This window comes from Streptomyces sp. NPDC001868, assembly GCF_040297125.1.
Classification (GTDB): domain Bacteria; phylum Actinomycetota; class Actinomycetes; order Streptomycetales; family Streptomycetaceae; genus Streptomyces.
The window spans coordinates 1-56096 of the sequence record NZ_JBEOYO010000027.1 but is presented as its reverse complement, the minus strand read 5'-3'; the positions used below and the strand labels follow the sequence as shown (position 1 = coordinate 56096).

50 protein-coding genes, 11 pseudogenes and 1 riboswitch are annotated in these 56096 nt (G+C 69.3%); of the genes and pseudogenes, 35 read left to right on the top strand and 26 right to left on the bottom strand.

The window, feature by feature from the left end; translation table 11 throughout:
* The 7 genes and pseudogenes from ABT147_RS27980 to ABT147_RS47405 form a co-directional block, all read left to right on the top strand.
* Positions 1 to 816, top strand: a complete 816-nt coding sequence (locus tag ABT147_RS27980; protein ID WP_351411006.1) for an SDR family NAD(P)-dependent oxidoreductase — start codon at positions 1 to 3, stop codon at positions 814 to 816.
* A gap of 41 nt (positions 817 to 857) precedes the next feature.
* Positions 858 to 2669, top strand: coding sequence for a beta-glucuronidase (gene uidA, locus ABT147_RS27975; protein WP_351411004.1), 1812 nt, complete (start codon positions 858 to 860; stop codon positions 2667 to 2669).
* Between the two features lie 486 nt (positions 2670 to 3155).
* A complete protein-coding gene (locus ABT147_RS27970) occupies positions 3156 to 4508 on the top strand; it encodes an MFS transporter (RefSeq protein ID WP_351411002.1) in 1353 nt (450 codons plus the stop codon).
* A 63-nt stretch (positions 4509 to 4571) separates the two neighbouring features.
* Positions 4572 to 7241 carry a family 78 glycoside hydrolase catalytic domain gene (locus ABT147_RS27965; RefSeq protein ID WP_351410999.1) on the top strand — a complete coding sequence of 890 codons (2670 nt, stop codon included), beginning with the start codon at positions 4572 to 4574 and terminating at the stop codon, positions 7239 to 7241.
* A gap of 418 nt (positions 7242 to 7659) precedes the next feature.
* On the top strand, positions 7660 to 8139 hold the full coding sequence (locus ABT147_RS27960; RefSeq protein ID WP_351410997.1) for a MarR family winged helix-turn-helix transcriptional regulator: 480 nt from the start codon (positions 7660 to 7662) through the stop codon (positions 8137 to 8139).
* A 140-nt stretch (positions 8140 to 8279) separates the two neighbouring features.
* The gene (locus tag ABT147_RS27955) at positions 8280 to 10037 is read left to right on the top strand and encodes an MFS transporter (protein WP_351410995.1); all 1758 of its coding nucleotides are present in this window, start codon (positions 8280 to 8282) and stop codon (positions 10035 to 10037) included.
* Positions 9974 to 10481: pseudogene (locus tag ABT147_RS47405) on the top strand (MSCRAMM family protein); the annotation flags it as partial. The gene ABT147_RS27955 and the pseudogene ABT147_RS47405, both read left to right, overlap by 64 nt.
* A gap of 97 nt (positions 10482 to 10578) precedes the next feature.
* Here ABT147_RS47405 and ABT147_RS27940 read toward each other — a convergent pair.
* The 4 genes and pseudogenes from ABT147_RS27940 to ABT147_RS27925 all read right to left on the bottom strand — a co-directional run.
* Positions 10579 to 10698: pseudogene (locus tag ABT147_RS27940) on the bottom strand (IS5/IS1182 family transposase); the annotation flags it as partial.
* Positions 10699 to 10808: 110 nt separating this feature from the next.
* Complete coding sequence (locus tag ABT147_RS27935) at positions 10809 to 11498, bottom strand: 3-oxoacid CoA-transferase subunit B (protein WP_351410990.1); 690 nt, start codon at positions 11496 to 11498, stop codon at positions 10809 to 10811.
* On the bottom strand, positions 11495 to 12190 hold the full coding sequence (locus ABT147_RS27930; protein WP_351410988.1) for a 3-oxoacid CoA-transferase subunit A: 696 nt from the start codon (positions 12188 to 12190) through the stop codon (positions 11495 to 11497). The genes ABT147_RS27935 and ABT147_RS27930 overlap by 4 nt, the downstream gene beginning before the upstream one ends.
* Complete coding sequence (locus tag ABT147_RS27925) at positions 12187 to 13398, bottom strand: thiolase family protein (protein ID WP_351410985.1); 1212 nt, start codon at positions 13396 to 13398, stop codon at positions 12187 to 12189. Before ABT147_RS27925 ends, ABT147_RS27930 begins: the two co-directional genes overlap by 4 nt.
* A gap of 71 nt (positions 13399 to 13469) precedes the next feature.
* On the opposite strand from ABT147_RS27925, the gene ABT147_RS27920 reads away from it, so the two are divergent.
* The gene (locus tag ABT147_RS27920; protein WP_351410983.1) at positions 13470 to 14351 is read left to right on the top strand and encodes a LysR substrate-binding domain-containing protein; all 882 of its coding nucleotides are present in this window, start codon (positions 13470 to 13472) and stop codon (positions 14349 to 14351) included.
* A 165-nt stretch (positions 14352 to 14516) separates the two neighbouring features.
* Here the strand turns inward: ABT147_RS27920 and ABT147_RS27915 are convergent.
* The 3 genes and pseudogenes from ABT147_RS27915 to ABT147_RS27905 all read right to left on the bottom strand — a co-directional run.
* Positions 14517 to 14627, bottom strand: a pseudogene (locus ABT147_RS27915) (MBL fold metallo-hydrolase); the annotation flags it as partial.
* A 3-nt stretch (positions 14628 to 14630) separates the two neighbouring features.
* Positions 14631 to 15626, bottom strand: a complete 996-nt coding sequence (locus ABT147_RS27910; protein ID WP_351410981.1) for an SMP-30/gluconolactonase/LRE family protein — start codon at positions 15624 to 15626, stop codon at positions 14631 to 14633.
* Positions 15627 to 15860: 234 nt separating this feature from the next.
* Positions 15861 to 16298 carry a DUF6069 family protein gene (locus ABT147_RS27905; RefSeq protein WP_351410979.1) on the bottom strand — a complete coding sequence of 146 codons (438 nt, stop codon included), beginning with the start codon at positions 16296 to 16298 and terminating at the stop codon, positions 15861 to 15863.
* 221 nt (positions 16299 to 16519) lie between these two features.
* On the opposite strand from ABT147_RS27905, the gene ABT147_RS27900 reads away from it, so the two are divergent.
* Positions 16520 to 17014 (top strand): MarR family winged helix-turn-helix transcriptional regulator, encoded by a 495-nt coding sequence (locus ABT147_RS27900; protein WP_351410977.1) that lies wholly within the window; start codon positions 16520 to 16522, stop codon positions 17012 to 17014.
* A 269-nt stretch (positions 17015 to 17283) separates the two neighbouring features.
* Here ABT147_RS27900 and ABT147_RS27895 read toward each other — a convergent pair whose 3' ends face one another.
* Together ABT147_RS27895 and ABT147_RS27890 are read right to left on the bottom strand one after the other, a co-directional pair.
* Positions 17284 to 17706 (bottom strand): GlcG/HbpS family heme-binding protein, encoded by a 423-nt coding sequence (locus tag ABT147_RS27895; protein WP_351410975.1) that lies wholly within the window; start codon positions 17704 to 17706, stop codon positions 17284 to 17286.
* Between the two features lie 124 nt (positions 17707 to 17830).
* Entirely contained in the window at positions 17831 to 18472 is a 642-nt protein-coding gene (locus ABT147_RS27890; RefSeq protein ID WP_351410973.1) for a TetR/AcrR family transcriptional regulator, read from the bottom strand.
* 295 nt (positions 18473 to 18767) lie between these two features.
* On the opposite strand from ABT147_RS27890, the gene ABT147_RS27885 reads away from it, so the two are divergent.
* The 7 genes from ABT147_RS27885 (at position 18768) to ABT147_RS27855 (ending at position 25816) form a co-directional block, all read left to right on the top strand.
* Positions 18768 to 20063, top strand: a complete 1296-nt coding sequence (locus tag ABT147_RS27885; RefSeq protein ID WP_351410970.1) for a Rieske 2Fe-2S domain-containing protein — start codon at positions 18768 to 18770, stop codon at positions 20061 to 20063.
* Positions 20064 to 20072: 9 nt separating this feature from the next.
* Positions 20073 to 21035, top strand: a complete 963-nt coding sequence (locus ABT147_RS27880; protein WP_351410968.1) for a PDR/VanB family oxidoreductase — start codon at positions 20073 to 20075, stop codon at positions 21033 to 21035.
* A complete protein-coding gene (locus ABT147_RS27875; protein ID WP_351410966.1) occupies positions 21032 to 21436 on the top strand; it encodes a nuclear transport factor 2 family protein in 405 nt (134 codons plus the stop codon). Before ABT147_RS27880 ends, ABT147_RS27875 begins: the two co-directional genes overlap by 4 nt.
* 167 nt (positions 21437 to 21603) lie before the next feature.
* Entirely contained in the window at positions 21604 to 23094 is a 1491-nt protein-coding gene (locus ABT147_RS27870; protein WP_351410964.1) for an aldehyde dehydrogenase, read from the top strand.
* A 49-nt stretch (positions 23095 to 23143) separates the two neighbouring features.
* On the top strand, positions 23144 to 23740 hold the full coding sequence (locus ABT147_RS27865; RefSeq protein WP_351410962.1) for a nuclear transport factor 2 family protein: 597 nt from the start codon (positions 23144 to 23146) through the stop codon (positions 23738 to 23740).
* A gap of 58 nt (positions 23741 to 23798) precedes the next feature.
* Complete coding sequence (locus ABT147_RS27860) at positions 23799 to 24866, top strand: maleylacetate reductase (protein ID WP_351410960.1); 1068 nt, start codon at positions 23799 to 23801, stop codon at positions 24864 to 24866.
* Positions 24867 to 24877: 11 nt separating this feature from the next.
* Positions 24878 to 25816, top strand: a complete 939-nt coding sequence (locus tag ABT147_RS27855) for a hydroxyquinol 1,2-dioxygenase (RefSeq protein WP_351410958.1) — start codon at positions 24878 to 24880, stop codon at positions 25814 to 25816.
* Between the two features lie 196 nt (positions 25817 to 26012).
* Here ABT147_RS27855 and ABT147_RS27850 read toward each other — a convergent pair whose 3' ends face one another.
* From ABT147_RS27850 to ABT147_RS27835, 4 genes and pseudogenes are all read right to left on the bottom strand, one after another.
* On the bottom strand, positions 26013 to 26426 hold the full coding sequence (locus ABT147_RS27850) for a DUF6537 domain-containing protein (RefSeq protein WP_351411114.1): 414 nt from the start codon (positions 26424 to 26426) through the stop codon (positions 26013 to 26015).
* Positions 26412 to 26684, bottom strand: a pseudogene (locus tag ABT147_RS27845) (2-oxoacid:acceptor oxidoreductase family protein); the annotation flags it as partial. The gene ABT147_RS27850 and the pseudogene ABT147_RS27845, both read right to left, overlap by 15 nt.
* A 101-nt stretch (positions 26685 to 26785) precedes the next feature.
* Entirely contained in the window at positions 26786 to 28453 is a 1668-nt protein-coding gene (locus tag ABT147_RS27840) for a thiamine pyrophosphate-binding protein (protein WP_351410956.1), read from the bottom strand.
* A 335-nt stretch (positions 28454 to 28788) separates the two neighbouring features.
* On the bottom strand, positions 28789 to 29988 hold the full coding sequence (locus tag ABT147_RS27835) for an FAD-dependent monooxygenase (protein WP_351410954.1): 1200 nt from the start codon (positions 29986 to 29988) through the stop codon (positions 28789 to 28791).
* A 139-nt stretch (positions 29989 to 30127) separates the two neighbouring features.
* Here ABT147_RS27835 and ABT147_RS27830 point away from each other — a divergent pair, with 139 nt between their 5' ends.
* Positions 30128 to 30907: an IclR family transcriptional regulator gene (locus tag ABT147_RS27830; RefSeq protein ID WP_351410952.1), complete on the top strand. Its 780-nt coding sequence runs from the start codon at positions 30128 to 30130 to the stop codon at positions 30905 to 30907.
* 391 nt (positions 30908 to 31298) lie between these two features.
* Here the strand turns inward: ABT147_RS27830 and ABT147_RS27825 are convergent, their stop codons facing one another.
* Positions 31299 to 33008: an MFS transporter gene (locus ABT147_RS27825; RefSeq protein ID WP_502983175.1), complete on the bottom strand. Its 1710-nt coding sequence runs from the start codon at positions 33006 to 33008 to the stop codon at positions 31299 to 31301.
* A 462-nt stretch (positions 33009 to 33470) separates the two neighbouring features.
* On the opposite strand from ABT147_RS27825, the pseudogene ABT147_RS47400 reads away from it, so the two are divergent.
* Positions 33471 to 33557 (top strand): annotated as a pseudogene (locus ABT147_RS47400) (1-phenylethanol dehydrogenase); the annotation flags it as partial.
* A 12-nt stretch (positions 33558 to 33569) separates the two neighbouring features.
* Here the strand turns inward: ABT147_RS47400 and ABT147_RS47395 are convergent.
* The 4 genes and pseudogenes from ABT147_RS47395 to ABT147_RS27805 all read right to left on the bottom strand — a co-directional run.
* Positions 33570 to 33712: pseudogene (locus ABT147_RS47395) on the bottom strand (transposase); the annotation flags it as partial.
* 3 nt (positions 33713 to 33715) lie between these two features.
* Positions 33716 to 33856 carry a hypothetical protein gene (locus ABT147_RS27815; protein WP_351411116.1) on the bottom strand — a complete coding sequence of 47 codons (141 nt, stop codon included), beginning with the start codon at positions 33854 to 33856 and terminating at the stop codon, positions 33716 to 33718.
* Between the two features lie 154 nt (positions 33857 to 34010).
* Positions 34011 to 34640, bottom strand: coding sequence for a DUF305 domain-containing protein (locus tag ABT147_RS27810; protein ID WP_351410948.1), 630 nt, complete (start codon positions 34638 to 34640; stop codon positions 34011 to 34013).
* Positions 34641 to 34727: 87 nt separating this feature from the next.
* Complete coding sequence (locus tag ABT147_RS27805) at positions 34728 to 35168, bottom strand: DUF6153 family protein (RefSeq protein WP_351410946.1); 441 nt, start codon at positions 35166 to 35168, stop codon at positions 34728 to 34730.
* A 190-nt stretch (positions 35169 to 35358) separates the two neighbouring features.
* On the opposite strand from ABT147_RS27805, the gene ABT147_RS27800 reads away from it, so the two are divergent.
* The 4 genes from ABT147_RS27800 to ABT147_RS27785 all read left to right on the top strand — a co-directional run bounded on the left by ABT147_RS27800 (position 35359) and on the right by ABT147_RS27785 (position 38721).
* Positions 35359 to 35727: a BlaI/MecI/CopY family transcriptional regulator gene (locus ABT147_RS27800; protein WP_351410944.1), complete on the top strand. Its 369-nt coding sequence runs from the start codon at positions 35359 to 35361 to the stop codon at positions 35725 to 35727.
* The gene (locus ABT147_RS27795; protein WP_351410942.1) at positions 35724 to 36635 is read left to right on the top strand and encodes a M56 family metallopeptidase; all 912 of its coding nucleotides are present in this window, start codon (positions 35724 to 35726) and stop codon (positions 36633 to 36635) included. The genes ABT147_RS27800 and ABT147_RS27795 overlap by 4 nt, the downstream gene beginning before the upstream one ends.
* Before the next feature lie 159 nt (positions 36636 to 36794).
* Complete coding sequence (locus ABT147_RS27790) at positions 36795 to 37820, top strand: C40 family peptidase (protein ID WP_351410940.1); 1026 nt, start codon at positions 36795 to 36797, stop codon at positions 37818 to 37820.
* 31 nt (positions 37821 to 37851) lie between these two features.
* Entirely contained in the window at positions 37852 to 38721 is an 870-nt protein-coding gene (locus tag ABT147_RS27785) for a F510_1955 family glycosylhydrolase (protein ID WP_351410937.1), read from the top strand.
* Between the two features lie 21 nt (positions 38722 to 38742).
* Here ABT147_RS27785 and ABT147_RS27780 read toward each other — a convergent pair whose 3' ends face one another.
* Positions 38743 to 39546, bottom strand: coding sequence for an AraC family transcriptional regulator (locus ABT147_RS27780; protein WP_351410935.1), 804 nt, complete (start codon positions 39544 to 39546; stop codon positions 38743 to 38745).
* Positions 39547 to 39711: 165 nt separating this feature from the next.
* Here ABT147_RS27780 and ABT147_RS27775 point away from each other — a divergent pair, with 165 nt between their 5' ends.
* From ABT147_RS27775 to ABT147_RS27760, 4 genes and pseudogenes are all read left to right on the top strand, one after another.
* Positions 39712 to 41169, top strand: coding sequence for an MFS transporter (locus tag ABT147_RS27775; RefSeq protein WP_351410933.1), 1458 nt, complete (start codon positions 39712 to 39714; stop codon positions 41167 to 41169).
* 299 nt (positions 41170 to 41468) lie between these two features.
* Positions 41469 to 42051: pseudogene (locus tag ABT147_RS27770) on the top strand (sensor histidine kinase); the annotation flags it as partial.
* Between the two features lie 30 nt (positions 42052 to 42081).
* Entirely contained in the window at positions 42082 to 42510 is a 429-nt protein-coding gene (locus tag ABT147_RS27765; RefSeq protein WP_351410931.1) for a hypothetical protein, read from the top strand.
* A 204-nt stretch (positions 42511 to 42714) separates the two neighbouring features.
* Positions 42715 to 43452, top strand: coding sequence for a hypothetical protein (locus ABT147_RS27760; protein WP_351410929.1), 738 nt, complete (start codon positions 42715 to 42717; stop codon positions 43450 to 43452).
* Positions 43453 to 43547: 95 nt separating this feature from the next.
* Here ABT147_RS27760 and ABT147_RS27755 read toward each other — a convergent pair whose 3' ends face one another.
* The 3 genes from ABT147_RS27755 to ABT147_RS27745 all read right to left on the bottom strand — a co-directional run bounded on the left by ABT147_RS27755 (position 43548) and on the right by ABT147_RS27745 (position 46222).
* Positions 43548 to 45176, bottom strand: a complete 1629-nt coding sequence (locus ABT147_RS27755) for a multicopper oxidase family protein (protein WP_351410927.1) — start codon at positions 45174 to 45176, stop codon at positions 43548 to 43550.
* 76 nt (positions 45177 to 45252) lie between these two features.
* Positions 45253 to 45684, bottom strand: coding sequence for a DUF6153 family protein (locus ABT147_RS27750; protein ID WP_351410925.1), 432 nt, complete (start codon positions 45682 to 45684; stop codon positions 45253 to 45255).
* Between the two features lie 247 nt (positions 45685 to 45931).
* Positions 45932 to 46222, bottom strand: coding sequence for a hypothetical protein (locus ABT147_RS27745; RefSeq protein WP_502983174.1), 291 nt, complete (start codon positions 46220 to 46222; stop codon positions 45932 to 45934).
* 367 nt (positions 46223 to 46589) lie between these two features.
* Between ABT147_RS27745 and ABT147_RS27740 the strand changes: the two genes are divergently transcribed.
* Positions 46590 to 47450 carry a DUF5134 domain-containing protein gene (locus ABT147_RS27740; RefSeq protein WP_351410922.1) on the top strand — a complete coding sequence of 287 codons (861 nt, stop codon included), beginning with the start codon at positions 46590 to 46592 and terminating at the stop codon, positions 47448 to 47450.
* A gap of 743 nt (positions 47451 to 48193) precedes the next feature.
* Here ABT147_RS27740 and ABT147_RS27735 read toward each other — a convergent pair.
* Positions 48194 to 48463 carry a CbtA family protein gene (locus ABT147_RS27735; RefSeq protein WP_351410920.1) on the bottom strand — a complete coding sequence of 90 codons (270 nt, stop codon included), beginning with the start codon at positions 48461 to 48463 and terminating at the stop codon, positions 48194 to 48196.
* A gap of 43 nt (positions 48464 to 48506) precedes the next feature.
* Positions 48507 to 48660: riboswitch (cobalamin riboswitch) on the bottom strand.
* 152 nt (positions 48661 to 48812) lie between these two features.
* Between ABT147_RS27735 and ABT147_RS27730 the strand changes: the two genes are divergently transcribed.
* Both ABT147_RS27730 and ABT147_RS27725 read left to right on the top strand, forming a co-directional pair.
* Positions 48813 to 49106: a heavy-metal-associated domain-containing protein gene (locus ABT147_RS27730; protein WP_351410918.1), complete on the top strand. Its 294-nt coding sequence runs from the start codon at positions 48813 to 48815 to the stop codon at positions 49104 to 49106.
* Positions 49107 to 49219: 113 nt separating this feature from the next.
* Positions 49220 to 51538 (top strand): heavy metal translocating P-type ATPase, encoded by a 2319-nt coding sequence (locus ABT147_RS27725; RefSeq protein WP_351410916.1) that lies wholly within the window; start codon positions 49220 to 49222, stop codon positions 51536 to 51538.
* An 80-nt stretch (positions 51539 to 51618) separates the two neighbouring features.
* On the opposite strand, the gene ABT147_RS27720 is transcribed toward ABT147_RS27725, so the two are convergent.
* Positions 51619 to 51936: a metal-sensitive transcriptional regulator gene (locus ABT147_RS27720; protein ID WP_351410914.1), complete on the bottom strand. Its 318-nt coding sequence runs from the start codon at positions 51934 to 51936 to the stop codon at positions 51619 to 51621.
* 843 nt (positions 51937 to 52779) lie between these two features.
* Between ABT147_RS27720 and ABT147_RS27715 the strand changes: the two genes are divergently transcribed.
* Positions 52780 to 53307 (top strand): DUF4396 domain-containing protein, encoded by a 528-nt coding sequence (locus ABT147_RS27715; RefSeq protein ID WP_351410911.1) that lies wholly within the window; start codon positions 52780 to 52782, stop codon positions 53305 to 53307.
* A 305-nt stretch (positions 53308 to 53612) separates the two neighbouring features.
* Positions 53613 to 54117 (top strand): annotated as a pseudogene (locus tag ABT147_RS27710) (NADH-quinone oxidoreductase subunit H); the annotation flags it as partial.
* On the opposite strand, the gene ABT147_RS27705 reads toward ABT147_RS27710, so the two are convergent.
* A complete protein-coding gene (locus ABT147_RS27705; RefSeq protein WP_351411115.1) occupies positions 54107 to 54244 on the bottom strand; it encodes a hypothetical protein in 138 nt (45 codons plus the stop codon). The pseudogene ABT147_RS27710 and the gene ABT147_RS27705 overlap by 11 nt on opposite strands.
* Before the next feature lie 161 nt (positions 54245 to 54405).
* Here ABT147_RS27705 and ABT147_RS47390 point away from each other — a divergent pair, with 161 nt between their 5' ends.
* Both ABT147_RS47390 and ABT147_RS27695 read left to right on the top strand, forming a co-directional pair.
* Entirely contained in the window at positions 54406 to 54591 is a 186-nt protein-coding gene (locus ABT147_RS47390) for a hypothetical protein (protein ID WP_502983173.1), read from the top strand.
* A pseudogene (locus tag ABT147_RS27695) lies at positions 54578 to 54895 on the top strand (NADH-quinone oxidoreductase subunit NuoK); the annotation flags it as partial. The gene ABT147_RS47390 and the pseudogene ABT147_RS27695, both read left to right, overlap by 14 nt.
* 262 nt (positions 54896 to 55157) lie before the next feature.
* Here ABT147_RS27695 and ABT147_RS27690 read toward each other — a convergent pair.
* Positions 55158 to 55389 (bottom strand): annotated as a pseudogene (locus ABT147_RS27690) (LacI family transcriptional regulator); the annotation flags it as partial.
* A gap of 38 nt (positions 55390 to 55427) precedes the next feature.
* Here ABT147_RS27690 and ABT147_RS27685 point away from each other — a divergent pair.
* Positions 55428 to 55829, top strand: a pseudogene (locus ABT147_RS27685) (GNAT family N-acetyltransferase); the annotation flags it as partial.
* A 139-nt stretch (positions 55830 to 55968) separates the two neighbouring features.
* Positions 55969 to 56096, top strand: a 128-nt coding sequence (locus ABT147_RS27680) for a transposase (RefSeq protein WP_351411112.1), incomplete at its 3' end; no start/stop codon positions are given.

Below are 56096 nucleotides of genomic sequence, written 5' to 3'. Positions count from 1 at the left end.
GTGCAGGTATCCATCCCCGACGTCTCGTCCAAGTCCCTGGCCGAACTCGTCTCGCTGTCCGGGCGGCGCGCCGTCGTGACCGGCGCGGGCCGCGGGCTCGGCCGGGCCGTCGCCGAGCGGCTGGCCGAGGCGGGAGCGGACGTGCTCGTCGCGGACATCGAGGACGAGCTCGCCACCGCCGTCGCCGAGGCTCTCGGCGCCCGAGGCCGGGGCCGCGCCCTGGCCGCCCATCTGGACGTCACCGACCCCGACAGCGTCGTGGCCGCCGCCGACCTCGCGGTCCGGGAGCTCGGCGGGGTCGACATCTGGGTGAACAACGCCGGGATATTCCCCAGCGTTCCCGCGCTGGAGATGTCCGACAAGGCCTTCGACGAGGTGTTCGCCGTGAACACCCGCGGGGTCTTCCTCGGCTCCCGGGAGGCCGCGCGCCGGATGAGCGAGGCAGGCAGCGGGGGCGTCATCGTCAACGTCGTCTCCACGGCCGGGTTCCGCGGTACGGCCCCCGGGCTCGCCGCGTACGTCGGCTCCAAGCACGCGGCACGCGGCCTCACCCGGCAACTCGCCCTGGAGTTCGCCCCGTTCGGCATCCGCGTACTGGGCGTCGCCCCGACGTTCGTACCGACCGAGGGGAACATGGCCGCGGCAGCGGCGGCCGGCGTGGACTCCGAGACGATCATGTCCGTGATGCGGCCCGGTCCGCTCGGCCGACTCGGCGTGCCCGACGACGTGGCCAGGGTGGTGCTGTTCTGCGCCAGCGACCTCTCGGCGTTCATGACAGGCAGCACACTCCTCGCCGACGCCGGTGAAACGGCCTGACGCACACCACCCCGACCGCCCCAGCACCCGGTAGGAACCTCATGCTCTCGCCCCGTACCACCCCCACCCGAGACGTCTTCGGCCTCGACGGCCTGTGGCGGTTCGCCCTCGACACCCGGGCCGGCGCCGCTCCCTGGACGTCACGGCTCGCCCCGCCGCTCGAAGTCCCCGTGCCCGCCAGCTACAACGACCTGTTCGTGGACCCGGAGATCCGTGACCACGTCGGAGTCGTCTGGTACCAGCGCGACGTGCGCGTGCCGCGCGGCTGGACCGGCGAGCGCGTGGTCCTGCGCTTCGGGTCCGTCACCCACGCCGCGCAGGTCTACGTGGACGAACGGCTCGTGGCCGAACACACGGGCGGTTACACACCGTTCGAGGCGGACCTGACCGGCATCGTCGAGCCCGGCACCGAGTTCAGGCTGACGGTCGGCGTCGACAACCGCCTGACGAACGTGACCATCCCGCCGGGCTCCGTCACCACCGGCCCCGACGGCCGCGAACGGCAGTCGTACCTGCACGACTTCTACAACTACGCCGGCATCGCACGCCCGGTCCGCCTGTACAGCACGCCGACGACCTTCGTCGAGGACGTCACCGTCGTCACCGGACGGGACGGCACGGCCGGCACCGTCGGCTACCGCGTGGAGACCGCCGGCGAACACGCCGACACGGTCACCGTGCGGGTGCGCGTGATCGACGAGGCGGGCCGGACCGTCGCGGAGGGCGAAGGCCCCGAAGGCGTCCTGCGCATCGAGGACGTCACGCTCTGGCAGCCGGGCGCGGCCTACCTCTACGACCTCGTCGTGGAGCCGGCCGTGGACGGCGAGACCGTCGACAGCTACACCCAGCCGTTCGGCGTCCGTACGGTCGAGGTACGCGGCACCGACTTCCTCATCAACGGCGAGCCGTTCTACTTCACCGGCTTCGGCAAGCACGAGGACACCCCGGTCCGGGGCAAGGGCCACGACGACGCCTACCTCGTGCACGACTTCCAGCTGATGGAGTGGACCGGCGCCAACTCCTTCCGCACCTCCCACTATCCGTACGCCGAAGAGGTCCTGGACTTCGCCGACCGGCACGGCATCGTCGTCATCGACGAGACCGCGGCCGTCGGCCTCAACCTGGGCGTCCAGGGCGGGCTCACCGGTGTTCCGCCGACCCCCACCTTCGCGCCGGAGAACTTCGGCGGGACGACGCGGGACGTCCACGCCCAGCACCTGCGGGAGCTGATCGAGCGGGACAGGAACCACCCGAGTGTGGTGATGTGGTGTCTCGCCAACGAGCCGGCCTCCAACGAGGACGGCGCGCGCGCGTACTTCGAACCGCTGGTCGAACTGGCCCGCAAGCTCGACCCGACCCGGCCCCTCACCTACGCCGCCGTCATGTTCGCGACCCCGCAGAACGACCAGATCGGCGACCTGTTCGACGTACTCAGCATCAACCGCTACTACGGCTGGTACCTGTTCACCGGCGACCTCGCGACCGCCGAGGGGTATCTGGAGCAGGATCTGCGCGGGTGGGTCCAGCGCTTCGGCAAGCCGGTCATGATGTCCGAGTACGGCGCCGACACCCAGCCCGGTCTGCACTCCGTCTGGGACGCACCGTGGAGCGAGGAGTACCAGAGCGACTTCCTCGCCATGTACCACCGGGTCTTCGACCGCATCCCCGAGTTCGTCGGCGAACACGTGTGGAACTTCGCCGACTTCCAGACCTCGGCCGGCATCCACCGGGTCGACGGCAACAAGAAGGGCGTGTTCACCCGCGACCGCAAACCCAAGTCCGCCGCGTTCGCCCTGCGCCGGCGCTGGCACGACCTCGACGGCCGCAAGCCCGGCCAGACCCCGGCCGACTGAGACCCGCGGCACTCCGCAACACCCCGATGCCGCCCTGCCGCGACGACCGACAAGGCGGGCCGTGACTCGGCCCCGCCACCCCACAGGGCGCAGGGCCGCATCACACCGGCGCCCTCAGGCGACCGGTCCGCTCAAGGCCCGGCACACGGCGGCGCGAGGCCACGGCCGCCCCAGTGGGCAGGCGAAGCCCCGCTCGTCCCTCACCGGCGTCTCCTGAGCCGCCGTCCCGGAGCCGCCCCGCGGCGCACACCACGGGATCCCGGCTCCTCGGCCAGGCATCCACACGATTCTCCGGCAATACGGCACCGCCCAGTTCCGACGGCACCGGCCGCCACCACACTCCGGATTCCCCGGTCCCGCACCGCAGCGGGTCCAGTCCGCGGCACGGCATCGACCGTGCCGCCGACATCCCGGAACCAGAACCGCTCCACCCCACGGATCTTTGCTTGCCGCCGTCCCCTGCCACCATGTGACAAAGGAGTCCTCATGCCTCACGACGACCAGGATGTCAGCGTGGCGGGTTCCCCTCCCCCGGCGTCGCCTCAGGACGCCGACGGGCGTACCGCCGAGCCGCCCGCCACGTCCGAGATCGAGGCACCGCCGCTGCAGAAGGTCGGCAGGGACTACCTCCTCTGGCTGATGATCGCCAGCTTCGGCGGCTCCCTGGCTCTGATGGTCCCCCTCTCCTACTCGCTCGCGGTGCGGATCGACGACCTGGCACCGGGACACGAGGAGCGGCTCGGGTACGTCACCGGGTCCGCCCAGTTCCTCTACCTGGTCCTCAGCCCCCTGATCGGACTCTGGAGCGACCGGACCCGTTCCCGGTTCGGCCGCCGCGCCCCCTTCATGGTCGGCGGCGCCCTTCTCGGCACCGTCGCGCTCGTCGGGGTCGCCCTCGCGCCGTCGGTCCTCCTGTTGGGAATGGCGTGGGTCGTCGGCATGATCGGCTGGGCCACGGCCGGACAAGCCGTACAGAACGTCCAGGCGGACCGGGTGCCCGAGGAGCAGCGCGGCCGGGTCTCGGCCCTGACCAGCGTCATGACCCAGATCGCCCCCGTGATCGGTATCGGTCTCGCGTACGGGGTGGCCTCCAGCACGTTCCTGGTGTTCCTGGTCCCGGGCGTACTGGGCGCCGCCTTGGTGATCCTGTTCCCGGTGTTCAAGCCCGAGGGCGACTCCCGCGCACTGGTGCGCTCCAGCGGCGTGACCCTGAGGAGCATGGTCGCCAGCTACGGCTTCAACCCACGCAAGTACCCGGACTTCGGCTGGAACTGGCTCGGCCGCTTCGTCTTCTTCATGGGCCTGTACTTCAACACGACCTTCGGCACCTTCTTCTACGCGCAACGGCTCGACCTGCCGGTCAAGGAGGTCGCCGGGATCGTGGCGGTCATCGGGACCATCGGCGTGGCGGCCGCGGCCGGCGGCGCCATCGGGGGCGGCTTCCTCTCCGACAAGCTCGGCCGGCGCAAGCTGTTCACCCTGATCGGCTCCACGGTGTTCGTCGCGGGGGCCGTCACCGAGGCGTTCGCCCACTCGCTGCCCCAACTGGTCGTCGGCGCGGTGCTGATGCAGTTCGCCATCGCGGTGTTCAGCGCGGTCGACCAGGCGATCGTGTTCGCCGTCCTGCCCGACCGGGCGGAGGCCGGCCGCTACCTCGCCGTCGTCGCCTTCGCCCAGAAGATCCCCAGCGCCGTCGCCCCGCTGATCGCCCCGCTCGTCATCACCCTCGGCGTCAGCGACGGCGGCGAGAAGAACTACACCCTGCTCTACCTGCTCGGCGCGGTCCTGGCACTGGTCGGTGGCCTCATCGTCAAGTTCAAGATCAGGTCTGTCCGGTAGCGCCACCTCCCGGCCGGCGTCCTGAGAAGCTTCCCGTTCCACCGAGCTCCGAGAAGGCACAGCATGCGCAACGCACCGTACGACCTGGGCATCGACGGCGGCGGGGACGCCTTCCCCGTGTCAGGGCCCACGCCCCGGCTGTCGTGGAAACCACCGTCGGACGCGGCACGCCCGGTGGCGTACGAGGTGGAGTGCACCGTCGACGGCGAGGCACGGCCCGTGGTGAGCGTCGCCGTCGGCGGACACCGGTTCGTCCCGTGGCCGTGGGCGGCGCTGACCAGCGGTCGCCGGGTGGCCTGGCGGGTCCGGGCGCTCGGCACCGACGGCGACGGCACATCGCCGTGGTCACGGTGGCATGCCTTCGAGACCGGTCTGCTCGCCGCGGACTGGCGGGCGCGCTGGATCAGTCCCGCCGAGTCCGGGAACCCCGGCTGCGGCGGACGGCCCGCGTACGTTCTGTCGGCCCGGTTCGAGGCGCGGGCTGGGGTGCGCTCGGCACGGCTGTACGCGACGGCACTCGGGGTGTACGAGGCGTACGTGAACGGCGAACGGGCCGGCACCGCTGAACTGTCACCGGGGTCGACCTCCTACGACCGCACGCTTTACGCCCAGGCGTTTGACGTCACGACCGCCGTCGAGAGGGGCGACAACCGGTTCGAGATCCTGCTGTCCGACGGCTGGTACCGGGGTCAGGTCGGTGCCTTCCGCCAACCGGCCGACTGGGGCACGGTGCCCGGCGCACGGGCCGAGCTGCACATCGTCTACGAGGACGACGCACGGCAGGTCGTCCGCACCGACGAGACGTGGACGAGCACGGAGTCGGCCATCACCCGGGCCGACCTCATGGACGGACAGACCACCGACTTCCGCCTGCGGCCCGGGGCCGGCAGGCCGGTCCTTGTCGACCAGGTGGAGGCGCCCGCCATCGACTGGTCGCCCGCGCCGCCGGTGCGCGTGATCGAGTCACGCCCCGCACAGGCCGTCGTACAGCTCGAAGACGGAATATGGATCGCCGACTTCGGCCAGAACGCGTCCGGCCGGATCGCGCTGGGCGACCTCGGCCCGGCCGGCACCCGCACGGTCGTCGACCACGGCGAACACCTCGGCCCCGACGGCGACCTGACGACCGCCCATCTGGACGCCACGCGCCCCGGCCAGGCCCCGATGCCCTTCGTCCAGCGCGACGAGGCCGTGTCCGCGGGCGGTGGCGAGACGTTCGAGCCGCGTCACACGGTGCACGGTTTCCGGTACGTCCGTGTCCGCCGCGACGGCGCACCGCTCGACCCTGCGAGCCTCGTCATGCGCGTCCTCCACTCGGACCTGCGCCGCACCGGCACGTTCGCCTGCGGGCACGGTGACCTCGACCGCCTCCACGAGATCGCCGAGTGGAGCTTCCGCGGCAACGCCGTCGACGTGCCCACCGACTGTCCGACCCGCGAACGCCTCGCCTGGACCGGCGACTACCAGGTCTTCGCCCCCACGGCGACACGCCTGTACGACGTCCTGGGCTTCAGCCGCAAATGGCTGCGCTCCGTCCGCGACGACCAGCTGCCCGACGGCCGGATCGCCAACTTCTCGCCCGACGGACGCCGTATCAAACACCACCTCGACGACCAGTTCGCCATGATGACCGGCTCGGCCGGCTGGGGAGACGCCGTCGTCGCCGTCCCGTGGGAGCTGTACGAGTCATACGGCGACCGGGAGGTACTGGCCGAGAACTGGGAGGCGATGGTCCGCTGGGTGGAGTGGGCGCTCATGACCGCCCGCACCGCCCGCCACCCGTCCCGGACCGAGCGCTCGGCCGAACCGCTGCCGCACGAGCGGTACTTGTGGGACGGCTCCTTCCACTGGGGCGAGTGGACCGAGCCCCGGCTGAGGACGGCCGACGGCAGCCGTGTCGACCCGGTCAAGGACGATCCCGTCGCCTGGTTCATGGCTGACAAGGGCGAGATCGGGACGGCCTTCCTGTACCGCTCGACGGCGACCCTGGCACGCGTGGCACGCGTGCTGGACCGCACCGAGGACGCGAACCGCTACGCCGAGATCGCCGAGCGGGTCCGCGACGCGTGGCGCACCGAGTTCCTGTTCCCCGACGGACGCACCACCGGCGACACCCAGGCCGGTTATGTGCGGGCGCTGTCCCTCAAGCTCGTCCCCGGTGACCTGCGCGAGGCCGCCGCCGCGCGCCTGGTCGAGCTGATCCGCGCGGCCGGCACGCATCTGGGCACCGGCTTTCTCGCGACCGGCGACCTGCTCCCCGTCCTCGCCGACACCGGACACGCCGACGTCGCCTACGAGTTGCTCCTCCAGCGCACCGCGCCGTCCTGGCTGTACATGGTCGACCGCGGCGCGACGACCATCTGGGAGGACTGGGAGGGCGTCGACGAGTCCGGCACCGCACACGACTCCCTGAACCACTACAGCAAGGGCGCGGTGGTCCGCTTCCTGCACACCCACGTCCTGGGGCTGCGGCAGACGCCGGGGTCGGTCGCCTGGGAGTCCTTCGAGGTCGCGCCCGTCCCGCACCCGTCCGTGCCCTGGGCCCGGGGAACCCACGAGTCCCCGCAGGGCACGATCGCCGTCGAGTGGCGGACGACCGGCGACGAACTCACCATCACGGTCGATGTCCCACCGGCCACCACCGCACGCGTCGTCTTCCCCGACGGCACCACCGTGGAAAACCTCCCTCCCGGCATGTTCAGCGCCACCCGCCGCATGGGGAAGGCGGGCTGAGACGACCGGCAGGTATTTTCCAGGCCCTCCTCGGCCGCCCGCCGCAGGCTCCACTGGAATTCGCGTTCGGCTTCGACCTGGCGTCCGCACTCGGCCGTGGTCGGCGCAGCACCAGCACTTCTTGGGGGACTTGGCCCGAACAGCCGGCGTCAGCGCGCGACGCCCCGAGGAAGGCTTCAGGGAACACCTCGGCGTGACCCCGATGACGTACCTGCGCAGCGTCCGTCTGGACCATGTCCACGCCGAAGTCCTCACGGGTGCATCGGGGATCACCGAATAGGCCGCACGGTGGGGCTTCACCCACCTGAGCCGGTTGCGATGCTTCCTCGCCGAGCCGTCGAGTGTTGCAGTGCGACGTCACCCGGCCTTCCTCATTAGTATTTTGACATAGGTTTCTTTTCATAGGTAACTTGTCGGCGTGACCGGAATCAGTGAGCCTCGCCAGAGGCAGGGCGTCGACCATGTGGCCGCGGGCCTCGTGGCGTGCCTGCCCGTGCTGAACCGGTACATCAAACAGGGCATCGATCAGCAACTGCCCTACCCCAAGCTCCCCGAGCGGCAGTTGGCCCTGCTGCAGTACGTCGCCGAGCACGACGGCGCCACCGTCCACAAAGCAGCCGGCGCGCTGTGGATGATGCCGAACAACGTCAGCGCCCTGGTCACCCGCCTCACCGAAGCGGGCCTGCTGGAGCGGCATCAGGACGACACCGACAAGCGCGTCGCCCGCCTCTGCGTCACCGCCGAGGCGCGTCAGCGCATCGGCGAGGCCGAGGACGTCGCGGCGCGGCAGCTCGCGTCCGCACTGCGTACCCTCACCGACGGCGATCTCGATGCCCTCGGCTCGGCGCTCGGCGCCCTTGAGGCTCTTAGCCGGCGCCTGCGCGACCACTCCGTCTGACCGGCCGGTCCGCCTCCCCGTACGCCTACTGCCCTTGCCGCCGCTGCGGCGGGGCTGGGCGTGCTGCTCGCGTACACCGCTCCCCCGCACATGTCCACGCGCCCCAGCCGCGCGCCTCACGTTCTGAGGACAGCTCACACATGTCTGTCACCGCTGTTTCCACAGCACCCACTCCCGTATCCGATCCCCATCACCGCGGTCTTCGCGCCAACCCCTGGCTGACACTGCTCGCCGTCGGGCTCGGCCTGTTCATGGTCGGCCTCGACGGCTCCGTCGTCTCGATCGCCAACGCTGAGATCGCCCGCGACCTGAACGCCACTACCGCCGAACTGCAGTGGGTCACCAACTCCTACCTGCTCGCCCTCGCCGCCGCCCTCATCCTCGGCGGCAAGCTCGGCGACCGCCTCGGACGCCGTACCGTCTATCTCGTCGGCGTCGTCGGATTCACCGTCGCGTCCGTCGCGATCGGACTCGCCGGCTCGATCGAGGGCGTCATCGCCTTCCGCGCCCTGCAGGGCCTCTTCGGCGCGCTGCTCATGCCCAACACCCTCGCACTGCTGCGCGCCGTGTTCCCGCCGAAGAAGTTCGGCATGGCGGTCGGCATCTGGGCGATGATCTCGTCCGTCGCCACCGCGCTCGGCCCGATCGTCGGCGGGCTGCTCGTGCAGCATGTCGACTGGGAATCCGTCTTCTACATCAACGCCCCCATCGGCGTCATCGCCCTCGTCTTCGGCCTCATAGTCCTGCCGCAGTCCAGGAACGAGGCGGCCGCCGGCGAGAAGTTCGACGTGCCCGGCGTCGTGCTGCTCGCCCTGGGCCTGCTCGCCGTCGTCTTCGGCGTCGTCAAGGGCGAGACGTGGGGCTGGACTTCGGCCGGCACACTCGGCGCGATCGCCGGGGGAGTCGTCGTCCTGGTCCTCTTCGGCTGGAACGAGACGCGCGTCCCGCACCCGCTCCTGCCCATGCGGCTGTTCCGCAACCCGGCTGTGACCATAGGTACGTTCGTCACCGCGCTGAACTTCTTCGTCCTGCTCGGCGTGATCTTCTTCGTGATGCTGTACCTGCAGAACGTGCACGGCTTCACACCCGTCGAGTCCGGTGTGCGCACCCTGCCGCTCAGCCTCGCCTCCATGGTGGCCTCGCCGCTCGGCGCGAAGCTCACCGAGAAGTTCGGCGCGCGCCTGACCATGCCGCTCGGGATGGTGCTTCAGGCCGGCGCCGCGTTCACGATGCTGGCCTGGAGCGCCGACTCCTCGTACGTCGCCATGTGGCCGCCGTTCGTCGCGCTCGGCCTCGGCGTCGGCATCGTGATGGCCGCGTCCTCCGACGCGATCGTCGGCAACGCCCCCGTCAAGGACGGTGGCATCGCGGGTGGTCTCCAGGCCACCTCGCTCCAGGTCGGCGGAGCCCTCGGCACCTCGGTGCTCGTCTCCCTCATCAGCAGCCGCGTCGGCTCCACACTCACCGACTCACTGACCGACGCCGGCGTGCCCCACTCGGCAGCCGCTCGCTTCGAGGAGGCGAAGGACGCGGTCGCGATGGGTGTCGCCCCGGTCTCCGACGCGATGCCCGCACAGCTCAGGGCGGCAGTCGTGGAGGGCAGCCACACCGCCTTCATGAACGGCGTCCACACCGCTGTCCTGGTCACCGGCATCCTCGCCCTCGTGGGCGCCGCTCTCGCGGCGTTCGGCCTCCGAGGCCGGAAGGACGGGGACCACGAGAACACCGAGAACGACGCGAAGGTGCCGAGCGCGTCCGCTGCCGCGTCTGCGCCCGCCCCGGACACTTCGCCCGTCCCGGCGGCGACCGCGAGTGCGCTACCGCAGTCCGGTCCTCCGGCGGCATCCCGGTCATCGGCATCGAGTCGGCACCCGTTGCGGGGGCGGCTGTCGCCCTGATCTCGCTGGCCGGGCGGCGGGTGGGCCGCGTGATGACCCACCCGGACCGTTCCTCCACGGTGGACGCGCCGGGCGAGGGCAGCTACGTGCTCATCTCATCCGCCGAGGGCGACCAGCCACAGGCGTCCACGGTGGTGGTCGTCGACGAGCCGGTCTCGTACGACATCTCTGCTCTCCGGTAACAGCGGCCTGGTCGGCACGGTCAGGTCGGCCGACCACAAGGAGCCGCTCGTCGGCGCCATCGTGGCGCGGCCGACGCGAACGGCACCTTCAGCTTGCTGAGCGTGGTCCGAACCGCGGGCCGGCCGCTGGACAACGCACGGGTCACGCTCGTCGACGCGGCCGGCAACGTGGTGGCCACCACGACCACCGGCGAGGACGGCGGCTATGCCTTCACCGACCGGGACGGCGGTGAGTACACGGTCATGGGCCGGCTACCCGCCGAAGGAACTCTGGACCCGGTGATCGGTGGGCGACCCCTCGCTCCCATGATCCTTACGGTGGAAATCTCCGTGACCAGCGGCGTGAACGCGATCGCGCACGCCCTCACGTCGGCGGTGTCGAGGACGACGCGGGTGAGGTCGGTCAGACCGGCGTCGTCCAGTAGGCGCAGGACGGCTTCACGCAGGCGGCCCCGCATCCCGGCTCTCGAGCAGATCAGCCCAGCGGCCTCGCGGTATCTCACAAACCGTCCGGCACGACCCAGCTCCACGTTCGCGGCCCCACAGGGGGTCCACGCCCATATCGGCGAGGACACGGTCCAGGACAGGTCTAGGACAGCGTGATGCCGAGGCGGTCCGCCAGCTCGTGGGCGCTGACGCCGTATGTCTCCCGGATCCGTACGCCCTCGGGGCCGACGTCGAAGACGCCGTGGTCCGTGTAGACGCGGCTGACGCAGCCGACGCCGGTGAGCGGGTAGGTGCACCGGGGCACGAGCTTCGGCTCACCGGAGCGGGTGAAGAGCGACATCATCACGTACACGTCCTTCGCGCCGATGGCGAGGTCCATGGCGCCGCCGACGGCAGGGATGTCGTCGGTCCTGCCGGTGTGCCAGTTGGCGAGGTCGCCGTCGAAGGCGACCTGGTACGCCCCGAGGACACAGACATCGAGGTGCCCGCCGCGCATCATCGCGAAGGAGTCGGCGTGATGGAAGTACGCCGCCCCCGGCAGTTCGGTCACCGGGACCTTGCCGGCGTTGGTCAGGTCGGGGTCGATCGCCTCGCCCTCGGCCTTCGGACCCATGTTGAGCATGCCGTTCTCGGTGTGCAGCACCACCCCGGAGTCGGCCGGCAGGTGGTCGGCGATCCTGGTGGGCTGTCCGATCCCGAGGTTGACGAAGGCGCCGGCCGGGATGTCCCGTGCGATGACGGCGGCCAGCTCGTCCGTCGAGAGCCGGTGGTCGGCGCTCTGCGGCACCCCGGCGTACGCCCGGCCGCTCGTGGTGGTCGACGTGGTGGTCATCGGGCCCCCTGCACGGTGTAGTGGCGGGCCTCTGCCTGGACGACCCGGTCGACGTAGATGGACGGGGTGACGACGGCCTCGGGGTCGAGCGTCCCGGCCTCGACGACCTCGTCGACCTGGACGATGGTCGTCGTCGCGGCCGTGGCCATGACCGGTCCGAAGTTGCGGGCGGTCTTGCGGAAGACGAGGTTGCCCAGCGTGTCCGCGATGTGCGCGCCGATCAGCGCGTAGTCGCCCTTGATGGGGTACTCCAGCAGGTACTTCCGGCCGTCGATCTCGCGCTCCTCCTTGCCCTCGGCCAGCGGCGTACCGACCGCGGTCGGGCAGTAGAACGCGCCGATGCCGGCACCGGCGGCGCGCATCCGCTCGGCGAGGTTGCCCTGCGGCACCACCTCCAACTCGACCTTCCCCTCACGGTAGAGGCCGTCGAAGACCCAGGAGTCGGCCTGGCGCGGAAAGGAGCAGAGCACCTTGCGCACCCGGCCGGCGGCCAGGAGCGCGGCCAGCCCGACCTCGCCGTTGCCGGCGTTGTTGGACACGATGGTGAGGTCCTTCGCACCCTGCCGGATGAGTGCGTCGATCAGGTCGAACGGCATCCCCGCCAGGCCGAAGCCGCCGACGAGGACGGTGGACCCGTCCTCGATCCCGGCGACGGCCACGTCGGCGCTCTCAACGATCTCAACCCTGCTCACTTGCCCGCCTCCGTACCGTCGACGTCGCAGTTCTCGAGTACGACGGCCAGCCCCTGACCGACCCCGATACAGATCGCGGCGACGCCGTAGCGCTGCCTCGTCTCGCGCAGCACCTTGGCCAGCGTGGCGAGGACACGACCGCCCGAGGCGCCCAGCGGGTGGCCGATCGCGATGGCTCCGCCCCTCTGGTTGACGATGCCGGGGTCGACCTTCCACGCGTCGACGCAGGCGAGTGACTGCACGGCGAAGGCCTCGTTGACCTCGACCGCGCCCACCTGGTCCCAGCCGATGCCGGCCCGGACCAGCGCACGGTCGGCGGCCTCGACCGGCGCGTAGCCGAAGGCCTGCGGCTCCAGCGCCATCACGCCACGGCCCGCGATGCGGGCGATCGGGGCGGCCCCGATGGTGGCCGCGGCCCGCTCGCTGCCCAACAGCACCGCGGAGGCACCGTCGTTGAGCGGGCTGGCGTTGCCCGCGGTGATGGTGCCGCCCTGCTCCGGCGTACGGAAGACCGGCTTGAGCCCGGCCAGCACCTCCGGCGTGGAGCCGGCTCGGATGCTCTCGTCGCGGGTCAGGTCGACGCCTTCGACGGGCACCACCAGGTCGTCGTAGAAGCCCGACTCCCACGCGGTGTGGGCGAGTCGGTGGGAGCGGGCGGCGAACTCGTCCTGCCGCTCGCGGGAGATCCCGAACCGTTCCCGGAGTTGCTCGTTGGCCTCGCCGAGGCTGACCGTCCACTCCTTCGGCATCCGCGGGTTGACCAGCCGCCAGCCGAGTGTGGTCGAGACCGCGGTGACGTCGCCTGCCGGGAACGGTTTCGCCGACTTGGGCAGCACCCACGGCGCACGTGTCATCGACTCCACGCCGCCGGTCAACACCACCTCGGCGTCGCCGGACTCGATCATCCGGCCGGCCATCATCGCCGCGTCGAGGCTCGAACCGCACAGCCGGTTGACCGTGGTGCCGGGCACGCTCACCGGAAGCCCGGCGAGCAGCGCGGCCATGCGGCCGACGTTGCGGTTCTCCTCGCCGGCGCCGTTGGCGTTGCCCCACACCACGTCGTCGATCGCGGCGTGGTCGAGGCCCGGCACCTTGGCGAGCGTGGAGGTGATCGCGGCGGCGGCCAGGTCGTCGGGGCGGACGCCGGCCAGTGCACCGTTGAAGCGGCCGAACGGCGTCCGGGTCGCGGCGTAGATGAAAGCGCTCATGGCAGCGACGCTAGTCCCGGCCAGAGATATTCTGAAGTACGTATATTCGAGCCGATTGATATGGACGACATATGGATCTGCGTCATCTCCGGTACTTCGTGGCGGTGGCCGAGGAGCGTCACTTCGGTCGCGCCGCCGAACGGCTCCACATGGCGCAGCCGCCGCTCTCCCAGCAGATCCGCCAGCTGGAGGCCGAGTTGGGTGTCGAGCTGCTCCACCGCACCACCCGCCGTGTCGATCTCACCGAGGCCGGCCGGGCCTACCTGGAGCGGGCACGTGCGATCCTCGGCGATGTCGACGAGGCCACCCATCACGCACGCCGCGTCGCCGCCGGCACGGTCGGCCACCTCGCGATCGGGTGCGTGGGTTCGGCGACGTACAGCCTCCTGCCGGCGCTCTCTCGGCGGCTCGCGGAGGAGCTTCCCGGCGTGGACTTCTCCTTCCGCGGCGAGATGCTCGCGCCCGACCAGGTCGAGGCCCTGCGCTCCGGTGCGATCGACGTCGCGCTGCTGCGTCCTCCGGTGGCCGACCTCTCCCTCACCGTCCGCACGCTGCGCCGGGACCGGCTCGTCGTCGCCGTGCCGGTCGACCATCCGCTCGCCCGCCGCTCACGGCTGCGCGCCGCGGACCTCGCCGGTGCCGACCTGATCGTGCACTCCGCCGACCGCCGGTCGGTGATGTACGACGTCGTCCTGAGCCTCCTGCGCGACGCCGGTGTCGAGCCGCACATCCGCCACGAGGTCGGCGAGACCTCGACGCTGGTCACGCTCGTGGCCGGTGGCCTCGGCGTCGCGGTCGTGCCCGAGCCCGTGACCGCGCTGGCGCTCGACGGCGTCGCCTACCTGCCACTGGCCGGGGCCGACGCACGCGTGGAGCTGGCCGTGGCCCACCGCGCCGATCGCTCCGAGCCACACCTGGCGCGCACCGTGGGGATCATCCAGGCGATGTTCTGAGACGTCCACCGACGCCGGACAAGGCGTCCCGCTCGGCGCGACAACCCTTCCTGGCAACGTCGGGTGACTCAGCGGGCCCGGTGGGCGCCGGCCTGCGGAGCTGCCACCCAACGGCCGTCCCTCACCCTGGGCTCGGCCTTTATGGAAACTCGCCCTCACCAGGAAGTCACCGTGACCGGTGCGCGCCACGGTCTCGTCGGGCAGCGCGAAGAGTCCGGCCCGGATCAACGCCTGCGGGGTCAGCCGTCCGCTGAAGGAGCGGCCGGTGGCGCCCGGGCATCAGGAGGCCGGGCCGCGGTTCAGTACGGCGGGGTTGATCGTTCCGCGCTGCACCTTCGCGTCGTGGGGCTCGGCGAAACCGGCGTTGGTGATGTAGAGCCGGTTTCCGCGTACCGCGACGGAGGTGGGTGAAGCAAGGCCGTCCGAGGCGGTCAGGACGGTCTCGGTGGTCCCGTCGGGGCGGACGACCGCGACCTGGTCGAGGCCGTTCAGCGCGGCGAACACCACGTCGGAGTGGTCGCTGAGGAAGTTGAAGTCGTCGACGCCGGTGAGGCCGCTGGTCACCGTGTGGATTCGGCCGGGGGCGCCGGTGGCGGTGACCGGGATCCGCAGCAGGGTGCCCTTCGCGGTGTTGGAGACCCAGATGGCACCCCTGTGGAAGCGGAGCCCGTTCGCGCCGAACGGGATGGACGGGTCGGCCGGGAGGGCGAGGGCGGGGGCGGTCAGCCAGGCGGTCGCCTTTCCGCCGGAGGCCGGGACAGCCCAGACGGTGCCCTTGGTGCTGTCCGCCGCGTACAGGGTGCGCCCGGCGGGGTCGAGGGCCAGGCCGTTGGGGAGTCCGTCGGTGGGCAGGGCGGCGATGCGGCGAGGGGTGCCGCCGGGGGGCAGCTTCCATACGCCGGCCCGGGAGGCGTCAGCAGATACCACGTTGTAGTAGATGGTGCCGTCGCGACCTCGCGTGTTGCCGCTGAACGCGTCGCCCTGTTGCCCGGCGACGATCACCGTGCGGCGCCCGGACGGGGCGATCCGCACCAGTGTCGGACGCTCGCCCGCCGCGCTCCGACCGCCCAGTGTGGAGACAGTCAGCGAGTTGTCCGGGTTGGCGGTGATGTTCTCCAGGGCGTCGCCGGCGGTGAAGTCGAATGCGGCGAGGGTCCTCACATCGGTGACGACCGGCTTCAGGGACGCGTGTTCCGTCGCCGCGGACGCGTACGGCGCCGAGACGAGGACTGCCGCCGCTGCCGCGATCGCCGCCGCGAGTCCGGACCGCTTCATCAGAGGGGTTGCCGTGGGGACTGCTGTGGAGATTTCCATGGGGGTCGTAGCACTCTCTCGAAAGGGCGCAGAAGTGGCTGCGCGGAAAGTGGGACATGAAGGGACGGGACGGGACAGTCGCTCGGCTCGACCCGGAGGTGTTTCCTCGATGCCGAGGCCGGCCTGCACGGTCGTACTGGCGCCTCCCGGGTGCTGCACGACCGTAGTGAAGGCCTGCGCCCCGGCGGATGCATGTCAGTCCTGGGCGGGGAGGGGGAGGAGCCGCTGGTAGGCGGGGACGGCTACGGCAGCGACAACGACGTGCATGACCATCAAGGCGATGACGGCACCCCAACCGGTGCCGGGCCGACTGTCGGAGATGCCGACCATGATGTCCGGGATCAGGCTGACGATCAGGACGGCGGGCACGAGGATGCCGAGCAGCCGGGCGGGGCGTGCCGAGCGCGCGCGGATGATCGCCCAGGCAGCAGCGGCGGCCAGGATGCCGAAGACGGTGAGGGGGGCATAGGCGGCCAGTTGGAGGGGCTGGAAATCGTCCGAGGCGCCGGCGGCGTGGGCTGTCGCGGCGACGATGGCGTTGACGGCGACGGCGATGGCAGCGGTGACGATCAGGCCGCCGGCGACGACGAGGCCTCTGGGGCGGGCCGGGTGGGCGGCGAGCTGTCGGCTCATGGGTTTCCTCCGGATCGAGTGGGGACGGGGCAGAAAGGCGGGTCGGGTCAGCCGGCGATGACGACAGAGCGGCGGCTGGTGTCTCCCATGCGGCTCGTTGCCGCTCGGAACCCAGGCAGTCACTTCAAGCGTTAAGTCAAAGGTAGCCGCAATGACTTCAAGCTTCAAGTGAAGGCTCGATGGATTCACTTCAAGCGTGAAGCGCAGGTACATTAGAGGGCATGACGAACACCCCCGCTGACGAGGCGCCCCGCTGGCTTGACGACGAGGAGCGCCGCGCCTGGCTCGGCTTGATGGGCATCATGCGGCGCCTGGAACACGCACTCGATACGCAACTGCGCGATGAAGGGCTGACGCACTTCGAGTACGGGGTGACGGCGGCGCTGTCGGAGTCGCCGCGGCGGGAACTGCGCATGAGTTCGCTCGCCGCGTACGCCGAGGGCTCGCTCTCTCGCCTTTCCCAGGTCGTGGCCCGGCTCGAACGCAAAGGGTACGTCCAACGCCGCCCCGATCCGGCCGACGGCCGCTACACCCTGGCCACCCTGACCGACGAGGGCTACGAAAAGATCGTCAGCGCCGCCCCCGGCCACGTCGCGGAAGTGCGCCGCCTGGTCTTCGACCCGTTGACCAAGGCGCAGGTCAAACAGCTCGGCCACATCGGCCAGCGCATCCTGCGCGCCATCGACCCCGACCACTGCGCCGGTGATCGCGGCTGAGACCGCTCATGTGACAGGCGCGGGTCGTGATTACGGCTTCGTCCGGCCTCGGCGTGACTCCGACGAACACGCGCTTCGACCGCGATCTCCGGCTCACTCGTCAGCGTGGCAGCGTCATCACCACATCGACCCAGGGCGATGTTCCGGAGAGAGACGGTCGCGCGATGCGAGGTCACGCACACCGAGTGGCACACAGACATCAGCCACCCAGGGGGCGCGACGACGGCGGCTGCGCTCAGCGCAGCCGCCGCACCGACCGGGAGGAAGGCCTACGCGACGATCTTCACGACGGAATCGCGAGCCTGCTGCGCGATGCGGTCGTCAGTGGCGTCGTCCGCCCCGCCCACCCCGATCGCGCCTATGACTTCCCCGTCGGCCGTCACGATCGGCACGCCGCCGGCGACCGGCAGAAGGTTGGCATCGACCAGATGGGGAGGCGCCACCTGCATCTGGGGGGACGCGGCGAAGGCCGCGAACTTGGCCGTCGGGACACCGCTCACGGCCGAGGTGTATGCCTTGCGTCGCGCGGTCTCCACGCCGAGGAGACCAACGCCGTCATCGCTGAGAAGGACCTTCGTGACGCCACTTCGGTTGACCACGACAGCACACACCTTGTGCCCGTCGGCCCTTCCCGCTTCGAGAGCGGCAAGTGCGGCGCCGTGCGCGATCTCGTAGCTGAGCGGCTCTCGCATGGAGCGGTTCCTTCCCTGGTTGACCGAACGGCCAACCGGCCGTCTTCCGTGGAGCCCGCTCAGTATGGCGCCGCCCGACATAAATGTGAAGCGAGAATCGCATTCGCATCCTGAGGGCAGGAGGTCACTGCGCCGGCGCGCCGAGCAGGTAGAGACAGGCAACGTTCACCAGCTCGTCCGTCAGCTGAGGCCACGTCAGCGGCCGGTCGGACTCGAACAGTTCGCCGTAGAGCACGCGGTTCTGGCAGGTCCCGTAGATCAACCGATAGACGACATCCAGGCGCACCTCCGGCTCCGGCGCGTCGATCATCGGGAGGATCGGCTCCAGGAACCGCCGGAAGACATGGCCGGCGTCAATGGCGGCCTCGGACCCGACCCGAGCCACTGCGGGATCGGTGGCCCCCGCGGCCAGGAAGACGCGCATGAGGCGCTCGTGCGCTTGATACGTCTCGGTGAGTCCGGCGACCGCCGAGGCGACCAACGCGGTCGGCTCTGTGCGCAGCGGAGTGAAGCGGCGAACGATATCGGCGCGAAACTGATCGATCATGTCATGCTGCAGAGCCGCGATCAGGCGGTCCTTGTCGCCGAACCGCCGATAGACGCTGCCCACCGAGACACCCGCCCGAGAAGCGACGGCCGCGACCGTGAGCGCTTCGGTGCCGCCCTCTTCGAGGAGTGCGGTGCCTGCCTCCATGATCCGCTGCTGGGTCTGCCGGCTGCGCGCCTGCTGCGCCGGCGGCAGATCGATCGACGGTTCGGTACTCACCACGTCAGCGTATACGCCACCGCCAACCGCTCCGACGGCCTCCGCATGCGGCGCCGCCCGGGCCCGCGATCGGCGGTGCACTTGGCGGGCATCCTGCTCGACCAGCCGGGCATCGGTGGCCCACGCCTCCGGCCAGGACACAGGAACGTGACCCTTGACGCACCCGAAACAGAAATGCGAATGTGAATACACAATCCTATTCGAGGGTCGCGCATGACGGTGCCCTCGCAGGTGATCCCCCACAGCCCTGCATGCGCCACCGGCTGTGCGCCCGAGCCGCACGGGAGACAGAACGATGACCACCACTTCAGAGGTCGACACCGGCACGGCCTACGGCCGCCCGAAGCCCTCGTACAACGCCCGCCTGCGCGAGGTAGGACCTCGTACGCCCATGGGTGAGGCGCTGCGCCGCTACTGGCATCCGATCGCCAGCTCGGAAACTCTGATCGCCGGCGCCCTGCCTCAGAAGACCCGCGTACTGGGCGAGGACCTGATCGTGTTCCGGGACGGGCAGGGCAACCCCGGTGTCGTGATCGAGCGCTGCACCCACCGCGGCGCCAGCCTCTTCTACGGGCGCGTCGAGGACGACGGCATCCGCTGCTGCTACCACGGCTGGAAGTTCGATGTCCAGGGCCACTGCATCGAGCAGGCGTGCGAGCCGGGCCTGGGTCGCAGGCGCGACGTCGCCCGTCAGCCGTGGTACCCCGTCGCGGAGCGCTACGGCCTGGTCTTCGTCTACATGGGCCCGCCCGAGCTCAAACCTGAACTCCCCCGCTACGACGCGCTGGAGAACCCCGCCGAGGACGAGAAGTACTTCGCCAGCTGGCCGGTCCCGCACGCCGCGGTCCTCGGCATGCCGACGGACTTCAGCTGGCTCAACATCTACGAGAACTCAGCCGACCCGACGCACGTCACCTGGCTCCACTCCACGCACAGCGGCTACCAGATGCTGGGCACCGGCACCTTCGGCTACCCGGAGAACTTCTTCGACCCGGCCACCATCGCCGAGCGCCTGACCTACGAGCGCACCGACCACGGTGTGAAGTACACCCAACGGTTCGAGATGGCGGACGAGGACGGCGAGGTCACCGAGTACGGCTTCGCGGTCGATCAACACCTGCCCAACGTCTTCGGCCTGCCGGACTACGTGAAGCCCACCCCCGACGGGCGGCCGGACCAGTTGCTGTGGGTCGTGCCCTCCGACGACACCAGCCACCGGGTCTTCTTCTCGATCCGCACGAACGACCCCGAGCGCATGGTCCGTTTCGTCATCGGCATCACACAGAACGGCAAGCAGAACCACGAGCTGACCGACGAGGAACGCCACAAGTTCCCCGGTGATGCCGAGGCCCAGGGCTCGCAGGGAGCGATCACCCTGGACTCCGAGGAGACCCTGGCCACCGGGGACCGCGGCGTCGTCATGCTGCGCCGCATGCTGCTCACGATGGCCGACGACGTCGAGGCCGGACGGGACCCGATCAACATCATCCGCGACGCGTCGGAGGTCCACCACATAGAGACCGGCCTCTTCACCCTCGGCAAGCGCCCGGCGGGCGACAACGCCGACGCCCCGGCCACCGCCGGCATCTGAGCAGGAATCATGAGCAACGAGTGGCTCGACACCATCGTGGTCACCCGGCACGACGCGACCGCCCGGATCGTGGTGCTCGACCTGGTCGGCCCCGACGACGCCGAACTCCCGGAGTTCGCCGCCGGCGCCCATGTCGACGTACTGGTGGACGATTCCGCCGGGCTGGTCCGCCAGTACTCGCTGTGCGGGCCGCCCGACGACCGCGCCCGCTATCGGCTGGCCGTGCTGGCCGAGACGGCGTCGCGCGGCGGCTCGCTGGGGATGCACCGACTCCGCGAGGGCGACAGGCTGCGGATCTCCCGTCCGCGCAACAGGTTCGGGATCTCGTACGAGGCCCGTCGCCATCTGCTGGTGGCCGGCGGTATCGGCGTCACCCCCCTGTTGGCCATGGCGCACACGCTGGAAGCCGGCGGCGCGGAATACGAGTTGCACTACTGCGCTCGAAGCCGGGCGGATGCCGTGTTCGTCGAGGAGTTGGAACGCAACCCCCGCGTCCGGCTCCACTTCGACGACGGACCGGCTGACCAGCGATTCAGCACCGCCGCCGACCTCGGACGGCCCGACCCCGAAACGGCGCTCTACGTCTGCGGTCCCGGGGGCTTCATGGACTTCGTGATCTCCTCCGCACTCACAGCGGGATGGCCCTCCCAAGCGATCCACAAGGAGCGCTTCGCGCCCGTGGAGGACACGGCCGCGCACGCGGCCGGCGCAACCTTCACGGTGCGGCTCGCCAAGACCGGGCGCGAGTACGAGGTCAAGGACGGCGAGACCGTTCTCGACGTCCTGCTCGCCGGCGGCGTCGATGCCCCCTACTCCTGCCGGCAGGGCATCTGCGGTGACTGCATCGTGCGCGTGCTCGCCGGAGAGCCCGACCACCGCGACGACGTCCTGACCGATCGTGAGCGTGCCGACGGCAAGTTCACCACGTGCTCATCGCGAGCACTCTCACCGATTCTGGAGCTGGACCTATGACCACCACGTCCGACACAACCACCGCCGCCGTCCAGGCGATCGAGCAGGCAGAGGCAGCATGGCTCGCGGCTCTCGTCGAGGGCGAAGAAGCCTTGATCCCCCTCATGCTCGACGACGCCCGCGTCGTCCATGGCCCGGTCGGGATGGTCGACGACCGGGAGACCTGGGCCCGTTTCCATGTGACCCGCCGCCGCTCGGTCTCCGCGAAGGCCACGGAGCTCGACATCACGGTGCGTGGCAACACCGCCGTCACCACGTGCTTCCACGAGATGCACACCGTCCTCGACGAGAACCTCCCGCCGTTCCCGATGCAGGAGACGGTGACGAAGGTCTGGGAGGAGACCGCGGAGGGCTGGCGCCTGGCGCACATGGTCATGGGCAGGCGGTTCCCGCCGGTCTGACGTCCCGGGAGGCCGGCGACATGACCCTCACGCGGCTGTTCGATGAATGGACAGGAGGGTTCAGGGCGTGCCGCCGGTCATGGAGAGTTCGACGCACATGGTTCGTGCGGCGATCGACATGCATCGTTCATGCGGCGATCGCCGCTGTTGTGGAAATGAGGCAACACATGTCAGCCACTGAGATAAAGGCACCCACATCCGACGCGGTCCGCACCAGTGACCTCTTCATCGCGGGTGAGCACGTCGCTGCCAAGGACAGCCGCTACTTCGAGACGACCGAGGCCCTGACGGGCGAACCGATCGCACGGGTCGCCGCGGCCTCCGTCGATGATGTCAACCACGCGGTGGACGCGGCCGCCGCCGCCCTTCCGGAGTGGTCGGAACTCCCGCCGGCCGCACGGCGGGCCGTCCTGGAGCGGGCGGCCGTCCTGCTCGGCGAGCGCACCGACGAGATCGTGGCCACTATGAGCCGCGAGATGGGTGCCACTCTCCCCTGGTGCGGCTTCAACGTGCACGTCGCGAAGGGCATGCTCGTCGAGGCGGCGGCCCAGGCGTACGCGGCCGTCGGCGAGGTCATCCCGTCGGACGTGCCCGGTCTCACCGCCCTCGGCGTACGTCAGCCGGTCGGCGTCGTCGTCGGCATCGCACCGTGGAACGCACCGCTGATCCTCGGTGTGCGCGCCATCGTGTGGCCGCTGGTGTGGGGCAACACCGTGGTGCTGAAGTCCTCCGAGCAGACGCCGCTCACCCAGGCCGCCATCGTCCAACTGCTGCACGACGCCGGTGTGCCCGCCGGCGCGGTCAACCTCATCAGCAACGCGCCCGAGGACGGTCCGAGCGTCGTCGAGGCTCTGATCGCCCACCCCGCCGTGACGCGCGTGAACTTCACAGGATCCAGCCGGGTCGGCCGTGTCATCGGTGAACTCGGCGGTCGCCACCTGACCCGCGTGGTCCTCGAACTCGGTGGCAAGGCGCCCTTCTTGGTGCTTCCCGACGCGGATCTGGAAGAGGCCGCCGCCGCGGCCAGCTTCGGTGCCTTCATGAACCAGGGCGAGATCTGCATGTCGACCGAGCGCGTCATCGTCGACAGAACCGTCGCCGACGACCTCTCCTCCCGCCTGGCCGAGCGTGCCTCCAAGCTGGTCGTCGGCCCCCCGAGCGATCCCGCCTCACAGATCGGTCCGCTGGTCCACGCCGGCGCCCGGGACCACGTGATCGCGCTGATCGAGGACGCCCGTGACAAGGGTGCGCAGGTCCTGACCGGTGGCACGGCCGACGGCCTGCTCGTGAAGCCCACCGTGCTGCGCGGTGTCACGCCGGACATGCGCATCTACAGCGAGGAGTCCTTCGGACCGGTGGTCTCGATCATCGAGGTGGATTCGACGGACGAAGCCGTCACGGTGGCCAACGACACCGAGTACGGTCTCTCCGCCGCGGTCTTCGGCAAGGACGCGGCGGCCGCGCTCGACGTGGCTCGCCGGATCAGGTCCGGTATCTGCCACATCAACGGCGCCACCGTGCACGACGAGCCCCAGATGCCCTTCGGCGGTGTCGGCGCCAGCGGCTGGGGGCGGTTCGGGTCCCGCGCCGCGCTGGAGGAGTTCACCGAGTTGCGCTGGATCACCATCCAGTCCGGATCCCGCCACTACCCCATCTGAGGAGAGCCGGAGGACTTCTTCCAGAACCAGACCAGATCGGAGATCGACAATGTCGCAGGCCGATAACGACCATCACGAAATCCGGCAGCTCATCGAGAACTGGGCGCTGTGGCGAGATGCCGGGCAGTGGAGACGCTTCGCCACGGTCTGGCATCCGCGCGACGGCTGGATGAGTGCCACCTGGTTCCAGGGCAGCGCCACCGACTTCATCAAGGCCAGTCGTGAGGGCCTTGAGAACGGAGTGAGCATCCTGCACTTTCTGGGCGGCCACACCGCGGACGTCGTCGGCGACCGGGCCGTCGCGCAGACGAAGATGACCATCAACCAGCGCGCGACCATCGACGGTGTCGAGGTCGATGTCGTCTGCACCGGCCGCTTCTACGACTTCCTCTCCCGCCACGAGGGGCGCTGGACCCTGGTCCGTCGGCAGCCGATCTACGAGAAGGATCGGCTCGACGTCGTCGACCCCGCTGTCTCACTGACGTTGGCTCCCGAGCTCCTCAATCGGTTCCCGACCGGTTACCGACACTTGGCCTACCTGCAGACCAAGGCGGGATTCACGGTGAAGTACGGGCTTCCCGGCCTCACCGGAACAGCAGTCGAGCAGCTCTACTCCGAAGGCACGCAATGGCTGGCGGGGGCCTGATGCAAGCCGTCACCGACATGCAGTCGACGCGGCCGAAGAACTACCGAAGAGGCAAGCGATGAGGTTCACACACCACACCCTTCCCCAGCGGGCGGTGTTCGCGGCCGGGGAGTCGCCGACCGCCGTGGCAGCGGAGGTCGAGGCGCTCGGCGGTTCCAAGATCATGCTGATCGCGTCGGACCGCGAGAGGGAGCTGGCCGACCCCATCGCCAAGGAGCTCCCGGTGGTACTGCGCCACGAGGAGGTCGTGATGCATGTGCCGGTCGAGGTCGCGCGACGAGCCCGTCGGGCGGCGGCCGACGCGGGCGCGGACATCCTGGTCAGCGTCGGCGGCGGCTCGACCACCGGTCTGGCCAAGGCGGTGGCGTTGACCACCAGGCTGCCGATCGTCGCGGTGCCCACCACGTACGCGGGCTCCGAGGCGACCAACGTGTGGGGCCTGACCGAGGGTGAGACCAAGACCACCGGTGTCGACGACAAGGTGCTGCCCGCGTCGGTCGTGTACGACGCCGGGCTGCTGGCCACGCTCCCCGGCGGGATGACCGTGGCCAGCGGCCTGAACGCGATGGCGCACTGCGTGGACTCCATGTGGGCACCGCGTACCGACCCGATCGACCGCGCGCTGGCACAGGAAGGCATCCGCGCACTGGCGACCGGCCTGCCGGCGGTGGCCGACGACTCGACCAGCATCGAGGGCATCGAGCAGACGCTGTACGGCGCCTACCTCGCCGCTGTCGCGTTCGCCTCGGCCGGCTCCGGGATGCATCACAAGATCTGCCACATCCTCGGCGGCATGTTCAAACTCCCGCACGCGCAGACCCACGCGGTCGTGCTGCCCTACGTGCTGGCCTTCAACGCCCCGCACGCCCCCGAGGCGGAGGCGCGTATCGCTCAGGCCTTCGGCACGGTCTTCCGTACCGAGGCGGCGAGCGCCGGCCTGGCCGCCCTGCGCCAGCTGCTTGACGCGCCGAGGGCGCTGCGCGACTACGGCATGCCCGAGGACGGCGTCGCCAAGGCGCTGGGGCCCATCAGGAAGGCGATCCCGGCCGACAACCCGGCCTCCGTCACCGACGAGAACCTGACCGCGCTGCTGAAGGCGGCATGGGCCGGCGACCCGATCAACTGAAGGAGGCCGTCATGGCTACCTACGTCAACCCCGGCTCGGCCCAGGCCGGCACCCACGGCACGATCTACCGCGAGATCTCACCAGAACAGCAGGAAGTCGAACAGCAGCTCGTCGACAACGTCGTTGCCTCCTTCGACGCCTGCCAGGATCCGCGGCTGCAGGAACTCATGATCTCCCTGGTCAAGCACCTGCACTCCTTCATCCGCGAGGTCCGGCTGACCGAGGAGGAGTGGGGGACGGCAATCGACTTCCTCACCAAAGCCGGCCACATCACCGACGATGTCCGGCAGGAGTTCATACTGCTGTCCGACACCCTCGGCGCCAGCATGCAGACCATCAACGTCAACAACCAGGCCTACAAGGGCGCCACCGAGGCGACCGTCTTCGGGCCGTTCTTCGTCGAGGACTCCCCCGCGATCGAACTCGGCGGTGACCTGGCCTTCGGCGCACCCGGCGAGCCCTGCTGGGTCGAAGGCACCGTCACCGACACCGACGGCACCCCGCTCGCTGACGCCCGGATCGAGGTCTGGGAAGCCGACGAGGACGGGCTCTACGACGTGCAGTACGACGCCGGCAAGCGCGCCGGGCGGGCACACCTCTTCTCCGCGGCCGACGGCAGCTACCGCTTCTGGGGCCTCACCCCGACGCCGTACCCCATCCCCGACGACGGCCCTGTCGGCAAGATGCTCGACGCGGTCGGCCGCTCACCACTGCGCGCCAGCCACCTGCACTTCATGGTGTCCCACGAAGGGGCGCGCACGCTGGTGACCCATATCTTCCCCGAGGGCGACCGGATCGGCCGCAAGGACACCGTCTTCGGAGTGAAGGACTCACTGATCAAGCGGTTCGAGCGACAGCCCGCCGGCACGCCGACGCCCGACGGCCGCTTCATCGACGGCACGTGGAGCCGGGTGCGCTTCGACATCGTCCTCGCACCCACGGGCGTATGACGGTGCCTGATTCACGGCCATCACCGTGAACATCGAGCGCCTGGGAGGCCTGAGTCCCACTCCACCAACGGCAATCCAGAGGAGGCGGATGGCTGGGCGTGTCGATGGCGGCCCCCCGCACGCCTCTCGTTTCGAACCTGGTGGGTCTCAGCACGCGTACGGAATCCTGACCTGTGACGACCCGTGAACAGGTGCCTCATGGGGTCGATACGGGATGAGAACGCTTCAGTTCGAGCCGGAGGTCGTTGAGACGCTGCCGGTAGCGCGTGACATTGTCGAGCCTGACCTGCTCGTAGCCGCGGACCTCGTCCGGCAGGCCGGCGATGGTCACGGCCAAGCCGTGGTTCGCGTCGCGCTCCACCCACCGCACACGGGCGTATCCGAAGAGGTCGAACGGGGTACCGCGCAGCCGTCGCGCGCCGGCGAGCAGGCGGAAAACCGGGGTGGACCAGGGGCCCAGGGAGATCTTCTTGTGCATGCCCAGGGTTCGGAGGATCGGCGGGTGGAGTCGCTGGGAGACTCGTGCGCCCGGACCGAACCGGTCGCGGACGCGAGGCGGACCCGTCGGAGGCGCCCACCGCCGCCGACGGCCGCGGCGGAAGGCCTGGATGTTGGCCTCGACCTTCGCTCCGTTGAGGGTGATGGCCTCCTCGATCGCCTCGGCGGGCAGCGGCAGGGCATCGGTCTGGAAGGCAGCTCCGGCGAGCAGGATGTTCGCGAGCCGGTCCTCTCCGAACAGGGTTTCGGCGACGTGTCGGGCGTCGAGGAAGTCGCCGTGACCGGCGTTGGTCGCCCTGCGGATCCGGTCGGTGACCTCGCCGGTGTCGGGGAAGGACTGCGATGTGTCGATGATCATCCGTCCGGTGGGGACCTCGCTGGCGGAGACGACTGCGACGGTCCGGGCCGCGACTTCCGGCGTAGGTCGTGTCGTCCGTGGTCCTCCTCCGTGCTCGGGTCAGGAGTGGCGGCTCACGTGTCGATCTCGAGGCCGCCGAACGGAGCTCCGCCATTCAGGACGCGCTCCTCCGGAGGAACGGGCGCGAGGCTCACGCGCACGTCGATGCACGTCGGTCGGCGGGCCGCGAGGGCGGCCTCGATCGCGGGGCGCAGCTGGTCAAGTTCTGTGACGTCGACGCCGTCTGCACCGAGAGCTCGCGCCACGCCGCTGTAGGAGCCGTTCTCCAGGCGGTTGTTGGTGACGCGGTCCTGTCCGAAGAAGAACTGCTGGGTGTGCAGGGTGGCGCCCCAGGCTTGGTTGTTGAGGACGATCACAACGACCGGGAGCCCTGCCCGGACGAGGGAGTCGAACTCGGCGAGGCTGTAGCCGACCGCGCCGTCGCCGGTGACGAGGATGGTCGCCCTGTCGGGGGTCGCGTACTGCGCTCCCAGAGCCACGCCGAAGTTGCTCCCCATCGAACTGAGGTAGCCGTGCCCGAGGTAGTGGGCCAGCGGCGCGAGTGCGATCGTCTCGGAGAGCCACAGCTCGGTCAGGGCGCCGTCGACGACCACGGTGGCGTTGTCGGGGACGCTCTCGGCGATCGTGCGGACCGCGAGGTACGGGTGGATCGCGTCGTCCTCGTACTCCTCGGTTTCGGCGGCAAGTGCGGACCGCCGGACGGCCGAGACGTCCCGCAGGGTCCTGAGCCAGTCGTCGCGCCCTGCGGGCACGGAACTGTCGCCCAGGCGCTCGTTCAGCAGGCTGATCGTGCCGACCGGGTCGGCCTGGATGCCGAGTTCCACATCCTGCAGACGGCCGAGTTCACGGCCGTCTGGGTCGATCTGGAAGATCCGCGCGCTCTTCGGGAGCAGTCGGCCCGTGCCGAACTGGGTGGCCAGTCCGAAGCGCAGCCCGAGCAGAAGGACCAGGTCGGGCTGCTCGTCCTCGGGGACGGTGGCCAGGGTCTGGACAAGTCCGACGTGCTGCTCAGAGCCGACGACAGCCCCGAGACCCTCCCAGTCGGAGAAGAGAGGCACTCCCGTACGGGCGGCGAACTCGTGCAGCTGTGCCCGCGCCTCGGCGGTGACGAAGGACTTGCCGACCAGCGCGATCGGCCGCTGGGCGGCGCTGAGCGCCTTGAGGATCTGGTCGACGCCACCGGCGGGGGCGATGCCTGTGCCGTCGATATCGAGGCGGTAGTCCTCTACCTCGTCGACGTCGACCTGCTGGCGGAGGACGTCCCAGGGAATGTCGAGGAGTACCGGACCCTTGGGCTCCGACTGCGCGGTGCGGATCGCCTGGGCGACCAGGCGGGGGATCAGCTCGGCACGGGTGACGCGGTGTGCGAACTTGGTCACCGGGGCTGCCATGGCGACCTGGTCGAAGCCGGCCTGCTGGTCGTTGATCTGGTCCGTCTCAAGGGGACCGGAGCCTGCGATATAGAGGACGGGGGTCCGGTCCAGATGGGCGTTGGCGATGGAGGTCAGGACGTTGGTGAAACCGCCACCGGCCGTGACGACGGCGACACCCAGATTGCCGGTGACCCGTGCGTAGCCCTCGGCCGCGTGGCCGGCGTTCATTTCGTGGCGCACGTCGACGATCCGAAGCTTGGCGTCCAGGGCCTCCTGGAGGATGCCGTCGATGTGTGCTCCGGGCAGGCCGAAGGCGACGTCGACTCCGGCTCGCTGCAGTGTCCGCACGACGAGCCCACTACCGATTGCGGGTGCCATTCGATGGTCCGCCCTTCTGGACGTATTCAGAGTTGCAACAGAATTCGCTGGGGACGGGGTCGTATCTCGGGCCGTCCGTACTGGAGTCTCAGGTGCGGCCCGGGTGACGACAATGGCCGTGTTCGTTGAACGGTCAACGCCTTGTTCGGCATGGCAAGGCCGAGGCCCGTCGACCGGACTGTTCGGTGCAGCGATGTCTTACCGGCATCCTGGGATTGCCGCGAGCCCCACGGAACATTGCGGATACCTACCCTTTCTTCCCGCCGTGTCCGTCCCGGGAGGCACATGTGCCTCCCGGGACGGATTCACTCCGAGGCTGAGACAGCGACCTCGGGGTCGTACTCGTAGATCCAGCCGTTCGCCCTGAGTGGGTCGGCCTGCGAATACGCCAAGTCGCGCGCCTGCTGCTCAGGGCCGTCCGGAAGGTGGTTGATGTGAGACCTTCCGTGCGACACGTCTTGCAGGCGTGCCGTGCGGCGTCGACGGACCTCTTCGTAGCGCCCCAGCGCCGCGATCGGGTTGTCCGGGTCCTCCGCAAGACACAGGGCCAGGACAGCACCGTCCTCGATCGCCTGGGCAGCACCTTGGGCGAAGAACGGGAACATCGGGTGGGCCGCGTCACCCAGCAGGGTCGCGTTTCCTCGGTTCCAGTGGCCGAGTGACTCGCGGTCGAGCAACGCCCAGCGCCCCGGCGTGTCGGCCGCCCTGATCAGCTCCACCAGACGCGGATCCCAGCCGGCGAACTCGTCGAGCAGTTCTTCGAGCGTCGCAGTGGCCGTCCACGACTCGACACTGCCCGCCCCGGCAGGTGCGAAGGCGACGAGGTTGACGTACTCCTCGCCGGAGACCGGGTAGTGGACGACGTGGCGGTCGGGACCGATCCAGAGGGTCTGGGCGCGCCGCCTGGCGAAGGCGGGTGCCTTCTCCGCCGGCACAAGGGCCCGAAAGGCGCAGATGCCTGACTCCCTGGCCTGAGTCGGCCCGATCATGGCGCTGCGCACTCGTGAGTGGACCCCGTCGGCGCCGATGAGGATGTCCGGGCGAACCGTCTCGCCGTCCTCAAACTGAAGAACCGCCTGGTCGCCTTCGAACTCGACCGACCCGCAGCGCTTGCCGAGGTGGATCGAGTGCTCGGGGACAGCGGACCTCAAGGCGTCCAGCAGATCGGCGCGATGGGCGGCGTATGTGTGCTCGCCGTACAGGCGCAGGCACTCCTCCTGAAGATTCTCCGCGGATAGGACGGCGCCGTTCTCCCATCGCCGGAACTCCCAACCGACCTCCATCCGGACCGCGCGCTTGACGAACCGGTCCAGCACGCCGAGACGTCGTAGCAGGCGGGCGGCGTTGGGCGCGATGACCAGGCCGGCACCGACTTCGGTGAGGGCGGCCGCCTGCTCGTAGACGTCGCTGTGGAACCCCTTGTCACGAAGGAAAGCCGCGGCAGCGAGGCCTCCGATACCGCCGCCGAGGATCGCGATCCTAGGGCCGTCTTCCGTACTCATCATGCTCTTTCACTCCCGTGGACCTCGAGGTGGTGACTGACTGTCTGCAAGAGTTCCGCAAAGTACGCACTGAAAGAACAGTCGTATCCGTCCAACGAACATAGAGGTAGAGTGACTGGGGTCACAGATGAAGGAGAGGCCCATGCCTCGCGCGAACGAGCCAGGACGCACAGTCAGTTCTCGACTATGGGATCTGCTGTTTGCCTTTGACCCCAACAACACCGAACTGAGCCTCGCTGACCTGGTCCGACGTACCGGCATGCCGCACGCCACCGCCCGGCGCCTCACGCTCGAACTCGTGGAGGCAGGCGCACTGGAACGCACCAGCGGCAACCGGTTCGCGATCGGCCTGCCCCTGTGGCGCCTCGGGACCCTCGCACCGCGCGCCGAGACGCTCCGTAGCGCCGCGCAGCCATTCGTGGAGGACCTGTACACCGCCCTTCGCCAGCATGTGCAACTGGCCGTCCTCCAGGGCGACCATGCCGTGATCATCGAGCGGCTGTCGGCGGTCAACGCCGTCGGTCTGACATCGCAGGTCGGTGGCCTTCTGCCGTTGCACTGCTCAGGCGTCGGGAAAGTGCTGCTGAGCCACAGCAGCCCGGCCTTCATCGATGAGGTGTTGGCGGGAAGGCTGCAACGCTTCACCCCCAAGACGATCGTGGACCCTGCGGAACTCCGTCGCGAACTGGCGTCCTGTCGCTCGACCGGAACGGTGGTCGTCAAGGAAGAGCTGAGCGAAGGGGCCGAGTCGGTCGCGACTCGCATCATCGACGGCCGCGGCAAGGTCGTCGCGGCCCTCTCCGTTGTGGTGGCTGCGGGCTCGATCAAACTGCAAGCGGCCGTTCCCACGCTGGTCACGAGCGGACTGGGACTGTCCAGGAGTCTCGGCTGGAGGCCGGGCATTCCCATCCACACGTCGTAACCCTCGCAGCGCGGGGAAACCGGTGCGTCATGCCGGTGGCTGCCGCCGGGCGAGCCGCATGTGGCCGAGGCGCCATCCCTATTCGGTCGAGAACCCCATCGTGCGGCCACGGCCTGAACCAGGAACAGCGCCAGGTCGGGCAGGCGCCGGGTCGCTTCCTCGACGGTGGGTCCCATGGCCGCGTTGAAACCGAGGAAGCTCGCTGTCATGCGGCCCTGAGTGCGCGGTGGTCATTGTTCGGCTCCTGTCCGAGTGCGTTCGTTGATCGTTGTGACTTGTACGCCGTGGCCCGCCGCAACTGCTGCTTCCGAGGAGCCAGTCGCGGCGGGCGCTCCGGTTGTCCTGGCCGACCCGCTGCCCCCGTCCCGGCGCCGGCGCGTTCGTCAGGCGGTCAGCCGTCGAGGGTGTGCGGATCGTCGTCGAGATGAGACTCGCCCACACCACCGCGCGCGCCGACGAGAGTGAGTGCCGCCGCCACGAGAGCAGCTACGCCACCGAGCACGTATGCGAGGGAGTAGCTGCTGCTGAGGGCGTCGAAAGCGACATCCTTGAGCGGGTTGAAGGGCACCACCTGACCATCCGGCAGGGTGATGCTGTCCGGTACCGAGTTGGCGCCTAGCGGACCCGATTCCACGGCGTGCACTGCCGCCTCCAGCTGCGGCCTCTGATCCGCGGGAGCATGGGCCGCAGAGGCCTGGAAGGCCTCGTAGGCGTTCCTCAGTTCAGGATCCCCGGCCAGCTTGCGGGCGATCTCGTCGGCGGCTCGGCTCAGCGCGACAGCGCCGGCGATCGCGGGGCCGAGGGCGAACCCGAGGTCCCGGATCGTGCTCGTGACACCGCTCGCCATACCGGCGAAGTGGTTGGGCAACGTGTTGACCGCGACCGCGGTGACGGAGGCGAAGGCGAGTGCCGAGCCGACGCCGGCGAGAATCAGCGGCCCGACGATGGCGACCAGGGACCGGCTGCTCGTCGGAACGACGGCGAACCACAGCCCGCTGGCGCCGATGAGAGTCAGGGCTGTGCAGAGAACCCACCGAGGGTTGTAGCGCTCGAGCAGCTTGGAGGTGAGGGGCAGCAGCACGAAGCCGATGCCTCCGAAGAAGAGGTAGGCGACGGAGCTCTGCAGTGGGCTGAACCCCTGGATGATGGTGAGGCGGATACTGGTGCCGTACATGATCACGAGGAACGCGAACATACCGATCAGGGTGACCACCGAGTTCAGGGCGAACGCCCGGTTCCTGAACACACTCAGGAGCAGCAACGGGGCGGCCGCACGGCTCTCGGCGAAGACGAACAGCACGAGGAAGACGGCCGCGGCGATGAACGCGATGCCGATCTGCGGGCTCCCCCAGCCGCTCTCGGAGCCCTGGATCACGGCGTACATCAGAGCGAACAGGCCGAGCGCGGCGGTGATCTGACCCGGCCAGTCCACGGAGCGGCCCTCGGGCGAGGCGGAGTTCTGGGCGAGGGCCAGCGAAAGGACCACGCTCACCGCGGCGATGACAATGACGCCGACGAAGGCCCAGCGCCAGTTGGCGTTCCCGGCCCAGCCGACTTCGATCTTGGCGGCGAGGCCTGCCAGCAGCGGTCCGAGGAAGCCGCCGACCGAGAGTGCGGTAGCCCAGATCGCCACGCCACGCGCGCGGGTGGCGGTGGTGTGCGTGCCGGCCGCCACCATGGCGAGGCTCGTCGGGAAGATGGCCGCGGCCCCGATGCCGTTGAGGACTTGGGCAAGGATCAGCAACGTCACCCGAGTGTCGGTCGAGGATCCCGCGCCCGGCACCAGGACCGCGAGAGCCGAGCCCACGACAATGAGCGCGGCGCCCCCGATGAGCAGGCGCCTACGGCCGAACAGGTCACCGAACACGCCGAAGCCCAGTCCCAGCGCGGCTACGGGAAGCATGAACGCCTCAGTGATCCACGTCAGTTGGGCCGAGGACGGCGAGAGATCCTGCTGGATCAACCCGTTGATGAGCGAGGGGACGGACAGGGCGATCTGCGCAAGGCACACAGCGAGAACCACCGCCGTCAGAGTGCCTGGGCTCAGGGTGTATCTGCCACCCTCTCCCTTTGCCGCACTGGGTGTATCGGTCTGAACCATGGATGACTCCTCGCGCGCAGAGCGCTGCTGTCGGAACCGACGTTCGCCGCCGGACCCCTCTGTGGGTGCTTTTGTCGCGCCCGTCCCGGCAACACCGCTGACGAACCGCCCCTGAGGCCCTTGCGGAGCACCTCCGCGTGGCCATCGACCAAATTCGATTCAGGACGCTCGGCCCTGGTGGCCAGCCCGCCGAGCAGCGAAAAGGTAGGAGTGACCTCCGTCGCGCTCAATGGGCATGTTCATTGGACGAACAGGCCACCACTCGTCCGCGGCCTCGACGCGCCGAATCCGTGGGTGATGCCCTTGCCGGGGCCGGCGGAACTCGGGCAGCGCCACGAAGCGCATCGCTTCAGCGCAGAGGTCGCCACATGACGCTGTGCGTCGCTCCTGTCCCGTTCGAGCGCCGACCGAGGAGAAGAGAGCCATGGCTGGGAGACTGACGGGCCGGGCCGGACCGCCGTCGTGACCGGGGGCAGTGCCGGTATCGGGCAGGAGATCGCCCGTAGGCTCGCGGCGGAGGGAGCGGGCATCGCGGTCGCGGACGTCGATCCGGCCGACGAGACGCGGGAACTCGTTTATCTCCACTGGTCCCACGTCGGTCAGCACGGTCTTGAGCGTTTGCCGTTGCGGGAGTTGCCGCCGTTCTTGCCCGCCGGATCGTGCTTGTCATAGCCGAGGTGGTCGGTGATCTCGCCCTCGAAAGCGGGCTACATCATCACTGTCAACTGCAGGCCCTCGGCCTGGGCCCGGCTCACCGGCTCGTCGATCAGCTGGTCGTCCACGGCCTTCGCTGACACCATCGCTGCCGACTCGACAGCCTCGTGCTCGGCCACGTTCTCACTGGTCATCGACGCATCTTCCATGATCGGAAGTTACACCGACCGATTTGCAGTCCCTTCGCAAACGCCCTGGCCGACTCTGCACGGCTGCCTCGAAGAACGGGAAACGGTGCGGCCGGGCGGTGCAGACTGCACCGCCCGACCACGCCACTTCTGTTGCCGGTCAGCTCTTGCCGAGCATCTTGTTCATCTGCTCGATCTCGGCGGTCTGGGCCGTGATGACGTCGTCCGCGAGCTTGGTCGCGGGGCCGTACTTGCCGTCGGCCTTCTCGGCCTTGGCCATCTCGACGGCACCCTCGTGGTGCTCGACCATCATCTGGAGGAACATCGTGTCGAACTCGGCGCCGGAGGCCTTCTCCAGTTTGCCCATGTCCTCGCCGCTCATCATTCCGGGCATGTCGGACGACATGTCGTGGCCCTCCATGCCGGACATGTCCTCGGGAACCTCCTCGCCCCACGAGGTGAGCCAGCCCGACATCGTCTCGATCTCCGGGTCCTGCGCACCCTTGACCTTCGTGGCGAGGTCCTTGACCTCCTGAGAGGAAGCGCGGTCGGCGGCCAGGTCAGCCATCTCGATGGCCTGGCGGTGGTGCTGGATCATCTCCGTGGCGAAGTCGACGTCCGCTTCGTCGTGGTCGCCGGCCTTGGCCGAGGCGCTCTTGGACGGGCTGGAGTCGGATTCCATGGACCCCATGTCGTGGCCCCCGCCACCACAGGCGGCGAGTACGAGGGCGGCCACCGCGGCGGTGGCGGTCAGGACGGTACGGCGAATGAGCTTGCGGTGTGCGGTCACGGTTGAACTCCTGGGATCGAATCTGCGAAAGGCATACCGATGCGTGGCACCGCGATGTCACGGGCATGCGGCGTCACGCGGGCCGTTCTAGATCCGCAGGAGTTGAAGTTCGGCGAGCGAAGGCGGCGCCCGGCCACCATCCGGTCCACTGCCACCCGAAGAAGTGCGGGTGAGCGGCATTCCAGCGCGAGCCACTACGTCGGGCAGCAGCGCGGGCACCACACCGGGAGCCCCAGCCACCGAAGCGGAGGCGCAGGTCGGATCCGCGTGCTTCGCGTGACCCTGGCAGCCGCCCTCCGCGTGATCACAGGCGCCAGGCGCAGCGGCCGTCACGGCGTCCATGTCCATGCCCGCGGCCGCCACCGTACGGTCATGCCCGTGGGCAGCCTCCGGCACCGGTCCGAGACCGTGCATTCCGAGCAGGCCCAGCAGCAGAGCACCCACGAGCAGCCCACAGGACCGCAACACCGATTGCGGTCGAGCAAACTGTACGAGGCGCTTCACAGCGTCATCGTAGGCACAGGCCATTGTTCCCTTGCGTCTCGGCACCACCCGGGCGGGGTCGGAGACATGATACCTACCCGGGGTATGCGCCCACCCGGAAGAGCAACCAAAGCGGCCGGGCAGGTGTGAGCATCCGCCGCCGCCCAGAGGACCGAGGGGCCCCCAGCCGTCTACTATGGCCCTGCGTATTCAGTGGCGAAAGGAAGTCAGGGCCATGCGACGGCTGGGGGATCTCGAAGCGGAGATCATGGACCGCTTCTGGACGTGGAACCGTCCGGCCACGGTGCGTGAGGTCGTCGACGACATCAACAAGACCCGGCCTCTCGCGTATACGACGGTGATGACTGTCACCAACATCCTGTACAACAAGGGCTGGTTGCTGCGGGGCAAGCAGGGCCGCGCCTGGCTGTACTCCCCCGTACGCAGCCGCGAGGCCTACGCCGCCGCACTCATGGAGGACGGCTTGGGCGAGAGCAAGGACCGCCCGGCCGCACTGGTCCACTTCGTCGAGAACATGACCGAGGAAGAGCAAGCCGCCCTGCGCAAGGCCCTGCGGAACGCCGGACGACAGGCGAAGACATGAACTCGGCTCCGGTCCTGGTCGGCTACACGGCGGCGGTGGGCTTCGTCGCCCCACCCCTGATGCTGCGCGCCGGCTGGCCGCACCGGGCGCCCGCCCTGGCCGTGGCGGTCTGGCACGCACTGGCGGTGTCCTTCTCGATCGGGGTCGCACTGTCCGCGTACAACCTGGTCATGCCGACCGAGCACCTGCACGCGGGACTTGTGGGGCTGCTGCACTCCTGCGGGCTCGATATGGGATCAGGCGAAGCCGACCCCGACACGGTGGGCCGACTGGCCGTCGGCGTGCCCGCAGCCATCGCGATCGCCCTGGCGGCGGCCTTCGTCTTCCACGTGACGCGGGCCCGTCGGGCGCGCACGGAGCACCGCGAGACCCTCGATCTGGTGGGCCGCCACTCGGCAGGACTGAGCGCCACCGTCCTGCCGTACGACATCCCCGCCGCATACTGCCTGCCCGGCCGCCATCCCCGCATCGTGATCAGTGACGCGGCAATACGCGAGTTGACTCCGGAGCAGCTCGGCGCCGTCCTCGAGCACGAGCAGGCCCACATCACACTCCGCCACCACCTGGTCCTGGCCGCCGCGGAGGCCTTCCACTCGGTGTTCCGACGGCTCCCCCTGGCACGTCATGCCCGAGAACAGACGGCACTGCTGCTGGAGATGGTCGCGGACGACCGTGCCCTGCGCCGCCACTCCCACGAGGTGCTGGCCACCGCGATGTACGAGATGGCCGCGGCCCGCGCCCCCAAGGGCACGCTCGCCGCGGGAGGCCACACCGTCCTCATCCGCTTGAAGCGGGTCCTCGGTCCGCGCGAGGCGCCCCACCCGGCACTGTGGGGCTCCGTGGCCGCCGCGGCTGTGGCTGTTCCGCTGCTGCCGCTGCTCCTCACCTGCCCTCCTGGGCTCGGCTGACCGGTTCTGTGAGACGGAAGTGGCAGGGGCTCGCTTGCGGTACGAACTACTAAGCTACTAAGTTCTAAAGCGCCTGACCGGTCGGCGCCCTGGGCGCCGGTACGACGGCCGCCAGCCCGTCGCCCTGGTACACAGACCGCGCAGAGGAGTCACACCACGATGGCAATGCACCGTCGGCCGAAGCCGCCCAGCCGTGCCCGGATCGCCACCCTCGGCATGGCCGCCGGTGCCGTCAGCCTCCTGCCGACGCAGAGCCAGGCGGCTCCCAAGCCGACGGTGGACGAGGTCCGCAAGCAGGTCGAGAGGCTCTACGAGGAGGCCGAGGCTCCCACCGAGGAGTACAACGCCATCAGCGAGAAGCAGGAGAAGCTGCAGCGCGAGGTGGACGGTGTACAGGACCGTATCGCCCTCAAGCAGCAGGAGGTCAACGAACTGCGGGAGAAAACAGGCCCGCTGGCGGCCGAGCAGTACCGCAACGGTGGCATCGACCCGAGCGTGCAGCTCTTCTTGTCCGGCGACCCCGACGACTACCTCGACCGTGCCCAGATGCTCGACCGTACGAACGGACGACAAGCCGAGGCCCTCCGGTCAATGCAGACCAAGCAGCGAGAGCTCACCCAGGAACGCGAGGCCGCCCAGACGCGCCTGAAGAACCTGGAGGAGACCCGTGCCAAGGCCGGCGAGAAGAAGGACGAGGTCCAGGAGAAGCTCGCCAAGGCCCGCAAGCTCCTGAACAGCCTGACGGCCGCCCAGCGCGCCAAGATGGAAGCCGACCAGGAGCGCGAGGACGTCGCCGCGGGCGCCAGTGACTCCGCCGCCACGTACGACGGCCCGGCCGGCAGGCGTGCCAAAGCCGCGCTCGACTTCGCGTACGCACAGCTCGGCAAGCCCTATGAGTGGGGCTCCACAGGCCCCAACTCCTTCGACTGCTCGGGCCTGACCGGCGCTTCCTGGCGGGCGGCGGGCGTCTCACTGCCGCGTACCGTCAAGCAGCAGTACGACGCCGGCCGCAAGGTGGCCAGGTCGGACCTTCAGCCCGGCGACATCATCTACTGGTACAACGACAACCAGCACAACGGCATGTACGTCGGCAACGGCAAGGCCATCCACGCCCCGCGCACCGGCAAGAACATCGAGATCGTCCCGCTGGACTCCATGCCGTTCTTCGCCGCCAGCAGGCCCTGAGCCCAACCTCTGTACCACTCGAGGAACTCCCGTGACCGCACGCCCCGCCGTCCGTCCCCTGCTCGCCGTCGCGGGCACGTCCGTCGCCGCTCTGGTCCTCGCCGCCTGCGGAGGCAGCTCTGCGGAGACGGGAAACGAAGCGAGTACCTCGCAGTCTTCGGAGGCCCTGTCCCACGTGCACGGCCTGGGCGTCGATCCCGCTGACGGACGCGTGTACGTCGCCACCCACAACGGCCTCTACACCGTCGCCAAGGGACAGAGACCGAAACTCGTCGGCGACAGCAAAGACGACTTCATGGGCTTCACCGTGACCGGCGAGAAGACCTTCATCGCCAGCGGACACGGCGCCCCGGGCAGCGACCGCCCCGGCAACGTCGGGCTGATCGAGAGCAAGGACACGGGCCGCACGTGGACGTCCCGGTCACTGTCGGGAGAGGCCGACTTCCACTCCCTGGACTCGGCCAAGGGCACCGTCTACGGATACGAGGGAGGACGGATCCGGGTCAGCGGCGATCTGAAGAGCTGGGACGACCGGGCGACGCTGGAGGCCCTCGACCTCGCGGTGAGTCCTGCCGGGGACAAGCTGTTGGCCACCACTGCGGAGGGTGTTGCCACCAGCACCGACGGCGGCCGTACCTTCGGCAAGGGTGCCGGGCCGGTGCAAGCGTTTGTGTCCTGGCCTGCGGAGAAGTCCCTCTTCGGCATCAGCACCTCAGGGAAGCTGAGCAGCAGCACGGACAGCGGCAAGTCGTGGAAGGAGCTCACGGCCGTGCCCGGCGGGCAGCCCCAGGCACTTACCGCGGTGAACGCCGACCACATCCTCGCGGCGACGATGACGGGCGTGTACGAGTCGCGTGACGGCGGCAGGACCTTCTCCGAGCTGGCGCCGCTGGCTTCTTGACCCACCTTCGCAAGCGCAGGGTCATCCGTCCGAGCCGGGGCTCTGCTCGGACGCCCCGAACATGGCGTCGCCGTTGAGATAGCGACTCGGGGAAGTGCCGACGGTTCGCCGGAACGCCGCCAGGAAGGCGCTCGCTGTCGCGTACCCCACGGTGTGTGCGACGCGGGAGACGGGCTGGCCTTCGGCGAGGAGAGACAGTGCGGCACGCAGCCGCACATGAGTGCGCCATCGGTCGAAGTTCATGCCGGTGTCGTGGACGAACAACCGTGTCAGGGTGCGTCGGCTCACTCCGACGGCCCGTGCGTGGGCGTCGAGGCGACGCGGGTCCGCGGGGTCGGCGAGCAGTGTGTCGGCCACGGCACGCAGTCGGTCGTCGACGGGATACGGGACGTCGATGGGTGTGGTGGGCAGCGGGCGCAGCAGGTCCAGCACGACCGCCTCGGCCCGCAGTCGCGCGTCGTCGGCGAGGTCCTCACGGGCAAGGTAGGCGATCAGGTGGGCCAGCAGCCCGTCTACGCCGACCGGTGTGGGCTCGGCCCAGTCCAGCCCGCAGCGATCCGGTTCGAGGTAGAGGCTGCAAAGGACCGCGTCGCGGGTCGCACCGGTCCGGTGGACGACGCCCGCGGGCAACCACAACGCCCGTGTGGGCGGCAGGATCCAGTAGGCGTCGCCGACGGCGACACCGAGCACACCACGTCGAGTCCAGGCCAACTGGTGCTGCGGATGACTGTGCGGGTCGAACCACTGCCCCGACGACAGCGGGAAGCTCCCAACGACAATCGCCCCTACCCCCGTTGGGGCCGCACACGCGACAGCCTCATCCATGCGACCAAGCGTATGTCCTCAACGCGATACGACCTGACCTCGTAGCGCATCGCGGCCAAAGGGGGCCGGTACATAGCCTCGTCTTATGCCGATCACTCATCAGCGCCACGGGCGCCGCCATCGCCGTACGAACGCGCCGGGCACGTCCACGACGGGATGCCCGGCATGACCTCGGCACGGGTCCCGGCCTCAGGCTCCAACCGCCGTCTCCCCGCGCTGATCGTCCTGTGCTTCGTGCAGTTCATGCTCGTCCTGGACGACACCGTGGTGAGCGTCGCGCTCCCCAGCATCCGGGACGAACTCGGCTTCAGCACCGCAGGTCTGGCCTGGGTCGTCAACGCCTATTTCCTCGCCTTCGGGGGACTGCTCCTGCTGTTCGGCCGCGCGGCCGATCTGCTGGGCCGCCGACGTGTCTTCCTGGCCGGTGTCGCGCTGTTCGGTGTGGCGAGCCTGGCCTGCGGGCTCGCACAGGAACCCTGGCAACTCGTGGCTGGACGATTCGTCCAGGGTGCTGGCGCGGCCATGGCCAGCCCCGCCGCGCTGGCACTGATCACACTCCTGTTCCCCAGCCCTGAGGAGCGCGCCAAGGCGCTCGGCGTCTGGGGCGGCATCGCGGGTCTGGGCGGCACGCTGGGCCTGGTGATCTCCGGCGCGCTGACGGGTCTCGCGTCCTGGCGCTGGATCTTCCTCATCAACCTGCCAGTGGCCCTTTTCGCCCTCGCACTGCTCCCCCGCCTGGTCGCCGAGAGCCGCGCCCGCCGTCCGGCACGCATCGACGTACCCGGTGCGGTGCTTGGCACCGGCGCCCTCGTATCCCTGGTCTACGGCCTGCTCCAGACCGGGGAGTCGGGCTGGGGTCACGCGGCCTCCGTCGTCCCCTTGGCCCTCGCCGTCGTGCTGGCGGTCTCGTTCCTCGCGGTCGAGACACGTATCGCCGAGCCCCTCGTGCCGTTGGGCTTCCTATCCTCGCGGATCCGCGCCGTCGCCAACAGTTCGACTTTGCTGTTCTCAGCCGCCTTCTATGCGATGGCCTTCCTGCTGATGCTGCATCTGCAGACCGTTCTGCACTACGGTCCGCTCACGGCCGGCGTCGCCTATCTGCCGTACGGCGGCGGCATCCTCGCCGGCATGTGGCTCTCCTCCCGTGCGATGCTCAGGCTCGGAGTACGACTGATGCTCGTCACGGGGTTCCTGACCAGCTCAGCCGGACTGCTCCTGCTGTCCGGCGTGGCAGCGGGCGACGGCTACGCGTCCGGAGTGCTGCCGGGCATGCTCGTCACGAGCCTCGGATGCGGACTGAGCCTGCCCGCCCTGACGATGGCCGCGCTCACCGGCACCACGGGGGAGAACGCCGGCCTCGGCTCAGCGGTCCTGAGCTCGGTGCAACAAGTCGGCGGCGCCGTGGGGTTGGCGGCGCTGGTGAGCTTGGCGGCGCGTCGCGGGAACGACCTGGCCGACTCCGCCACCGCGCAGCGCGCCGCGACGGAGGGCTTCTCGTTGGCGCTCACCGTCGCCGCGGCCCTCCTAGTGCTCGGCGCCGGTCTCGTGGCCACTTTGCTCGGAAAGGAGCAGCACGCGGGACACACGGTCGAGGCTCGCGAAACCCCGGCAGAACGGGGATAGCGGTCGTGTTCGCTCAATCCGGGGATCGCGGCTCGGTGATCGAAGCGGCATCTGCCTGGCCTCGCCCACTACTTCGTCGTCTTCCTCGTACCACCTCGGGAGACGGTCAGACCGGCTGCTTGGTCGCCTCGGGCCGCAGGCCGCTTCGGGGCTCGCGGCTCGTGCTGCTTGTGCCATCCGTAACGGGTCAGGCCCCTCGGCCTGTACACCGACAGGACGACCGCCATGAGCAGTACCAGCAGGGCAACTGCTGCATCGGCCAGCAACTGGATCCTCATCCCGACGAGATCGCGGTTTGACAGGTTCGTCTCGGCCGCGGCATCGGCGACGTGGCCGGCCACCTGCATGTGCACCACGCGCTCCAGGTGGGAAGCCGGGACCCGGAGACGAAGGAGGCCGCGTCCACCATCCGGCGGCTGAGCGTGCAGACACTGGAGGAGCTGCGGCACATGGTCAGCGTCCTGCGCGCCTCGGGCAGCCGCCCCACCGAGCTGACTCCCCAGCCGTCCCTGGCCGATCTCCGCCGCCTGGTCGACTCCAGCGGCATCGAGGCCGAGCTGTGGACGGACCTGCCCGACGACCCTCCGCCGGCCGTCCAGCGCGCCGTCTACCGCACTGTTCAGGAGGCCCTGACCAACGTACGCAAGCACGCCCCCGGCGCCACCGCGACCATCCACGTCCACCACGCCGAAGACACCGTCCAGGCCGCCATCACCAACACGGCCCCCACCCGGCCCGCTCTCCCCCCTGCCCTGCGCCCACCACGGCCTCGTCGGCCTGCGCCAACGGGCCGAACTCCTCGGCGGCACGATCACCTCCGGCCCCACGGCCGACGGCGGATACGAACTCCGCCTGGAACTCCCGGCCCAGAGTGCGCACTGACCTGTATCCCGGACTGGCTATGATCGCGGCGTGCTCACGGAACGGACCACCGCAGCCCCGAAGCGAGCCCGCGCGCGGGCTCTGTGGCTGCCCCGTCTGCTGTGGCTCGCGATGCTGCTGGTCAGCCTGCTGTTCACCCACGGCCTCCACGGAGAGAGTGCCGCCGGGCATCTTGAGGCAGGCATCACGACGTCGCTGAGTGCCGACGAACCGGAGTCCTCCGCCGAACCCGATCACGGCGAGCACGAGAACGGCCAGCACGAGGACGACGAGTCCGCGAGCTCCGCGCACAACTGCGCGCCGAGCCAGCCGAGTGGCCCGTTCGACGTGCCTCCACCCAGCACATCACCGCTCGAAGTGACCGAACCCTGCCGTCTGTTGCCTCGCTCCGGCTCGTATGCCGTCAACGCGGGCCCGGACACCGTGTCACTTCGCGCGTCATCCGTACTGCGCATTTAGGCGAACCGGACACATCCCCCTGCCGGGCCGCTGCCCACTCCTGCCTGTTCCCGTTCCATGAAGGGCTTCGTGCGCCCTGAGTCGGCAGGCCAGCGACGACCCGCGCCCTTCGGCCTGAGCCTGGCACCAAGCGTCTCAGCCATGCCTGGCCACGCCTGCCCTCCCTGTTTCTCCCGCGACTTCGAGCCGCTGAAAGGCCCCGCCTTGTCTCTCGTCACCGACCGCCCCACGCCCTCAGCACCCCAGCAACCGCGCCCCGGTGGTGGCCGAGCGGCCGCCCGCCGCGCTCGCGGACGGCGGCGCGCCCGCAGGCCGGCCCCGCTCGCGGGCCGCTACATCGGATACGTGCTGTACTTCGTCGGCGCGGGCCTCATCAGCGGCGCCGTGGTGCACCACCCGCTGGACCCGGCCCGGTACACGAAGATCGCCGTCGTCGGCGTCCTGGTCTTCCTGGCCGCGACGGTGGTGAACGAGTTCCTGCTCGCCGCCGACCGGCCCACGCTGCGTCGCTCGGTCCTCGTCATCGTGGCTTCCCTGATGCTCTCGTTCGGCATCGGCATGCTCAGCGGCGGCCTGCAGCACTTCGAGGACTTCCCGGACCGGGGCGCCGTCCTGGTCCCCTTGGGGACAACTGTCTCCTTCATCGCCTTCGTACTGAAGGACGCGGAGTCCTCCTGGCGCCGCATCTTCGGCCCCATGGGCCTCGCGGTACTCCTCACAGCCGCCGTCAGCTTCTTCGGCCTGCGCGCGGTGGCGGACGGACTGGGCGAGCCTTCCGGTGAGAGCGGGCACAGCCACGGTGACGCCACGGAGGAGGAATCCGACGAGCACAGCACCGAGAAGGAGTCCTCCGCTCCCGCCTCCGAGTCCTCCCCCGCACCGCAATCCAGTGCGACCACCGAGGCCGAACCCGGTCACGCGGAGGACGGCCACGGCCACTGACCGCCTAATGCGGAAAGGCCGCTGCCGTACCGGGCGTTCCCGGTACGGCAGCGGCGGCCGCGCCCCCGTGGGCCCTGGCCGGAGTCAGCGGAGTGTCAGGCCTTGTAGGCCACGTTCGCCATCATCCCGGCCTCGCCGTGGTAGGCGTTGTGGCAGTGCAGCATCCACTGGCCCGGGTTGTCGGCGTCGAAGAAGACGGACAGCTTCTTCTTCGGCAGCACGATCGAGGTGTCCTTGCGCGGGCCGGCCGCTCCGAGCTGGTACGTGTGGCCGTGCAGGTGCATCGGGTGCCACATGTCGGTGTCGTTGACGAAGTCGAGCCGTACTCGCTGGCCCTCCTCGATGACGATCGGGTTCGCCTCGGGGTCGTTCATGTCGAACGGCGTGCCGTTGATGGCCCAGTCGTACTTCTCCATGCCACCGGTCAGCTTGATCTCGTGTGTGACGTCGGTCTTGGCGGACTTCAGGCGAACGCCATCGGCCGCCCGCAGCTGAGAAGCCGTCATGATCATGCCGTCGAGTTCCTTCGGGCGGACAGTCGCTTTCGGCGCGCTCCCCGAGCCGGTGCGCACCAGAGCCAGGCCGTTCGCGTTCTTACCCTCGGCCACGGCCACGAGTGGAAAGACCCCGTCGCCCAGGGTGACCAGGACGTCGTAACGCTCACCCATGCCGACCAGCAAAGCATCCACTTCCTGGTGCTCGACAGGGAAGCCGTCGGTGTGGGTGATGGTCAGCTTGTGGCCGCCGAGGGCCACCCGGTACGCGGTGTCCCCGCCCGCGTTGATGATGCGCAGCCGCACCTTCTTGCCGGGCTTGCCGGTGTAGACGTCCGGGTCGGTGGCCACCCGGCCGTTGATCAGGTGGTGCGGGTAGTTCACGTCACCGGCGTCACCGCCGAGCAGGTCGCTCTCGGCGCCCATCAACATGAACTTCATCGACCCGCCGCCGGACGAGGCGGAAGCCGATGGGGACGCGGATTCCCCCATGTCCATGTTCATGTTCATGTTCATGCTCCCCATGTCATGGCCCTCCATGCCGTCGGAGCCCGAGCTGCCGCTGTCCCCTGTGTGCATGCCGCCCATGCCCTGCCTGACTTCGGCGAAGACCTCGTCGGGGGTACCGGTGACGCCGTCGACCCAGTCGTCGAGGAGGACGACCCACTCGTCGTCGTACGCGAGGGCCTCCTTGGGGTCCTCGACGATCAGCGGCGCGTACAGGCCTCGGTCGAGCTGGACGCCGACGTGCGGGTGGAAGAAATAGGTGCCGGGGGCGTCGGCGACGAACTTGTAGGTGAAGGCCGAGCCGGCCCGGACGGCGGTCTGGGTCGCGGGCGGCACGCCGTCCATGTCGTTGCGCAGGGCGATGCCGTGCCAGTGGATCGACGTGGCCGTCTTGTCCGGGAGCTGGTTCGACAGCTCGGCGACCAGGGTGTCACCGACGGAGAGGCGCACCTCCTTGCCCGGGGTGCGTCCGTCGAAGGCCCACGTCCTGGGCATGACGCCACCGCCCAGGTCGATCCTCGCGGACGCGGCGGTCAGGGTGAGCTTCTGCTCGCGTCCCGTGCTCTTGCGCTTCTTCTCCTTGGCGGCGACTGCCGAGGCGGAAGGGTTGACCAAGGTGTTGCCGCTGCCGGTGCCACTCGCGTCGGTGCAGGCAGCGAGTGCTCCTGCGCCTGCGACTCCCAGCCCGGCGAGCAGGATGGAGCGACGGTCGATGCTGTTCATTGCGTTGTGTCCTCTGATTCGAAACTGCCGACGTGGTCGCGGAGGGAACGGCACATCGCGCGCCGTCCGGCGCGGCCTATATGCGCAGTTGCGAGAGGACAGACAGATCGGGCGGGGCTCGGCCGACCGCGGCGCCAGGCGCGTGTTCGGTCAGGGCTTGACGCGGGTTCGCCAGTGGATCGAACGCGACCGAGGCGGGTACGGCGAGTTGTACGGAGGAGACGCTCCCCGTGGCGCAGTGCTGCGTCCCGGGAGTGAAGCACCCTCCGTTGACGTCGGCGCTGTGCGAGGAGTGGCCCGAGACCGCCGGCGCCGTCTCCTCCGGCATCACATGAGCGGCATGGGCCGTCCGGGGCATCAGGCCATGGGCTGCGCTCGGCATCGACGTGACGCTCATTGCGGTCGTCTCGTGGTGAACGAGCACGGCCAGCGTGACGCACCAGGTCAGAAGCACCCCGTAGGCCCAGCGGGCGGCTATGCCGCCGCTGTCAGCTGACCGAATAGCCATGCCCTCCACCTGTGCCGTGCTCACCGAATCAGCATCATACCCCCAGGGGGTACCCTAATGCCTGGTCGACAGCCGTGGTTACGGAGGGGTGGCCGTGGGCAATACCGGCACTTGCGCGCCGCTTCCTGTTGCACCGCCCACGGCCACCCGCCCGAAGGGTTCGATGATGCTACGAAATCCATTAGTAGCACCAGGAGCAAGTCTGGCACACCCAACAACCCGTGAACCAGCGGGATACCTCACGTCATCACCGGTCGTGGACCAGCGCCCGCGCCACACCCGCCCCCCCCGGCCCGAGGAACTGGGGGTCCGGCTCGAACGCCGCATCCTGGGACGCCTTGCCCGCGGCGAACAGTTCGCGGGTGGCGCCGTAGCACCAGACCGCGTCGTGGTGGTCGACCGCGCTGAGCCCGTACGAGTGGACGCCCGGCTCTTGGCACAGGGCGACCGCCCGCACCAGCCGCCGCTGCCCTGTGCGGGTACGCGGCAGTAGCCGCGGCCTACGGACGACGCTCAGGCTCGGGCGCGACAGACGCACGACGTTGATCCCCCCTGTTCGCTGGCTGCCGCGACCAGCGGCGCGGCTTGCGTTTCTCCGCCGCAGGTCGTCTCCACGGCTTCCAGCGGTCTGACGAACGACGGACGTCGCGCATGGCGTCCCAGCATGGTGTCCCACTCGCACTCATAGCGTGACCGACATCACTTAGCAATGCTGAAGTCGCAGTTCCGCGTCGCCGCGCCGCGAAATCCCACTGGCACCCTGAACGCTCTCCAACCCCGGGACGTACTAAGGGCACTAGCAGTTGGCAGCCCAAGAGACGCCCACGAGTGCTCTGTGCGGCGAGGCTGCGTCGGCAGCGCAGTCCGGCCGTGTTCGGACGATCGGGAAGGTGAAGATGGGAACCATGGCTCTCAGTTGGGCCATCGCGCTGGTCTCCGCCCTGGTGGCCGCCGTCAGCGCGGTCCGCCTGGTGACCACCAGCGGCGTGACCCGGCTCGCGGCCGGAGGCGACCTGTTGATGGGGCTGTGCATGGCCGCGATGGCCTTGCCCGCGACCGTCGCCTGGTATGCGGACTACGGCATGTGGTGGTCAGGGGCATTCGCCCTCCTCGGGCTCGGAGGCGTCGCGATGGCGGCCAGGCACGCGCGCGAAGGCGGATGGAAGCACGGTCGGCACTGGGTCCACCTCATCGTCGGTAGTGCCGGCATGGTGATCATGACGCTCGCAATGACAAGCACCTCGTCCGGACCGGTGCTCGCCCTGGGCGGCGGGCACTCGATGGCGCACATGCCGGGCATGGAGAACACGGCGAACGCGACGCACACGCATGAGATGGCCGGCATGGAGTCCATGGAGGGTATGGGGTCCACGCATGGGGCGGACACGCACGGCATGACGCACACCGCAGCCGATGCCACCGCCTCCGCCGGGTCCACTTCGGTGTGGCGGTTCCTGGTCGTGGCCCTCGCCGTGTACTTCCTGCTGTCGGTCGGCGCGTCCGTGTGGGCCAAGGTCCGGGGCACCGGCCGGGGCAGCCGGGGTTCGAGCTCACGCAGTTTGGGCCGCTGGCTGCTGGCCATGCCGGACACGGTGTTGGTCTTCCTGGCCTCGCTGACGATCTCGGCGTGGGAGAGGGCACGGACAGCACAGCGAACGGGCCACGGGCGGCGCCGCAAACTCGGGGCCGCGCCCGACGCTGCGCTGGCGGCCCACATCGGCATGGGCGGGACCATGTCCGCGATGTTGCTGATGATGGCCGTGTGAGGCCTCCTGGCCACTGCATCGCCGCCGCCGTGCCGCCCCACTGGCTCTTGGGGCAATCGCCGCCCTGCTGTTCGCGACCGCCTGCGCCAACGGGGACGACGACTCCTCTCCGACCTCGCCCAGCCCCGCCATCTCGTCAGCGCCTCCTTCATCAAGTCCGCAGGCGCGCTCCGCATCACGATGGAGGACTTCGCGTTCAGCCCGGCTGGTCCGGAAGTGCGGCCGGGCGAGAACGTCGCCGTGGTGAACAAGGACTCCGCCGTGCACTCCTCACAGCCACGGACGGCGATGCCTTCGACACCGGGAACATCGCCGGTGGGGAATCCGGGACCTTCACCGCCCCCTCCGAGGCCGGCGAGTACGGCTTCGTCTGCACCCTCCATCCGGAGATGAAAGGCACCCTGATCGTCCGTTGAGCCATCAAGGACTCGGTCGACGCGGACATCTCGCGGGTGCGACGACCGAGGTCATCCCACCTGGGCGTCAGGCGACAGGCGCGGCCGCCGTACGCACGCTCGCCGTCGTCCGGGCATGGGCCGCCCCCACCCCGAGCAACCCGAAGCCACGGCCGGCCCGCCCCAGAGCAGACCCATGGAGGCGGCCGAGAGCACCCTGAAGTCCCACACGAGCGCGGCTGGGGCGGTCACCGCGTCAGGGCTGTCCGGCAGGGCGAACAGCGACGCCAGCGCGGCCAGCACGATGGCCGTCACAGCCAGCTGGCACAGCGGCGCGGGACGACCGTGCTACTCCAGCCACCGATGGACGCGCCAGGCCAGGGCGACGGCGATCACTCCGATCGCCATGGCGGCGAGCCACGCGTTCACCCGGGTGTCGAGCGTCCCCGGATCGCCCGCCCCCGGCGGGTTGGCCGGATAGCGGACGAGTAGGTGCCGGCCGTCATGGGCGAACTCGTGAATGTAGTTGGCCGATGTCGCGATCTTGCCCAGCATCGGTGACAGCAGCGCGCCCTGGTCCAAGAACACCGCGTCCAACGCGACCAGTGCCAGGCTCACGGCCGCGGCGGCGATCAGGCCGTCTCGCAGCGGGTGGACGACCAGTTCAGGAGGACGACGGGTCAGCGTCCGACTCCCGGGGCACCCCCGGTCACAGTGGCGGGACCGCCCCGAATTCTCACCGGGTTCCTGCTCACCGTCGCTTCGATGTGAAGTTGTTCGCCGCACGTCGCGACACCTACTAAGCACATTAGCGGTAGACGGATCGCACCGACCAGACCGAGCGGGCAGCGCCACACTGGGGAGAATACCCCTAGGGGGTATAGTGTTGGCGTCCGTGGGAGAGGACGGGGAACAACGCCTCTCCCGCGCAGGACGACTCACGCATCCACACCCTGAGGAAGTAGCCATGACCACTGAGACGAACTCCAGCTCCGGCTCTTGCTGCGGATCCTGCGGCTCCGGTGACACGGTCGATGTCCAGGGCGTCGGCGTCACCACCAGCTACAAGGTGACCGGCATGACCTGCGGCCACTGCGAGGGCGCGGTCTCCCAGGAGATCTCCGCGCTCGCCGGCGTCACCGCGGTCAACGCTGTCGCCGACACCGGCGAGGTGACCGTCACTTCCGCCGCCCCACTCGACGAGGAGGCCGTCCGCGCCGCCGTCGACGAGGCCGGGTACGAGCTCGTCGGCCGCGCCTGACGCTCCCTTCGAGGCCGCCCAAGGCCCCGGACAGCGAATTCCTCCCGCGCCGGGACGTACCGCTCCGCTGATACGGACGCCGTACGTCCCGGCCTCCCCCTGGAGATAAGCCCATGACCAGCACGGCTCCCGAGAAGACACTCACCGGCACGGCGCCCGCGCCCGCCGCCGAGGTCGAGCTCTCCATCGGCGGCATGACCTGTGCCTCGTGCGCCGCCCGCATCGAGAAGAAGCTCAACCGTATGGACGGCGTCACCGCTACCGTCAACTACGCCACCGAGAAGGCGAAGGTCTCGTTCCCGGCGGGCGTCGAGGTCGCCGACCTGATCGCCACCGTCGAGAAGACCGGCTACACCGCCGAGGAGCCACCCCCGCCCGCTTCCGCCATCACCGAAGAGCGCGAGGGAGAGACCGCTCCGGCGGCGGACGGTGAACTGCTGACCCTGCGGCAGCGCCTGTACATCTCGCTGGTGCTCACCGTGCCTGTCGTTCTGATGGCGATGGTTCCGGCTCTGCAGTTCGACAACTGGCAGTGGCTGTCTCTGACCCTGGCGGCTCCCGTCGTCGTCTGGGGCGCCTTCCCCTTCCACCGGGCCGCCTGGACGAACGCCCGGCACGGCGCCGCCACCATGGACACGCTGGTGTCGATCGGCACACTCGCCGCGCTCGGCTGGTCGGTGTGGGCGCTGTTCTGGGGACACGCCGGGATGCCGGGCATGCGCCACGGCTTCGAGTTCACCATCTCCCGCGGGGACGGCTCCTCCTCCATCTACCTGGAGGCCGCGGCCGGAGTGACCACGTTCATCCTCGCCGGGCGGTATCTGGAGGCTCGCGCCAAGAGGAAGTCGGGTGCGGCGCTGCGGGCGCTCATGGAGCTGGGCGCCAAGGACGTCGCGGTGCTGCGCGGGGGCCAGGAAGTACGCATCCCCGTTGGCCAGTTGGCTGTCGGTGACCGCTTCGTCGTACGGCCCGGAGAGAAGATCGCCACCGACGGCACCGTCGTCGAGGGCGCTTCCGCAGTGGACGCCTCCATGCTGACCGGCGAGTCGGTGCCGGTGGACGTGACCGTAGGGGACGCCGTCACCGGCGCCACCGTCAACGCCGGAGGCCGGCTCGTCGTCGAGGCGACCCGCATCGGCACGCACACCCAGCTCGCACGGATGGCGAAGCTCGTCGAGGACGCGCAGAACGGCAAGGCCGAGGTGCAGCGGCTCGCCGACCGGATCTCCGGGATCTTCGTACCGGTCGTCATCTTCATCGCGGTCGCCACGTTCGGAGTCTGGCTCGGAGCCACCGGCGACACCGTGTCCGCCTTCACCGCCGCCATCGCCGTCCTGATCATCGCCTGCCCCTGCGCCCTGGGCCTGGCCACGCCGACCGCCCTGATGGTCGGCACCGGGCGCGGCGCCCAGCTCGGCATCCTCATCAAGGGCCCCGAGGTCCTGGAGTCCACCCGCCGCGTCGACACGGTCGTCCTGGACAAGACGGGCACGGTCACCACCGGCCGGATGACCCTCCAGGACGTGTTCACCGCACCGGGCGTGGACGAGGGCGAACTGCTGCGGCTGGCAGGCGCGTTGGAGCACGCTTCCGAGCACCCGATCGCCCAGGCCATCGCAGCCGGGGCGGCCGAGCGAGCCGGAAGTCTGCCGGTCCCGGAGAACTTCGAGAACGTCGCCGGCCTCGGCGTGCAGGGCGTCGTCGACGGACACGCGGTGCTCGTCGGCCGCGAGAAGCTGCTCAAGATGGGGGTCCCCCCACTCGAGCGAAGCCGAGAGTGGGGGAGGGTCATCGAGCTGCCCCAGGAGCTTGCCGAGGCCAAGGCCGCCGCAGAGGCAGAAGGACGTACGGCGATCGCCGTAGCCTGGGACGGCAAGGCACGCGGCGTCCTCACCGTCGCCGACGCGATCAAGGACACCAGCGCCGAGGCAGTGGCCGAGCTGCGCTGTCTGGGCCTGACGCCCGTCCTGCTGACCGGCGACAACCAACTCGTCGCCGAGTCCGTCGCCAAGGCCGTCGGCATCGACGAGGTGATTGCCGAGGTCCTGCCCCAGGACAAGGTCGACGTCGTCAAGCGGCTGCAGAGCGAGGGGCGTACGGTCGCGATGGTCGGCGACGGCGTCAACGACGCGGCCGCCCTCGCCACCGCCGACCTCGGCCTGGCCATGGGCACCGGCACGGACGCGGCGATCGAGGCAGGCGACCTGACTCTCGTACGCGGTGACCTGCGGGTGGCCGCCGACGCCATCCGGCTCTCCCGCAGGACCCTGACCACCATCAAGGGCAACCTGTTCTGGGCATTCGGCTACAACGTCGCGGCCCTGCCGCTCGCCGCCTTCGGCATGCTCAACCCGATGATCGCGGGCGCCGCGATGGCGTTCTCGTCGGTGTTCGTGGTGACCAACAGCCTGCGGCTGCGGTCCTTCAAGTAGATATGACAAGACGCCCACTGGCGAGGCGCGCGGCCTTTCCGGTCGCGCGCCTCGCCGTGCGGAAACCGCTCGGGCCGGACTCAGGTGCGCATGAGCCGGGCGATGGCCTGCGTAGCCTCGGCGACCTTGTCCTGGGCTTCGTCTCCTCCGGCCGCGATGGCGTCGTGCACGCAGTGCCCCAGGTGGTCCTCCAACAGCTGCATCGCCACAGCTTGGAGGGCCTTGGTGGTGGCCGCGACCTGGGTGAGCACGTCGATGCAGTACGTGTCCTCCTGCACCAGACGCTGCAGGCCACGCACTTGACCCTCGACACGGCGGAGCCGCTTGAGGACGGCGTCTTTGTTGTCGTGGTACCCGGGCGCCGCCTGCTCGGCCTCGACTTGCTCCAGCTGCTTCATACCCTTCAAGGGTATTACCTGGCGACGGCAGGAGGGGGTGGATGCACGTTCGCGATTCAGATCCTGCACCAGGAGGATCGCCTCAGGTTCTCCTCAGCCGTCTGCGCCGTCTGCGCGGTCCGCGGGAGGGTCTTGTCGGTGATCACGACGTAGGACCTCTTGTGGTGCGTCCCATGCGGGAAAACGCTGTGGATCGTAGAGGGCGCCGAGGTAGCCGCCGATCCAGTCGCAGGCGGGGCCGAGCCACCAGTGGGGGCGACGTCTCCGGACAGAGGGGTGACCGTCCGCAGGCCGCCGGCATCGTCATAGAGGCCCAGGGCCGCTCGCCCGGCAGGTAGCTGTGCGACCCCTTTGACGACCACGCCCTCAATTCCGGCCGCGCTCCAGGCAGAGTCCAGCCCGTCCTGCACCTTGGCACGGTCGGCTTTCTTCTGACGCTGGCTGGGCGGAAGCCAGGAAGCGGGGCTGAAAGTGGGTGCCGATCAGGTCGCTGCAGCGGCGACGGAAGGTGGCGTGCGGAATGCCGGACCAGGCGCTCGACGGCGGTGACGGCGGCCCGGTCTAGGACGGTGCCCATGGCGGCCTTGACGGTATCGGCGCCGGGCAACGGCGCTTCACTGCGCGGGTTTTCGGGTGTGGCGGGCGAGGACGGAGGCCGTATCGCGGCCTTGTTCCACGGATCGGTGACGGATACGTGGGCGAGGCGGTAACGGTCGGCCAAGGCCCGCCAGGTTGACGAGATTAGGCAGCGTCACCTCCTTGGCGGTATACCCCCCTGGGGTATAGCCTCCTAGACTGTGGCTCGAGGAGGGCCACGAGGGACAGGAATGGGGATGAAGACTCATGGAGCACAACGAGCACCACACGAGCACCGCACACGACAACGCCGCTCACAAAGGCCACGACGACCACTCGGTGACCCACCAGGGTCACACGGGAACGTCCTGGGCCATGGCTGCGAAGGCGACGCTGCACTGCCTGACTGGGTGCGCCATCGGCGAGATCCTCGGCATGGTCATCGGCACCGCCCTCCTGTGGGGCAACGTGCCGACCATGGTCCTCGCGATCACGCTCGCGTTCCTGTTCGGGTACTCGTTCACGCTCTTCGCCGTACGCCGGGCCGGCCTGGCCTTCAAGGCCGCGATCAAGGTGGCGCTGGCCGCCGACACCGTCTCGATCGCCGTGATGGAGCTGGTCGACAACGGGATCATCGCCCTCACCCCCGGAGCCATGGACGCCCACCTCTCCGACGGACTGTTCTGGGCGGCCCTCTTGGGCGGCTTTGCGGTCGCCTTCCTGATCACCACGCCCGTCAACAAGTGGATGATCGGCCGCGGCAGGGGCCACGCCGTCGTCCACGCCTACCACTGACCACCGAACCGATCAGCGCGCGTAGGGCTCCGGGAGCACCGGGGTGCCTGCGCGCGTTTGCTTCGCCGCATCATGGCCGTCCGGCTGAGAGCGGCCACGGGTCGACGCCTCCGCGTCCGGTTGCCGCTTCTTGCCGCTTCGCGTGGTGACGAGGAACTGCCTGGGGTCTGCGACCAGGCCAACCCCATCGCCTTCCAGCCGCCGGGCCGGAGGGACGGGCGTTAGATCTACTTCACAGCACGACGAATGCACCGACGACCTCCTGACCTGCGCTGACGCGCGTGGCTCCGAACTCCGCCAGCCCCGAACTGCCGCACATGCTCGCGATCACCACGGCCGCGCTCGGCGCGGAGTCGCTGCGTGTGGGCGACGTCGTCGATGCCCAGGCCGGCTTGTGGTTCGCGGTGTGGATGCCGGTGGCTTTCGGGATCTATCTGCTCAGCGCCATGGCGGTGGTGGCTTTCTGGGGGCCGTTCGACCACCCCGCCGGGCGCGACGTGGCCGGGAGCATGGCCGCTGAGTTGTCCGGCGGAATCGTGTGCTGTTCCTCGGTGTGGCCGTTGGCTGCCGCTGGTCGTCGCCGCCGCCTTCAGCGTGCCGCTCTTCCTCGGCGGCGGGCACGGGCCGTGGCTCCCCGACTGGGTGTGGACCGTGCCCAAGACCGCAGCCGTGCTGGCGTTCCTCGTCCGGGTTCGGCGCAGGGTCCCGACCGTGCGGATGGAGCGCTATGTGGAGCCGGCCTGGGTCGTGCCGACTCCGCTGGCCATCGCGCAGGCGCTGGTGGTCGCCGTGGTGGTGCTCAATCGGTGAAGTCCATGAAGCCCATGAAGTCCATGACGAGAGCGAGGTGTCGTACGTGAACGGATGTCGCGGTCTTCTGGGTACTGGCCGTCCTGACGGTCGTCAGCGGCTCCATGGTGTTCCGCTTCGACTCCATGGCCCGTGCGACGTTCTCCCTACTGACCTCGCTGTTGTGCGTCGGCGGGCTCGTCGTGCTGCGGCGGCCGTCGTCTGCAGTCTTGTCTTCGTGCTCCTGCCGGCGGGATCCTGTTCGCACCCTGGCCCGTGCGCAAGGGAAGGCCCTCGGACGATCCCACCATGGACCTCGGTATGTCGCTCATGGGCCCGCAGATGCTGACCATGATGACGCTGGGCATGGCACTGTTCGCGACCATCGTGGCCACCGTCGTACTGGCCACCCGCCGGCGACGCTACGACCGCCTCGGCGACGACCTACGAGCACGGCGCGCGGACGACCCCGTACGAGGCGGTGTCGGCCGGTGACACTGGAACTGTTCTGCTGTTGGCCGCCACGCTCTTCTCCATCGGGCTCTTCGGCGCACTCACCCAGACCCAGCAGTCCATCGTGATGCTGATGATGGGCCTCGAACTGATGCTGGGCGGCGTCATCCTCGCCGCCGCGACCGCCTGGCAGTACATCGCACCTGCGACCGCCGAGGGACAGGTGCTGATCGTCCTCGCGGTCACGGCCATGGCCCTGGAGACGGCAATCGGATTCGCCGTGGTCACCGCCCTGTTCCGCTCGCGGGAGATCGACATGACCGACATGGCGGCGGAGTTGAAGAAACGCCGCCGGGGCGTACCTGCTGCTGCGGACCGAACCGCTGCTGGACACCTCCGGCTGGGGCGACGATGTGGTCGCGTGGACGGGCGCCGCCACCGCGCTCTTCTCCTTCGACGGCCGACTCTCAGCAGCCCGCCAGTAACCCAACCACCCTGGTCACACCGTTCTTTGACAGACCCGCCGACGGATTTCAGGCGCACCACACCAGGCCGTGTTTTAGGTCGGGGTTCCGGTCCAAGCCTCGTACGGTGATGATCGCAGTGCGGGGCGTAAGTCCCTTCGCCACCGGGACTCCAGCATGCCTCTGCTCGGCCTTGGGCTCCCCCGCCCCGTGCGGGCACGCCGGGCCACGGGTCCGCGAGCGCGGGAACAGGCCGGGACTCCTGCGGCGCCTTCTTCGGGTACCTACCGGAGGCTGCGGACGTGAACAGCCGCGTGGCGAACTCGTTCCGTCGCCAGTGAGCAGCCTGGTCGACAGCACGCCACCGGAAATAACCGGTGGGAGTGCCACACACCGTTGGTTAATCTCACGCAGATGGAGATCCGAACGTTCGAGGAGGCTGATTGGCCGCAGGTCTGGCCGATCGTCGAGCAGATCATCCGCAAAGGGGACACCTTCTGCTACGACCCGCTACAAACTGAGATGCAGGCGCACGACTTGTGGGTGGTGCCGCCGCCAGGGCACGTCGTAGTGGCCGTGGAGGACCAGCGCGTACTCGGCACCTCCAACATGTACGCCAACCGGCCAGGTCCGGGTTCGCACATCGCCAGCGGAAACTTCATGGTCGCGCCAGAAGCTCGCGGTCGGGGTGTCGGCCAGGCATTGGGCGAGTATCTGCTGGACTGGGCGCGAAGCAGCGGATTCGCCGGCGTGCAGTTCAACGCTGTCGCGGCCTCCAACGCACCGGCAGTCAGGCTGTATGAGCGTCTCGGGTTCGCCATGATCGGTACCGTTCCCGGCGCGTTCCGGCATCCAACGCTGGGTCCGGTCGGCCTGCATGTCATGTACCACAACCTGGGCTCGTGTCCCTCCCCTCGTAGCGTGAAGACCGTGACTGCAGGGGAAGTTGGGAGTCATGGCGGAGAAGCGACGGAAGTTCGACCCGGATTTCCGCGAGGGGGCTGTGCGGATCGTCACGGAGACCGGCAAGACGATCGCCGAGGTCGCCGAGGACCTGGGGATCAACGAGACCACCCTGGCGAG

Bases quoted from the DNA above. Each gene is read 5' to 3' on its own strand.
- uidA (WP_351411004.1), top strand. From the start codon at position 858: ATGCTCTCGCCCCGTACCACCCCCACCCGAGACGTCTTCGGCCTCGAC.
- ABT147_RS27970 (WP_351411002.1), top strand. From the start codon at position 3,156: ATGCCTCACGACGACCAGGATGTCAGCGTGGCGGGTTCCCCTCCCCCG.
- ABT147_RS27965 (WP_351410999.1), top strand. From the start codon at position 4,572: ATGCGCAACGCACCGTACGACCTGGGCATCGACGGCGGCGGGGACGCC.
- ABT147_RS27955 (WP_351410995.1), top strand. From the start codon at position 8,280: ATGTCTGTCACCGCTGTTTCCACAGCACCCACTCCCGTATCCGATCCC.
- ABT147_RS27935 (WP_351410990.1), bottom strand. From the start codon at position 11,498: ATGACCACCACGTCGACCACCACGAGCGGCCGGGCGTACGCCGGGGTG.
- ABT147_RS27925 (WP_351410985.1), bottom strand. From the start codon at position 13,398: ATGAGCGCTTTCATCTACGCCGCGACCCGGACGCCGTTCGGCCGCTTC.
- ABT147_RS27920 (WP_351410983.1), top strand. From the start codon at position 13,470: ATGGATCTGCGTCATCTCCGGTACTTCGTGGCGGTGGCCGAGGAGCGT.
- ABT147_RS27910 (WP_351410981.1), bottom strand. From the start codon at position 15,626: ATGAAGCGGTCCGGACTCGCGGCGGCGATCGCGGCAGCGGCGGCAGTC.
- ABT147_RS27905 (WP_351410979.1), bottom strand. From the start codon at position 16,298: ATGAGCCGACAGCTCGCCGCCCACCCGGCCCGCCCCAGAGGCCTCGTC.
- ABT147_RS27900 (WP_351410977.1), top strand. From the start codon at position 16,520: ATGACGAACACCCCCGCTGACGAGGCGCCCCGCTGGCTTGACGACGAG.
- ABT147_RS27895 (WP_351410975.1), bottom strand. From the start codon at position 17,706: ATGCGAGAGCCGCTCAGCTACGAGATCGCGCACGGCGCCGCACTTGCC.
- ABT147_RS27885 (WP_351410970.1), top strand. From the start codon at position 18,768: ATGACCACCACTTCAGAGGTCGACACCGGCACGGCCTACGGCCGCCCG.
- ABT147_RS27880 (WP_351410968.1), top strand. From the start codon at position 20,073: ATGAGCAACGAGTGGCTCGACACCATCGTGGTCACCCGGCACGACGCG.
- ABT147_RS27875 (WP_351410966.1), top strand. From the start codon at position 21,032: ATGACCACCACGTCCGACACAACCACCGCCGCCGTCCAGGCGATCGAG.
- ABT147_RS27870 (WP_351410964.1), top strand. From the start codon at position 21,604: ATGTCAGCCACTGAGATAAAGGCACCCACATCCGACGCGGTCCGCACC.
- ABT147_RS27865 (WP_351410962.1), top strand. From the start codon at position 23,144: ATGTCGCAGGCCGATAACGACCATCACGAAATCCGGCAGCTCATCGAG.
- ABT147_RS27860 (WP_351410960.1), top strand. From the start codon at position 23,799: ATGAGGTTCACACACCACACCCTTCCCCAGCGGGCGGTGTTCGCGGCC.
- ABT147_RS27855 (WP_351410958.1), top strand. From the start codon at position 24,878: ATGGCTACCTACGTCAACCCCGGCTCGGCCCAGGCCGGCACCCACGGC.
- ABT147_RS27835 (WP_351410954.1), bottom strand. From the start codon at position 29,988: ATGATGAGTACGGAAGACGGCCCTAGGATCGCGATCCTCGGCGGCGGT.
- ABT147_RS27830 (WP_351410952.1), top strand. From the start codon at position 30,128: ATGCCTCGCGCGAACGAGCCAGGACGCACAGTCAGTTCTCGACTATGG.
- ABT147_RS27825 (WP_502983175.1), bottom strand. From the start codon at position 33,008: ATGGTTCAGACCGATACACCCAGTGCGGCAAAGGGAGAGGGTGGCAGA.
- ABT147_RS27815 (WP_351411116.1), bottom strand. From the start codon at position 33,856: ATGACCAGTGAGAACGTGGCCGAGCACGAGGCTGTCGAGTCGGCAGCG.
- ABT147_RS27805 (WP_351410946.1), bottom strand. From the start codon at position 35,168: ATGGCCTGTGCCTACGATGACGCTGTGAAGCGCCTCGTACAGTTTGCT.
- ABT147_RS27800 (WP_351410944.1), top strand. From the start codon at position 35,359: ATGCGACGGCTGGGGGATCTCGAAGCGGAGATCATGGACCGCTTCTGG.
- ABT147_RS27795 (WP_351410942.1), top strand. From the start codon at position 35,724: ATGAACTCGGCTCCGGTCCTGGTCGGCTACACGGCGGCGGTGGGCTTC.
- ABT147_RS27790 (WP_351410940.1), top strand. From the start codon at position 36,795: ATGGCAATGCACCGTCGGCCGAAGCCGCCCAGCCGTGCCCGGATCGCC.
- ABT147_RS27780 (WP_351410935.1), bottom strand. From the start codon at position 39,546: ATGGATGAGGCTGTCGCGTGTGCGGCCCCAACGGGGGTAGGGGCGATT.
- ABT147_RS27775 (WP_351410933.1), top strand. From the start codon at position 39,712: ATGACCTCGGCACGGGTCCCGGCCTCAGGCTCCAACCGCCGTCTCCCC.
- ABT147_RS27755 (WP_351410927.1), bottom strand. From the start codon at position 45,176: ATGAACAGCATCGACCGTCGCTCCATCCTGCTCGCCGGGCTGGGAGTC.
- ABT147_RS27750 (WP_351410925.1), bottom strand. From the start codon at position 45,684: ATGGCTATTCGGTCAGCTGACAGCGGCGGCATAGCCGCCCGCTGGGCC.
- ABT147_RS27740 (WP_351410922.1), top strand. From the start codon at position 46,590: ATGGCTCTCAGTTGGGCCATCGCGCTGGTCTCCGCCCTGGTGGCCGCC.
- ABT147_RS27730 (WP_351410918.1), top strand. From the start codon at position 48,813: ATGACCACTGAGACGAACTCCAGCTCCGGCTCTTGCTGCGGATCCTGC.
- ABT147_RS27725 (WP_351410916.1), top strand. From the start codon at position 49,220: ATGACCAGCACGGCTCCCGAGAAGACACTCACCGGCACGGCGCCCGCG.
- ABT147_RS27720 (WP_351410914.1), bottom strand. From the start codon at position 51,936: ATGAAGCAGCTGGAGCAAGTCGAGGCCGAGCAGGCGGCGCCCGGGTAC.
- ABT147_RS27715 (WP_351410911.1), top strand. From the start codon at position 52,780: ATGGAGCACAACGAGCACCACACGAGCACCGCACACGACAACGCCGCT.
- ABT147_RS27705 (WP_351411115.1), bottom strand. From the start codon at position 54,244: ATGGAGTCGAAGCGGAACACCATGGAGCCGCTGACGACCGTCAGGACG.
- ABT147_RS47390 (WP_502983173.1), top strand. From the start codon at position 54,406: ATGGACCTCGGTATGTCGCTCATGGGCCCGCAGATGCTGACCATGATG.